The organism is Stutzerimonas kunmingensis, from assembly GCF_900114065.1.
In the GTDB taxonomy this organism is placed as follows: domain Bacteria; phylum Pseudomonadota; class Gammaproteobacteria; order Pseudomonadales; family Pseudomonadaceae; genus Stutzerimonas; species Stutzerimonas kunmingensis.
Map to the genome: position 1 here is coordinate 166,933 of NZ_FORS01000001.1, position 56,605 is coordinate 223,537.

General features: G+C 61.6%; 55 protein-coding genes (2 of these 55 running past the window's edge). 18 read left to right on the plus strand and 37 right to left on the minus strand.

Translation table 11 applies throughout. The features are described 5' to 3' along the window. The 12 genes from fabZ to rpsB all read right to left on the minus strand — a co-directional run. Positions 1-416, minus strand: the 5' portion of a protein-coding gene (gene fabZ, locus BM275_RS00825) for a 3-hydroxyacyl-ACP dehydratase FabZ (protein WP_003299359.1). Its footprint begins 25 nt before the window's first position; only the first 416 of its 441 coding nucleotides appear in the window; it begins with the start codon at positions 414-416; its stop codon lies off the left edge, out of view. A gap of 102 nt (positions 417-518) precedes the next feature. Next, on the minus strand, positions 519-1,577 hold the full coding sequence (gene lpxD / locus BM275_RS00830) for a UDP-3-O-(3-hydroxymyristoyl)glucosamine N-acyltransferase (RefSeq protein ID WP_090518994.1): 1,059 nt from the start codon (positions 1,575-1,577) through the stop codon (positions 519-521). Between the two features lies 1 nt (position 1,578). Further along, positions 1,579-2,082 carry an OmpH/Skp family outer membrane protein gene (locus BM275_RS00835; RefSeq protein WP_003295019.1) on the minus strand — a complete coding sequence of 168 codons (504 nt, stop codon included), beginning with the start codon at positions 2,080-2,082 and terminating at the stop codon, positions 1,579-1,581. A gap of 48 nt (positions 2,083-2,130) precedes the next feature. Next, positions 2,131-4,482 (minus strand): outer membrane protein assembly factor BamA, encoded by a 2,352-nt coding sequence (gene bamA / locus BM275_RS00840; protein ID WP_090518995.1) that lies wholly within the window; start codon positions 4,480-4,482, stop codon positions 2,131-2,133. A 68-nt stretch (positions 4,483-4,550) separates the two neighbouring features. Then, positions 4,551-5,903, minus strand: a complete 1,353-nt coding sequence (gene rseP / locus BM275_RS00845; protein ID WP_090518996.1) for an RIP metalloprotease RseP — start codon at positions 5,901-5,903, stop codon at positions 4,551-4,553. A gap of 59 nt (positions 5,904-5,962) precedes the next feature. Beyond that, entirely contained in the window at positions 5,963-7,153 is a 1,191-nt protein-coding gene (ispC, locus tag BM275_RS00850) for a 1-deoxy-D-xylulose-5-phosphate reductoisomerase (RefSeq protein ID WP_046621282.1), read from the minus strand. Further along, positions 7,150-7,965 (minus strand): phosphatidate cytidylyltransferase, encoded by an 816-nt coding sequence (locus tag BM275_RS00855; RefSeq protein WP_090518997.1) that lies wholly within the window; start codon positions 7,963-7,965, stop codon positions 7,150-7,152. Before BM275_RS00855 ends, ispC begins: the two co-directional genes overlap by 4 nt. Then, positions 7,959-8,720, minus strand: coding sequence for a polyprenyl diphosphate synthase (gene uppS, locus BM275_RS00860; protein ID WP_014819906.1), 762 nt, complete (start codon positions 8,718-8,720; stop codon positions 7,959-7,961). Before uppS ends, BM275_RS00855 begins: the two co-directional genes overlap by 7 nt. 137 nt (positions 8,721-8,857) lie before the next feature. Continuing rightward, positions 8,858-9,415: a ribosome recycling factor gene (frr, locus tag BM275_RS00865; RefSeq protein WP_014819905.1), complete on the minus strand. Its 558-nt coding sequence runs from the start codon at positions 9,413-9,415 to the stop codon at positions 8,858-8,860. Beyond that, positions 9,412-10,155: a UMP kinase gene (gene pyrH, locus BM275_RS00870; RefSeq protein WP_014819904.1), complete on the minus strand. Its 744-nt coding sequence runs from the start codon at positions 10,153-10,155 to the stop codon at positions 9,412-9,414. The genes frr and pyrH overlap by 4 nt, the downstream gene beginning before the upstream one ends. Positions 10,156-10,355: 200 nt before the next feature. Beyond that, a complete protein-coding gene (tsf, locus tag BM275_RS00875; protein ID WP_014819903.1) occupies positions 10,356-11,219 on the minus strand; it encodes a translation elongation factor Ts in 864 nt (287 codons plus the stop codon). 127 nt (positions 11,220-11,346) lie between these two features. Next, positions 11,347-12,087 (minus strand): 30S ribosomal protein S2, encoded by a 741-nt coding sequence (gene rpsB, locus BM275_RS00880; protein WP_014819902.1) that lies wholly within the window; start codon positions 12,085-12,087, stop codon positions 11,347-11,349. Positions 12,088-12,372: 285 nt separating this feature from the next. Here rpsB and map point away from each other — a divergent pair, with 285 nt between their 5' ends. Together map and BM275_RS00890 are read left to right on the plus strand one after the other, a co-directional pair. Further along, complete coding sequence (gene map / locus BM275_RS00885) at positions 12,373-13,155, plus strand: type I methionyl aminopeptidase (RefSeq protein ID WP_014819901.1); 783 nt, start codon at positions 12,373-12,375, stop codon at positions 13,153-13,155. A gap of 37 nt (positions 13,156-13,192) precedes the next feature. Next, the gene (locus BM275_RS00890) at positions 13,193-15,895 is read left to right on the plus strand and encodes a [protein-PII] uridylyltransferase (RefSeq protein ID WP_090518998.1); all 2,703 of its coding nucleotides are present in this window, start codon (positions 13,193-13,195) and stop codon (positions 15,893-15,895) included. Positions 15,896-15,948: 53 nt separating this feature from the next. Here the strand turns inward: BM275_RS00890 and BM275_RS00895 are convergent, their stop codons facing one another. The 7 genes from BM275_RS00895 to BM275_RS00925 form a co-directional block, all read right to left on the minus strand. Further along, the gene (locus BM275_RS00895; RefSeq protein WP_003299378.1) at positions 15,949-16,278 is read right to left on the minus strand and encodes a Na+/H+ antiporter subunit G; all 330 of its coding nucleotides are present in this window, start codon (positions 16,276-16,278) and stop codon (positions 15,949-15,951) included. A gap of 10 nt (positions 16,279-16,288) precedes the next feature. After that, positions 16,289-16,558: a K+/H+ antiporter subunit F gene (locus tag BM275_RS00900; RefSeq protein WP_003299380.1), complete on the minus strand. Its 270-nt coding sequence runs from the start codon at positions 16,556-16,558 to the stop codon at positions 16,289-16,291. Next, positions 16,543-17,043, minus strand: coding sequence for a Na+/H+ antiporter subunit E (locus BM275_RS00905; protein ID WP_090518999.1), 501 nt, complete (start codon positions 17,041-17,043; stop codon positions 16,543-16,545). The genes BM275_RS00900 and BM275_RS00905 overlap by 16 nt, the downstream gene beginning before the upstream one ends. Continuing rightward, positions 17,040-18,539 carry a monovalent cation/H+ antiporter subunit D gene (locus BM275_RS00910; protein ID WP_023443741.1) on the minus strand — a complete coding sequence of 500 codons (1,500 nt, stop codon included), beginning with the start codon at positions 18,537-18,539 and terminating at the stop codon, positions 17,040-17,042. Before BM275_RS00910 ends, BM275_RS00905 begins: the two co-directional genes overlap by 4 nt. Then, on the minus strand, positions 18,536-18,865 hold the full coding sequence (locus BM275_RS00915; RefSeq protein ID WP_003299385.1) for a Na+/H+ antiporter subunit C: 330 nt from the start codon (positions 18,863-18,865) through the stop codon (positions 18,536-18,538). Before BM275_RS00915 ends, BM275_RS00910 begins: the two co-directional genes overlap by 4 nt. After that, the gene (locus BM275_RS00920) at positions 18,865-21,657 is read right to left on the minus strand and encodes a monovalent cation/H+ antiporter subunit A (RefSeq protein WP_090519000.1); all 2,793 of its coding nucleotides are present in this window, start codon (positions 21,655-21,657) and stop codon (positions 18,865-18,867) included. Before BM275_RS00920 ends, BM275_RS00915 begins: the two co-directional genes overlap by 1 nt. A gap of 216 nt (positions 21,658-21,873) precedes the next feature. Then, on the minus strand, positions 21,874-22,335 hold the full coding sequence (locus BM275_RS00925) for an outer membrane lipoprotein (protein WP_046621300.1): 462 nt from the start codon (positions 22,333-22,335) through the stop codon (positions 21,874-21,876). A 164-nt stretch (positions 22,336-22,499) separates the two neighbouring features. On the opposite strand from BM275_RS00925, the gene BM275_RS00930 reads away from it, so the two are divergent. After that, positions 22,500-22,736 carry a hypothetical protein gene (locus BM275_RS00930; protein WP_090519001.1) on the plus strand — a complete coding sequence of 79 codons (237 nt, stop codon included), beginning with the start codon at positions 22,500-22,502 and terminating at the stop codon, positions 22,734-22,736. A gap of 224 nt (positions 22,737-22,960) precedes the next feature. On the opposite strand, the gene pdxH is transcribed toward BM275_RS00930, so the two are convergent. From pdxH to dinG, 4 genes are all read right to left on the minus strand, one after another. Beyond that, entirely contained in the window at positions 22,961-23,608 is a 648-nt protein-coding gene (pdxH, locus tag BM275_RS00935; protein ID WP_045666257.1) for a pyridoxamine 5'-phosphate oxidase, read from the minus strand. 196 nt (positions 23,609-23,804) lie between these two features. Beyond that, positions 23,805-24,431: an OmpA family protein gene (locus BM275_RS00940; protein ID WP_045666256.1), complete on the minus strand. Its 627-nt coding sequence runs from the start codon at positions 24,429-24,431 to the stop codon at positions 23,805-23,807. A 136-nt stretch (positions 24,432-24,567) separates the two neighbouring features. Beyond that, positions 24,568-25,716, minus strand: a complete 1,149-nt coding sequence (locus BM275_RS00945) for a serine hydrolase domain-containing protein (protein ID WP_090519002.1) — start codon at positions 25,714-25,716, stop codon at positions 24,568-24,570. A gap of 109 nt (positions 25,717-25,825) precedes the next feature. Continuing rightward, a complete protein-coding gene (gene dinG, locus BM275_RS00950) occupies positions 25,826-27,970 on the minus strand; it encodes an ATP-dependent DNA helicase DinG (RefSeq protein ID WP_090519003.1) in 2,145 nt (714 codons plus the stop codon). 87 nt (positions 27,971-28,057) lie between these two features. Here dinG and BM275_RS00955 point away from each other — a divergent pair, with 87 nt between their 5' ends. After that, positions 28,058-28,522, plus strand: a complete 465-nt coding sequence (locus BM275_RS00955) for a CopD family protein (protein ID WP_090519004.1) — start codon at positions 28,058-28,060, stop codon at positions 28,520-28,522. Between the two features lie 60 nt (positions 28,523-28,582). Here the strand turns inward: BM275_RS00955 and BM275_RS22520 are convergent, their stop codons facing one another. Beyond that, entirely contained in the window at positions 28,583-29,221 is a 639-nt protein-coding gene (locus BM275_RS22520) for an OmpA family protein (RefSeq protein WP_472739251.1), read from the minus strand. A gap of 132 nt (positions 29,222-29,353) precedes the next feature. Here BM275_RS22520 and BM275_RS00965 point away from each other — a divergent pair, with 132 nt between their 5' ends. Further along, positions 29,354-29,851, plus strand: coding sequence for a DUF6231 family protein (locus BM275_RS00965; RefSeq protein ID WP_014819888.1), 498 nt, complete (start codon positions 29,354-29,356; stop codon positions 29,849-29,851). A 1-nt stretch (position 29,852) separates the two neighbouring features. After that, complete coding sequence (locus BM275_RS00970) at positions 29,853-30,338, plus strand: YchJ family protein (RefSeq protein ID WP_090519005.1); 486 nt, start codon at positions 29,853-29,855, stop codon at positions 30,336-30,338. Between the two features lie 55 nt (positions 30,339-30,393). Here the strand turns inward: BM275_RS00970 and fpr are convergent, their stop codons facing one another. Next, positions 30,394-31,170, minus strand: coding sequence for a ferredoxin-NADP reductase (gene fpr, locus BM275_RS00975; RefSeq protein WP_014819886.1), 777 nt, complete (start codon positions 31,168-31,170; stop codon positions 30,394-30,396). A 113-nt stretch (positions 31,171-31,283) separates the two neighbouring features. Here fpr and BM275_RS00980 point away from each other — a divergent pair, with 113 nt between their 5' ends. After that, positions 31,284-32,210, plus strand: a complete 927-nt coding sequence (locus BM275_RS00980) for a LysR family transcriptional regulator (protein ID WP_090519006.1) — start codon at positions 31,284-31,286, stop codon at positions 32,208-32,210. A 14-nt stretch (positions 32,211-32,224) separates the two neighbouring features. On the opposite strand, the gene erdR is transcribed toward BM275_RS00980, so the two are convergent. Further along, the gene (gene erdR, locus BM275_RS00985) at positions 32,225-32,875 is read right to left on the minus strand and encodes a response regulator transcription factor ErdR (RefSeq protein WP_090519007.1); all 651 of its coding nucleotides are present in this window, start codon (positions 32,873-32,875) and stop codon (positions 32,225-32,227) included. Positions 32,876-33,121: 246 nt separating this feature from the next. Between erdR and BM275_RS00990 the strand changes: the two genes are divergently transcribed. Beyond that, a complete protein-coding gene (locus tag BM275_RS00990) occupies positions 33,122-34,033 on the plus strand; it encodes a DMT family transporter (RefSeq protein ID WP_014819884.1) in 912 nt (303 codons plus the stop codon). Positions 34,034-34,046: 13 nt separating this feature from the next. On the opposite strand, the gene BM275_RS00995 is transcribed toward BM275_RS00990, so the two are convergent. After that, on the minus strand, positions 34,047-34,757 hold the full coding sequence (locus BM275_RS00995) for a tRNA-uridine aminocarboxypropyltransferase (RefSeq protein WP_090519008.1): 711 nt from the start codon (positions 34,755-34,757) through the stop codon (positions 34,047-34,049). Between the two features lie 127 nt (positions 34,758-34,884). Between BM275_RS00995 and BM275_RS01000 the strand changes: the two genes are divergently transcribed. Then, positions 34,885-35,283, plus strand: a complete 399-nt coding sequence (locus BM275_RS01000; protein WP_090519009.1) for a PA3611 family quorum-sensing-regulated virulence factor — start codon at positions 34,885-34,887, stop codon at positions 35,281-35,283. A gap of 55 nt (positions 35,284-35,338) precedes the next feature. On the opposite strand, the gene BM275_RS01005 is transcribed toward BM275_RS01000, so the two are convergent. Further along, positions 35,339-37,753 (minus strand): phosphoketolase family protein, encoded by a 2,415-nt coding sequence (locus BM275_RS01005; protein WP_090519010.1) that lies wholly within the window; start codon positions 37,751-37,753, stop codon positions 35,339-35,341. A gap of 132 nt (positions 37,754-37,885) precedes the next feature. Between BM275_RS01005 and BM275_RS01010 the strand changes: the two genes are divergently transcribed. Next, positions 37,886-39,295 carry an MBL fold metallo-hydrolase RNA specificity domain-containing protein gene (locus tag BM275_RS01010; RefSeq protein ID WP_090519011.1) on the plus strand — a complete coding sequence of 470 codons (1,410 nt, stop codon included), beginning with the start codon at positions 37,886-37,888 and terminating at the stop codon, positions 39,293-39,295. Between the two features lie 115 nt (positions 39,296-39,410). Beyond that, positions 39,411-40,502, plus strand: a complete 1,092-nt coding sequence (locus tag BM275_RS01015; RefSeq protein ID WP_023444835.1) for an LOG family protein — start codon at positions 39,411-39,413, stop codon at positions 40,500-40,502. 111 nt (positions 40,503-40,613) lie between these two features. On the opposite strand, the gene recX is transcribed toward BM275_RS01015, so the two are convergent. The 4 genes from recX to BM275_RS01035 all read right to left on the minus strand — a co-directional run bounded on the left by recX (position 40,614) and on the right by BM275_RS01035 (position 43,921). Continuing rightward, positions 40,614-41,081 carry a recombination regulator RecX gene (gene recX / locus BM275_RS01020; protein WP_090519012.1) on the minus strand — a complete coding sequence of 156 codons (468 nt, stop codon included), beginning with the start codon at positions 41,079-41,081 and terminating at the stop codon, positions 40,614-40,616. A gap of 5 nt (positions 41,082-41,086) precedes the next feature. Next, positions 41,087-42,130 (minus strand): recombinase RecA, encoded by a 1,044-nt coding sequence (recA, locus tag BM275_RS01025; RefSeq protein WP_014819877.1) that lies wholly within the window; start codon positions 42,128-42,130, stop codon positions 41,087-41,089. A gap of 83 nt (positions 42,131-42,213) precedes the next feature. Next, positions 42,214-42,711, minus strand: coding sequence for a CinA family protein (locus BM275_RS01030; protein ID WP_090519013.1), 498 nt, complete (start codon positions 42,709-42,711; stop codon positions 42,214-42,216). Positions 42,712-42,808: 97 nt separating this feature from the next. Further along, complete coding sequence (locus BM275_RS01035; protein WP_090519014.1) at positions 42,809-43,921, minus strand: acyltransferase family protein; 1,113 nt, start codon at positions 43,919-43,921, stop codon at positions 42,809-42,811. Positions 43,922-44,376: 455 nt separating this feature from the next. Between BM275_RS01035 and mutS the strand changes: the two genes are divergently transcribed. Both mutS and fdxA read left to right on the plus strand, forming a co-directional pair. Then, positions 44,377-46,956: a DNA mismatch repair protein MutS gene (gene mutS / locus BM275_RS01040; protein WP_090519015.1), complete on the plus strand. Its 2,580-nt coding sequence runs from the start codon at positions 44,377-44,379 to the stop codon at positions 46,954-46,956. Positions 46,957-47,077: 121 nt separating this feature from the next. After that, positions 47,078-47,401 (plus strand): ferredoxin FdxA, encoded by a 324-nt coding sequence (gene fdxA, locus BM275_RS01045; RefSeq protein ID WP_003285709.1) that lies wholly within the window; start codon positions 47,078-47,080, stop codon positions 47,399-47,401. Between the two features lie 79 nt (positions 47,402-47,480). Here the strand turns inward: fdxA and BM275_RS01050 are convergent, their stop codons facing one another. From BM275_RS01050 to BM275_RS01070, 5 genes are all read right to left on the minus strand, one after another. Next, the gene (locus tag BM275_RS01050) at positions 47,481-47,672 is read right to left on the minus strand and encodes a CsbD family protein (protein ID WP_090519016.1); all 192 of its coding nucleotides are present in this window, start codon (positions 47,670-47,672) and stop codon (positions 47,481-47,483) included. Positions 47,673-47,757: 85 nt separating this feature from the next. After that, positions 47,758-48,750: a glucosaminyl phosphatidylglycerol flippase gene (locus BM275_RS01055; protein ID WP_090519017.1), complete on the minus strand. Its 993-nt coding sequence runs from the start codon at positions 48,748-48,750 to the stop codon at positions 47,758-47,760. After that, complete coding sequence (locus BM275_RS01060) at positions 48,747-49,508, minus strand: N-acetylglucosaminyl phosphatidylglycerol deacetylase (RefSeq protein WP_090519018.1); 762 nt, start codon at positions 49,506-49,508, stop codon at positions 48,747-48,749. Before BM275_RS01060 ends, BM275_RS01055 begins: the two co-directional genes overlap by 4 nt. Beyond that, positions 49,501-50,616, minus strand: a complete 1,116-nt coding sequence (locus tag BM275_RS01065) for an N-acetylglucosaminyl phosphatidylglycerol synthase (RefSeq protein WP_041013530.1) — start codon at positions 50,614-50,616, stop codon at positions 49,501-49,503. The genes BM275_RS01060 and BM275_RS01065 overlap by 8 nt, the downstream gene beginning before the upstream one ends. A gap of 154 nt (positions 50,617-50,770) precedes the next feature. Further along, positions 50,771-51,646 (minus strand): YihY/virulence factor BrkB family protein, encoded by an 876-nt coding sequence (locus BM275_RS01070; protein WP_090519019.1) that lies wholly within the window; start codon positions 51,644-51,646, stop codon positions 50,771-50,773. Between the two features lie 205 nt (positions 51,647-51,851). On the opposite strand from BM275_RS01070, the gene BM275_RS01075 reads away from it, so the two are divergent. From BM275_RS01075 to BM275_RS01095, 5 genes are all read left to right on the plus strand, one after another. Next, entirely contained in the window at positions 51,852-52,085 is a 234-nt protein-coding gene (locus BM275_RS01075; RefSeq protein ID WP_090519020.1) for a hypothetical protein, read from the plus strand. Positions 52,086-52,485: 400 nt separating this feature from the next. Further along, positions 52,486-54,024, plus strand: a complete 1,539-nt coding sequence (locus BM275_RS01080; RefSeq protein ID WP_090519021.1) for an MBOAT family O-acyltransferase — start codon at positions 52,486-52,488, stop codon at positions 54,022-54,024. 21 nt (positions 54,025-54,045) lie between these two features. Beyond that, positions 54,046-55,947 (plus strand): HAD-IIIC family phosphatase, encoded by a 1,902-nt coding sequence (locus tag BM275_RS01085; protein ID WP_090519022.1) that lies wholly within the window; start codon positions 54,046-54,048, stop codon positions 55,945-55,947. Beyond that, positions 55,944-56,192 carry an acyl carrier protein gene (locus BM275_RS01090; RefSeq protein ID WP_090519023.1) on the plus strand — a complete coding sequence of 83 codons (249 nt, stop codon included), beginning with the start codon at positions 55,944-55,946 and terminating at the stop codon, positions 56,190-56,192. Before BM275_RS01085 ends, BM275_RS01090 begins: the two co-directional genes overlap by 4 nt. A 3-nt stretch (positions 56,193-56,195) precedes the next feature. After that, on the plus strand, positions 56,196-56,605 hold the 5' portion of the coding sequence (locus tag BM275_RS01095) for a hypothetical protein (RefSeq protein WP_090519024.1). 655 nt of this gene lie beyond the right edge of the window; the window shows 410 of its 1,065 coding nt (coding positions 1-410); it begins with the start codon at positions 56,196-56,198; its stop codon lies beyond the right edge, outside the window.

Sequence of the window (56,605 nt, forward strand, 5' to 3'; positions counted from 1 at the left end):
ATTTCTGCCGAGCAGACCGGCTTGCCCTCGACGCTCGCACGACAATCGAACTTCCAGATGCCGCGTTTGGCGCTGATGAAGGAAGCTTCCAGCACCAACTGATCGCCCGGAACCACCGGCTGACGGAAGCGCAGCTTGTCAGAGCCGACGAAATAGTAAAGCGTGCCATCGGCTGGCTTGACGCCCATCATCTTGAAACCAAGCAGACCGGCCGCCTGCGCCATGGCTTCGATGATCAGCACGCCTGGCATGATCGGATGCTGTGGAAAATGCCCATTGAAGAACGGTTCGTTGATGGTCACGTTCTTGTAGGCACGAACGCGCTTGGCCTCGACGTCCATCTCCGTCACACGGTCCACCAGCAGGAACGGGTAGCGGTGAGGCAAATATTCGCGAATCTCGTTGATATCCATCATGTCAGGAAAGAGCCTGTAAAAAAGTATAGGGCCGCCTGCGCTGAAAGCCCGCGCGAGCACTGACAGGCATTAACCCCGAAAAAAACGGATCAGACGGTAAGCTCAGGCATCAGAAGCCGGATTCTGACCCTGAGTCACGGTAGCCAGGCTTTTCTCCAGCTGTTGCAGCCGACGAGCCATGTCATCCAACTGACGAATACGCGCCGCACTCTTTCTCCAATCGGCAGCATTCTGCATCGCCGTGCCCGAGGAGTAGCTTCCGGGTTCCGTGATCGAGCGCGTGACCATCGTCATACCCGTCACGAACACGTTGTCGCACACTTCGATGTGCCCAACCATGCCGACGCCACCGGCGATCATGCAATTGCGTCCGATCTTGGTGCTACCGGAGATGCCGGCACAGCCAGCCATCGCCGTGTTGTCACCAATCTGCACGTTGTGCGCGATCATGATCTGATTATCTAGCTTCACGCCGTTGCCAATCAGCGTATCGGAAAGGGCGCCGCGGTCGATGGTGGTATTCGAGCCAATCTCCACATCATCCCCGATACGCACACCGCCGATTTGAGCGATCTTCTGCCAGGCACCTTTTTCCTTGGCGAAGCCGAACCCCTCACCACCGATCACGGCACCGGACTGGATCACCACGCGCTTACCGATCTGCACGTCGTGATAAAGCGTGACTCGCGGTGCGAGTCGCCCGCCGGCGCCGATTCGGCTACGGGCGCCGACGAATGACTGCGCACCGATCACCACATCCGCCTCGATGGTTGCGCCGGACTCGATCACCACATAGGGACCAATGCTGGCCGACGAATCTACATAAGCATCAGCAGCGACCACCGCCGTCGGGTGAATGCCGCTATTCGCTACCGGTCGAGTCTCGAACAGGTGCGACGCGCGCGCATAAGCCAGATAGGGGTCGCTAACGACAATTGCCGCGCCTTCGTAGCCTTCAGCATCAGCGGGAGCCAACAACACCGCGGCGGCCTGGGTGGTCGACAGGTACTTGCGATACTGAGCATTGGCAAGGAAGCTCAAATGCGCCGGGCCCGCCTCCTGCAGGGTAGCGAGCCCGCTAATAGTCTGGTCAGCATCGCCGCGCAGGGTGCCACCCAGTTCCTCGGCCAGCTGGCCGAGTGTATAGACTGCGCCTGCCATATCAGCGCAGCTGATTCATGCGCTCGATGACCTGGCGGGTGATATCGAACTGCGGTTTGACATCCACCACGGCACCACGCTCGAACACCAGGTCGTAGTTGCCCTTCTTGATGACTTCTTCGACAGCCTGATCAAGCTTCGGCTTGAGCTGCTTGAGCATGTCCCGATCCGCCACAGCCTTTGCCTCGTTCAACTCCTTGGACTGGAACTGGAAGTCACGGGCCTTTTGCTTGAATTCGAGTTCCAGACGTTCACGCTCGGCCTGCTGCATCTTGTCGCCGTCCTTGACCAGGCGATCCTGAATACGCTTGGCGTCGCTTTCAAGTGTTTTCAGCTTGCTCAGTTGGGGGCCGAACTTCTTCTCCGCGTCGACCGCGTAACGTTTGGCCGCATCCGACTCAAGCAGCGCCATCTGATAGTTCATGACGGCGATCTTCATTTCGGCAAATGCTGGGGTCGCTACCAGCGCGGCAACGACGAGAAACAGTTGAGTCAACTTACGCACGGTAAACACCACTCCTGAAAGAAAGCACTGAGGCATCACGCCGCAATGTTAGAACGTTTGTCCCAGCGAGAACTGGAATACCTGAGTATCGGCCTCGTCCGGCTTGACCACCGGCATAGCCAGACTGAAGCTCAGCGGGCCCATTGCGGTAATCCAGGTCAGACCTACACCCACCGAGCTGGCCATATCGCCGAAGTCGATATCGCTGCAATTACTCGACTCTATTGGGCAATTGGTGTTGTACACATTACCTACGTCCCAGAACACCGAGGTACGCAGCGAGCGCTGATCCTTGACGAACGGCATGGGGAACAGCACTTCCAAGCCCCCCTGGATGAGTACGTTACCACCGAACGGCAGAGGATCCTGATCCGGGTCGGCGATGGTGCCTGGGCGCGACCCGTCACTCGGCGTGCTACGAGGGCCGAGGCTGCTATCCTCGAAGCCGCGTACCGAATTGAAGCCGCCGGCATAGTAATGCTCGTAGAACGGCAGGCTTGAGGTCGAGCCATAGGCGTCCCCGTAACCCAGGCGCGTATGCATGCGCAGGGTGTAATCCTTGCTCATCGGTACGAACAGCTGGCCGTTGTAGTCGAGTTTGTAGAAAGACAGGTCGCTACCCGGAATAGTACTTTCGAATACCAGGCTCTGCGAATGGCCGCGAGTTGCGAGCACGCCGCGATTGAGGGTCGACTCGGACCAACCTGCAGATGCCTTGAAGTTGAGGAAGCTGTCGCCCTCCTCTTCCATGAACTTGAAGATCTCGTCCACGGTATAGCGGCCGGTATCCAATTCATCCTGCTGCACAGTCAGGCCGAACGACAGCCGCGACGTCTCGCTGATCGGATAACCGATATTGACGCCACCACCGAGGCTGTCCACCGAGTAACTGGAGACGTCGTAGTCGAGCTCATCGTAATCGGTGGTGCGATAGAAGGCGTTATACCCCAAGCTGACGCCGTCTTCGGTCCAGTAGGGGTCGACGAAGCCGAAATTGTAGCGGGACTGGTATTCGCTGCGAGTCAAGCCCAGAGAAACCCGGTTACCGGTACCAAGGAAGTTGTTCTGGCTGATGGAGCCACCCAGAATCAGGCCTGCGTTTTGCGCAAAACCGATGCTGGCCATGATCGAACCGGACGGTTGCTCCTCGACGCTGTAGTTGACGTCGATCTGATCATCCGTACCTGGCACCTGCGGCGTTTCTACGTTCACTTCCTTGAAGAAGCCCAGGCGCTCGAGACGAGTCTTGGATTGGTCGATCAAATAGGTCGACGCCCAACCACCTTCCATCTGGCGCATCTCGCGACGCAGCACTTCATCTTCGGTCTTGGTATTCCCGCGGAAATTGACGCGATTGACGTACGCACGCTTACCCGGATCGACGACGAACGTGATCGACACCGTATTGTCTTCGTCGTGAGCTTCAGGAACACCATTGACGTTGGCAAAGGTATAGCCTTCGTTACCCAAACGCCGTGTAATCAGCTCGGAGGTCGTGGTCATCACCTTGCGCGAGAACACCTGACCTTCTTTTGCCAGCAACAGCGCCTCGATCTCTTCCTGCGGAACCTTGAGATCACCGCTCAGCTTGACGTCGCGCACGGTATAGCGCTCGCCTTCGTCGATGTTCACGGTGACATAGACGTGCTTCTTGTCTGGCGTTATGGATACCTGGGTCGAGGTGATATCCATGTTGATGTAACCGCGATCCAGGTAATACGAGCGCAGGCGCTCCAGGTCACCGGAGAGCTTTTCACGCGCGTACTTGTCGTCGTTGCGGAAGAACGACAGCCAGTTTGTGGTCTTCAGCTCGAACAGATCCACCAGATCTTCGTCCGCGAAGACGGAATTGCCCACGATATTGACGTGCTTGATCGCCGCCACCGAGCCTTCGTTGATCTTGATCTTCAACGCCACCCGATTACGCGGCTGCGAAATGACCTCGGTTTCGATGGTCGCCGAATAGCGCCCCTGGGCAACGTACTGGCGCTGCAGTTCATTACGTACACCCTCGAGCGTGGCCTGCTGAAAGATTTCCCCTTCCGCCAGACCGGACTGTTGCAAACCTGACAGCAGATCTTCGGTCTTGATCGCCTTGTTGCCTTCGATCTCGATGCCGGAAATGGATGGTCGCTCGACTACGCTGATGACCAGCACATCGCCATCCCGCCCCAGCTGAATATCCTGAAAGAAACCGGTTCGGAAGAGCGCACGAGTGGCATCGACGAGGCGATTGTCATCGGCGGGCTCACCCACGTTCAAAGGCAGAGCGCCGAATACGCTGCCGGCGGAAACCCGCTGCAGGCCATTGACCCGGATATCGGAAATAGTGAAGGACTCAGCGTGAACTTCGGCGATCATCAATGCGGAGATAACCGCAGGTAGCAGCAGACGTTTCATGAAGCCTTTCTTATTCAAACCTGATAAATGAACCGGCGATTCGGCATGGCGACACTACGGATTCGGCATTACAGACGGCCAAGGTCATTGACCAGTGCAAGCAGCATCACCCCAACCACCAGGCTGATGCCGATCTGTACTCCCCATCCCTGTACCCGCTCCGACAGAGGACGTCCGCGGACCCACTCGACGAGATAGAAGAGCAGATGGCCGCCATCGAGCACCGGGATAGGCAATAGATTGAGAACCCCCAGACTAATGCTCAGATAGGCGAGGAAATTGAGGAAATCCCCCAGCCCCGACTGGGCAGAAGCGCCCGCCACTTTAGCAATGGTTATCGGACCGCTCAAGTTTTTTACCGAGAGCTCCCCGAAGAGCATTTTCTTCAGCGAATCGAGGGTCAGCAGGCTCATGGCCCAGGTGCGCCTTACGCCTTCGACCACCGCTTCAAAAGGACCGAATCTGACTTCGCGCAGCATTTCCGCTGGCCATTCACCACCTTCGACACCCGCCCCCAGATAACCGCGGCGCGCATCGCCTTCGCCACGCGCGGCCAGCGTCAACGAAACATCGAGTCGCTCACCGGCGCGCTCCACCTGCAGGGATACCGGCTCACCGGGCAGTAACTTGACTGCGTCGATCACCTGCTGCCAATCGTCCAGTGGCTGCTGATCCATACTCAACAGGCGGTCACCGAGACGAATACCTGCGGCCTGCGCCGGGCCTTCAGGGTCCAACTGAGCGACCACTGGGACAATCTGAGGGCGCCAGGGTCTGATTCCGAGCGAGGTGATCGGGTCCGGCTCCTCCACGCCTTTCAGCCAATTTTGCAACGGGATCTGCAAGTGCTGCTCGCCAGAACCGCCAAGCTCTCGCACCGTCATATCGAGCTGACCGCTCTCGCCCAGGCGCCGTACCAACTGTAGATTGACCTCGGACCAGCCGCTGACTGGCTTGCCATTGACCGCAACGATCTCCTGATCAACCGCCATCCCCGCCTGAGCAGCGAGACTGCCTGGCGCGACAGCACCGACAACAGGCCGCACCTGTTCGCTGCCAAGCATCGCCAGCAGCCAGAAGAACACCATAGCTAACAGGAAATTGGCCAACGGCCCGGCGGATACGATAGCGAAGCGCTGGCGGACGCTCTTGCGATTGAATGCACTGTCGAGCAAAGCGGGAGGCACGTCGCCCTCACGTTCGTCGAGCATCTTGACGTAACCGCCAAGCGGTATCGCAGCGATGACGAACTCGGTGCCCTGGCGGTCATGCCAGCGAAGCAGCGGACTACCGAAGCCAACGGAGAATCGCAGCACCTTCACGCCACAGCGACGGGCAACCCAGAAATGACCGAATTCGTGAAAGGTCACCAGCACCCCGAGCGCAACGAGGGTGCCGATGATCATGTAGAGCGCGCCCATATTTTCCTCCGGGAGTGGGTCTGTTGACGTTTCGCTGCAAGCCGCGAGGCCGGCAGACCCTATCGCCCGCGGCAGCTCAACCAGAGGCCGGCAGTTTCACGAGCCTGGTTGTCAGCTGCCAGTACATCTTCAAGGCAGACAGTCGGAACCGACGCCTCTCGATTCAACACGTCGTCGATGATACTCGCGATCTCGGTGAAGCGGATGCGTCGATTGAGAAAGGCGTCAACCGCCACTTCGTTCGCGGCATTGAGCATCGCCGGCGCCGTACCACCGGTCTCCGCGGCCAGGCGAGCAAGCCGCAGACAAGGGAAGCGCAGGTTGTCCGGCGCCTGGAAATCCAGCCGCCCAACCTGCAACAGATCCAGCGCCGATACACCGGAATCGATTCGCTCCGGCCATGCCAGCGCATGCGCAATCGGCGTACGCATGTCGGGATTGCCGAGTTGCGCGAGCACCGAACCATCCACGTAGTCCACCATAGAGTGGATAACGCTTTGCGGGTGAATCACCACCTCGACCTGATCTGGTCGCGCGTTGAACAACCAACAGGCCTCGATCAGCTCAAGCCCCTTGTTCATCATGCTGGCCGAATCCACGGAAATCTTGCGCCCCATCGACCAGTTGGGATGAGCGCACGCCTGCTCCGGCGATACATCCGCCAGAAGCTGCGGCGCAATATCTCGAAACGGCCCGCCAGAAGCGGTGAGCAATATCCGCCGCACACCGACAGCACCAAGCCCACGGGCATAATCGGATGGCAAGCATTGAAAAATCGCGTTGTGTTCGCTATCGATCGGCAGCAACACCGCATCGCTATCGTGCAGTGCCTGCATGAATAACGCGCCGGACATTACCAGCGCTTCCTTGTTCGCCAGCAACACTCGCTTGCCTGCCTGCACGGCGGCGAGAGTCGGCTTCAGCCCAGCGGCACCGACGATTGCAGCCATCACGACATCGACCTCGGGATGGCCCGCCACCTCGCTTAGACCGCCCTCGCCGCTCAGCACTCGAGTGGCAACGCCATCGGACTGCAACTGCCCCTGCAGCACGCCGGCTTGCGCTTCATCACCGACCACTGCGTAGCTAGGACGATGCTTGAGACAGAGCGAACGCAGGTCGGCGAGCCGGCTGAAGCCGGTAAGCGCAAATACGCTATAGCGATCGGGATGACGAGCGATGACATCCAGTGTGCTAAGTCCGATCGAACCGGTCGCCCCCAGCACGGTTATCTGTAGAGGTCGTGTCACAGCACGCCCCAGCCAGCAAGCCAAAGAAGCACCGCAAAGATCGGAATGGCCGCGGTAAGACTGTCTATGCGATCCATTACACCGCCATGCCCGGGCAGCAGCTGACTGCTGTCCTTGATGCCCGAGCTACGCTTGAACATGCTCTCGGTGAGGTCACCGATCACCGAGATCAACACCACCACCGCTGCACCCAGCAGCGCTAGCACCAGCTCTCGCACCGACCAGCTGCGGTAAATGCCGACCGCCAGCGTGATCAGCAGACTGGTCAACAGGCCACCTATCAGCCCCTCCCAGCTCTTGCCAGGACTGACCTGCGGTGCAAGCTTGCGCTTGCCGAACGTCTTGCCGGAGAAATACGCCCCGATATCCGCAGCCCAGACCAAAATCATCACGGCAAGGATCAACCAGTTACCCAATGGCCATTGCTTGAGCACGACCAGTGCCTGCCACGACGGAAGCAGAATCGCCAGACCGATCACCAGACTGCCAGCGGAGCCACCCCAGAGACGACTGCTCTGCGGATAGGTCAACACCAGATAGGTTGCTGCCAGCCACCAGAGCACGGCGAGCGCCAACAGCCAGGGGGCCAGTGCCGGAAGTTGATACAGCACGGCAAGCAGCACCACGACCAGCGCCGCATAACCGATTCTCACTGGCTGGCCCGCGAACCCGGCCAACCGGGCCCATTCCCAGGCACCTAGCGCAACGACCAGCCCAATGAAGATGGCGAAAGCGAGCCCGTGAAGGAGAAAGAACCCAATGATCGCGACGGGCAGAAGGATGGCGGCGGTGATGATGCGCTGCTTCAGCATTCGGCCTTGACCTCGCTTTCGACCTGTTCGCCCGTTTTGCCAAATCGCCGCTGTCGAGTGGCGAAATCGGCGAGCGCCTTGCGCATGGCAACGTGCTTGAAGTCGGGCCAATAAAGATCGGAAAAATACAGTTCCGCGTAGGCGAGCTGCCAAAGCAGGAAATTGCTGATGCGCCGCTCACCGCCGGTGCGAATGCACAGATCGGGCAACGGCATATCGCCGGTCGCCAGATAGCTCTGAAACAGAGCAGGCGTAATTTCCGCCGGATTCAGACGCCCGGACTGCGCCTCGGCAGCCAAGTGCTGAGCCGCCTGAAGAATGTCCCACTGCCCACCGTAATTGGCGGCAACCTGGAGGACGAAACGATGATTGGCGGAAGTCATCTCTTCCACCTCCAGCATCGCGGCCTGCAATTCGGGATGGAAACGGGCACGATCCCCGATGATGCGCAGGCGAATGCCGTTCTCATCGAGCTTGCGCGCCTCACGCCGCAACGCCGACAGGAACAGTTCCATCAGCGCACCGACTTCATCTGCCGGGCGCTGCCAGTTCTCGCTGGAGAACGCAAACAGTGTCAGCACCTCGACGCCGGAATCGGCGCAGACCTCAATCACGGCGCGAACCGCGTCGACACCGGCTTTATGCCCGGCCACACCGGGCAGCAAACGCCTCTTCGCCCAGCGATTGTTGCCATCCATGATGATCGCCACGTGACGGGGTACATTCCGCCCGGCGATCTGCCTGACCTTTTCCATGAACAACTCTACTTGCGCTAAAACACGCTGCGAACCAAAAGAAAAAGCTGCAAGCAACAGCTCTGGGGCATCTGCACTGTCGCATCACGAACCGGTCACCCGATTCAGGACACGACAGCAGCGATTCGATGCCGGCCTTATACGGCCATCAGGTCGCCTTCTTTGGCTTCGAGGGCCTTGTCGATCTCGGCAACGTACTTGTCGGTTAGCTTCTGGACGTCATCCTGGCCACGACGTTCCTCGTCCTCACTGATTTCCTTTTCCTTGACCAGGTCCTTCAGCTGCGCGATCGCATCACGGCGGATGTTGCGCACTGCGACTCGGGCGTTCTCGGCCTCTGCGCGGGCCTGCTTGGTGTAGCCCTTACGGGTCTCCTCGGTCAGCGCGGGCATCGGCACACGAATCGTGGTGCCAGCGGTGGCCGGATTCAGACCCAGGTCCGAGGTCATGATCGCCTTCTCTACCGCCTGGATCATGCTCTTGTCGAACACTGTCAATGCCAGAGTGCGGGAGTCTTCGGCGATTACGTTGGCAACCTGACGCAGCGGAGTGTCGGAACCGTAATAGGAGACCATAACGCTATCGAGAATACTGGGATGCGCACGGCCGGTACGGATCTTGGCGAATGCATGGTCCAGCGATTCCAGGGTTTTCTTCATGCGCTCCTGCGCGTCTTGCTTGATCTCGTTGATCATTCTTTCGATTCCTCGATCAGGGTTCCTTCAGCGCCACCTAGCACGATGTTGAGCAGGGCGCCGGGCTTGTTCATGTTGAAGACCCGCAGCGGCATGTTGTGGTCGCGGCACAGACAGATGGCTGTCAGATCCATCACGCCAAGCTTGCGATCCAGCACTTCGTCGTACGTGAGCTCGGCAAATTTCTCCGCATTCGGATCCTTGAACGGATCTGCGGTGTAAACACCATCGACCTTGGTGGCCTTGAGCACGACATCCGCCTGGATCTCGATCGCACGCAGACAGGCGGCCGAGTCGGTGGTGAAGAATGGGTTGCCGGTACCGGCGGAGAAAATAACCACCTCGCCGGTCTTCAAATGACGCATCGCCTTGCGACGGTCATAGTGATCAGTCACGCCGACCATGGAAATGGCAGACATGACCAGCGCCGGGATGTTCGAACGCTCAAGCGCGTCGCGCATGGCCAGCGCGTTCATCACGGTGGCCAGCATACCCATATGGTCGCCGGTGACGCGATCCATACCGGCCGCCGAGAGCGCAGCACCGCGAAAGAGGTTGCCACCACCGATGACCAGTCCGACCTCGACGCCGATGCCCACCAACTGGCCGACTTCCAGAGCCATACGGTCAAGGACCTTGGGATCTATGCCAAAGTCTTCGGAGCCCATCAGGGCCTCGCCGCTCAATTTGAGCAGAATGCGTTTATAGCGAGGATTGCGTGCACTCATCTGCTGAGCCATTGGCGTGTTATCTCCTGCGGCGTGCTGTGATCAAGTCTGAATGACTCAGACAAAAAAATATCTGCGCTTTGACAGCTCAACCCGGGGTTGGTGCCAGGCGATGACTATATCGTGACAAAAAAACAATTCCGCTGCCCAATTCGACAAAGAGGCCGCGCGCGTGAGCGGGCAGCCTCTTTGCCAGAACCACCGAAGCGGCCTTATTTCTTGGTCGCAGCGACCTGAGCAGCAACTTCAGCAGCAAAGTCGACTTCGGCCTTCTCGATGCCCTCGCCTACTTCGTAGCGAACAAAGGATACGATTTCGGCACCAGCTTTCTTGGCGAGCTCACCAACCTTGATTTCCGGGTTCTTGACGAACGCCTGCTCAACCAGGCTGGCTTCGGCCAGGAACTTGTTGATGCGGCCCTTGACCATGTTCTCGACGATGTTTTCCGGCTTGCCGGCGATCTTGTCGGCATTGAGCTGCAGGAAGATTTCCTTTTCCTTGGCAACCAGCTCTTCGGAAACATCAGCCGGGCTCAGAACCGCAGGATTGCTGGCAGCCACGTGCATGGCGATATCCTTGGCCAGCTCGGCATCGCCACCCTTCAGGGTGACCAGCACACCGATGCGGTGACCATGCAGATAAGCACCAACCACTTCACCTTCCACTGCGGTCAGGCGACGGATGTTGACGTTCTCGCCGCACTTGGCGACCAGCGCTTCGCGCGCGGATTCACGAGAAGCGATCAGCGGGGCCACATCGGTCAGCTTCTGCTCGAAGGCCTCGTCCAGGCTTTCCTTGACGAACGCCTTGAAGTCATCCTGCAGAGCCAGGAAGTCAGTCTGCGAGTTGACTTCGATGATCAGACCACGGCCACCCTCGACGCGAACGGCGATCGAGCCCTCGGCAGCGATGTTGCCCGACTTCTTGGCGGCCTTGATGGCGCCCGAGGCACGCATGTCGTCAATCGCCTTCTCGATGTCACCACCAGCGGCGACCAGAGCCTTCTTGCACTCCATCATGCCCTGACCGGTACGCTCGCGCAGTTCTTTGACCAAGGCTGCAGTGATTTCTGCCATGTTGGGAATCCTCTCGATTTGGTTTCTAAACCACTCACCCAATACACGGGTGATCAATTCGCAAGAGACAAAAAGGGGGCCTAGCCCCCTTTTTGTTCATCGGGTGTCACGCTGCAGTGCGCCGCACTCAGCCCTGAGCCGCTTCGGAAGCAACTTCCTCGACGAACTCGTCAGCACCACCGGCACCGTTCTGGCGACCGCGCAGAACAGCGTCAGCCATGGAGCCGAGGTAGAGTTGCACGGCACGGATGGCGTCATCATTACCGGGAATGATGTAGTCAACGCCTTCCGGGCTGCTGTTGGTATCGACGATGCCGATGACCGGGATACCCAGCTTGTTGGCTTCGGAGATAGCGATGCGCTCGTGATCGACGTCGACGACGAACATGGCGTCCGGCAGGCCGCCCATATCCTTGATACCACCCAGGCTGCGCTCGAGCTTCTCGAGATCACGGGTACGCATCAGAGCTTCTTTCTTGGTCAGCTTCTCGAAAGTACCGTCCTGGGACTGCCCTTCCAGCTCACGCAGACGCTTGATGGAGGCGCGGATGGTCTTGTAGTTGGTCAGCATGCCACCCAACCAGCGATGATCGACGTACGGCGAGCCACAACGAGCAGCTTCTTCGCGAACGATCTTGCCGGCGGAACGCTTGGTGCCAACGAACAGAATCTTGTTCTTGCCTGCAGCCAGCTTCTCAACGAAACGCAGCGCGTCGTTGAACATCGGCAGGGTTTTTTCCAGGTTGATGATATGGATCTTGTTGCGCGCGCCGAAAATGTATTTATCCATTTTCGGATTCCAGTAACGGGTCTGGTGGCCGAAGTGCACACCGGCCTTCAGCATATCGCGCATAGTGACTTGAGACATGATCAGTCCTCGAATAAGTCGGGTTAGGCCTCCACGCGTCCCGATATCCAACTCTTGCGAGCACCCAGGATACCGTGTCGACACGTGTGTGGGGTTAGGCTCGACGGGGTCTCCCCGCTGAGCGGCGCGTTTTATAGCACAACGACCATCGAGAGGCTACTGCTTTGAACTCTCTACAACAGGCCCAGCGGTGCAATCAGCCCTGACCTGCAGGCCGCAGGCGCTTTGGTTTATCATCGCGACTTTCCGTTATTGCCTTCGCCTGCGGGCATACAAGAGGTTTGCATGACTGTCACCATCAAGACGCCCGAAGATATCGAGAAGATGCGCATTGCCGGGCGCCTCGCCGCCGAAGTTCTCGAGATGATCGGCGAGCACGTCAAGCCAGGCGTCACCACCGAGGAACTCGACCGCCTTTGCCACGAGCATATCGTCAACGTTCAGCAGGCCATTCCCGCTCCGCTGAACTACAAGGGCTTTCCCAAATCGATCTGCACCTCGATCAACCACGTTGTCTGCCACGGCATCCCGAACGACAAGCCGCTGAAAGACGGCGACATCCTCAACATCGATATCACTGTGATCAAGGACGGCTATCACGGCGACACCAGCAAGATGTTCATGGTCGGCAAGGTGCCCGAGTGGGCCGATCGCCTCTGCCAGGTCACTCAGGAATGCCTCTATAAAGGCATCGAGCTGGTTCGCCCGGGCGCACGACTCGGGGACATCGGTGAAGTCATCCAGAAACATGCCGAGAAGAATGGGTTCTCCGTGGTCCGCGAATACTGTGGCCACGGCATCGGTAAGGTCTTCCATGAGGAGCCGCAGGTTCTGCATTACGGCCGTGCCGGCACCGGCATGGAGCTCAAGGAAGGCATGACCTTCACCATCGAGCCGATGATCAACCAGGGTCGCTCGGAAACCCGACTGCTTGGCGATGGCTGGACTGCGATCACCAAGGATCGCAAGCTATCGGCGCAATGGGAACACACCATCCTGGTGACCGCTGACGGCTACGAGATCTTCACTCTGCGCAGCGACGACACCATCGCTCGCACCTCTGCCTGAGATTTCACAGCCGCAGCCCCCACGGGAGGACGTTCGCATGCCCCAGGTTGACCCGGAGCTGTTTGACCGCAGCCAGTTTCAGGCGGAGCTGGCTCTGAAGGCCAGCCCCATCGCTGCGTACAAGAAGGCCATACGCCAGGCGCGGCAGGTACTGGACGAGCGGTTCAAGGCAGGTCGGGACATCCGTCGCCTGATTCAGGATCGCGCCTGGTTCGTCGATCAGATTCTGCGCTCGGCCTGGGATCGCTTCGACTGGAACAATGGCGCAGATATCGCGCTCGTCGCAGTGGGTGGCTACGGCCGAGGTGAACTGCACCCCTACTCCGATATCGACCTGCTCATTCTGCTCGACGCCAACGACCAGGAAATCTTTCGCGACTCGATCGAGGGCTTTCTGACCCTTCTCTGGGATATCGGCCTGGAAGTCGGGCAGGCCGTGCGCTCCGTTGCCGAATGCGCCGACGAAGCGCGCGCCGATCTCACGGTCATCACCAACCTCATGGAAAGCCGGACGATCGCCGGCCCGGAGCGCCTGCGCCAGGCGATGCTACGGGTCACCAGTACCCAACAGATGTGGCCTAGCAAGGAATTCTTCCTCGCCAAGCGCAACGAGCAGCGCGCACGACATGCCAAGTACAACAACACCGAGTACAACCTGGAGCCCAATGTAAAAGGCTCTCCCGGCGGCCTGCGCGACATCCAGACCATCCTCTGGATCGCCCGTCGCGAGTTCGGCACGCTCAATCTGCAGGCGATGGTCGATCAGGGCTTTCTTACCGAGGGTGAACACAGCCTGCTGACCGCCGCCCAGGAGTTTCTCTGGAAGGTGCGCTACGGCCTGCACATGCTTGCCGGTCGCGCCGAGGATCGCCTGCTGTTTGACCATCAGCGCAGTTTGGCCGCGCTGCTGGGCTATGAAGACAATGATGCCAAGCTGGCCATCGAACGCTTCATGCAGAAGTACTACCGGATCGTCATGAGCATTGCCGAACTCAGCGATCTTGTCGGTCAGCACTTCGCCGAAGTGATTCTCCGGGAAGGCGAGTCAGGCCCGATCGTGCCACTAAACAGCCGATTTCAGGTACGCGACGGCTACCTTGAGGTGAGCAACGCAGCTATCTTCAAACGCACCCCTTTCGCGATCCTGGAAACCTTCGTGCTGCTCGCCCAGCATCCCGACATCCAAGGCGTTCGCTCGGACACCATTCGCCTGCTCCGCGATCACCGCTACCTGATCGATGACATCTTCCGCCAGGATCTGCGCAACACCAGCCTGTTCATCGAGCTGTTCAAGTGCAAGGAAGGTATTCACCGCAATCTTCGCCGAATGAACCGCTACGGCATCCTGGGTCGCTATCTGCCGGAGTTCGGCCACATCGTCGGGCAGATGCAGCACGACCTGTTCCACATTTACACCGTCGACGCGCACACGCTCAATGTCATCAAGTACCTGCGCAAGCTGACCAAGCCGGGCGTCGCCGAGAAGTATCCGCTGGCCAGCAAGCTGGTCGAAAGGCTGCCCAAACCAGAGCTGATCTACATTGCCGGGCTCTATCACGACATTGCCAAGGGCCGTGGCGGCGACCATTCGGAGCTCGGCGCGGTGGATGCCGAGCAATTCTGCAGTCGTCACAAGCTGCCGGCGTGGGATACCCGACTGGTGGTCTGGCTGGTGGAAAACCATCTGGTCATGTCCACCACTGCGCAGCGCAAGGATCTGTCCGACCCTCAGGTGATCAATGATTTCGCCCAACTGGTCGGCGACGAGACGCACCTGGACTATCTCTACGTCCTGACCGTGGCCGACATCAACGCCACCAACCCGACCCTGTGGAATTCCTGGCGTGCGAGCCTGCTGCGTCAGCTCTATACCGAAACCAAGCGAGCCCTGAAACGCGGGCTGGAAAACCCGCTGGGGCGCGAAGAGCAGATTCGCCAGACCCAACGTGCCGCGCTGGATGACTTGGTCCGCCAAGGTACCGATCCGGACGATGCTGAGCAGCTCTGGGCGCAGCTGGGTGACGACTATTTCCTGCGCCACACCGCCACCGATGTCGCCTGGCACACCGATGCGATCATCGAGCACCCGGCCAATGGCGGCCCGCTGGTCCTGATCAAGGAAACCACGCAGCGCGAATTCGAAGGCGGCACGCAGATATTCATCTACGCACCGGACCAGCATGACTTCTTCGCCGTGACCGTGGCGGCCATGGATCAGCTCAACCTGAACATCCATGACGCACGCATTCTGACGTCGAGCAGCCAGTTCACGCTGGACACCTACATCGTGCTGGACGCCGACGGCAGCCCGATCGGCAATAATCCGAAGCGGATCGAGGAGATTCGCAGCGGCCTGATCGCCGCCCTGCGCAACCCGGACGACTACCTGACAATCATCCAGCGCCGTGTCCCACGGCAACTCAAGCACTTCGCCTTCCCGCCGCAGGTCACCATCCACAACGACACACAGCGGCCGCAGACCATTCTGGAAATCATTGCACCGGACCGGCCCGGCCTGTTGGCGCGTGTGGGCCAACTGTTCCTCGATTTCGATCTATCGGTGCAGAACGCCAAGATCGCGACCTTGGGCGAACGCGTGGAGGACGTATTCTTCGTCACCGACGCAGACAATCAGCCGCTGTCCGACCCGCAGTTCTGTCTGCGCCTGCAGCAGGCGCTCGTCAAGGAGCTGCAGCAGGAGAACGAACAGCAACCCTCACCGAGCAGCATCCTGATCTGAGATGACCTCGCCTGCTAACCTACCTGGCGCTGTAAGAAAGGTAGGAGGCAGGCTCAATCCCAGGGCTGACCCCGCGTTTGTTCGACAGCTGGCAGTTTCTGCTGCATTGCAGCCTTAGCCAGCATGTGCGCACTGACCGGCGCAGTGAGGAAGAGAAACAGCGTGATCAACAGCTCGTGCAGGCTCAAGCCATCGTTCTGGCTGCTGAAGAAGATCATCGACGCGATCACGATACCGCCAACACCCAGCGTCGTCGCCTTGGTCGGGCCATGCAGGCGCGTGTAGAAATCCGGCAGCCGGTAGAGGCCGATCGCACCGATCAGCGCGAACAGACTGCCGATAATAAGGAACACGCTTACCAGCACTTCGATCCAGAATGGCATGTCGTTTCCCTCAATCAATGATGTCGCCGTGCAGCAGGTGCTTACCGACTGCGACGGTACTGACGAAACCCATCACGGCAATCAGCAGTGCAGCCTCGAAGAACAGGTCGGAGGCGAGCCAGATGCCGAACAGCACGATAAGCGCGAGCGCGTTGATGTACAGCGTATCGAGCGCGAGCACTCGGTCGGGCATGTCCGGCCCCTGGACCAGACGAACGACATTCAACACCGCCGCCAGCCCCAAAACGGCCATACAGAACGGAATCACGTAGGCGAGCATTCGAAGATCTCCAGCAGTGGCGCTTCATAGTTACGCTTGACGTCAGCGATCAGCGCATCGACATCAGGCACGTCCAGCGCATGCACCATCAGCATCTGGCGATCCTCACTCAGACAGGCTGACACCGTCCCAGGCGTCAGCGAGATGATGCTGGTCAGGGTGGACAGGACGAACTCGTTCTCGATGGCCATGGGCACCTCGATGAACGCAGGACGCAGGTTCTTCTTCGGTCCCAGCACCAGCTTGGCAACGTGCACATTGGCCACAACGATGTCGTAGAGCACCTTGAGTGAGAACACGCACAGCTGCAGCGGCTTGCGTATGCGCGGCACCTCGACGAGAAACCCCCGAACCAGAAGTGGAATCGCCCAACCAAGAAACAGACCGAGCAAGAACTGCCCGAAGCTCAGCGTGTTGTTGAGCAGCAGCCAGAGAATGGCCAGCATCAAGGTCAGGGCGGGATTAGGTAACCAGCGCGCTTTCATGCCGCACCTCCCTGAAGGATCTGCAGATAAGGCGCAACATCCAGCAGCTGCGCAGCAGTTGCCTGCACGAACGCCTGCAACGGGCCGGCGGCGACAACCAGCATCACACTACCAAGCAGCAAGCCGACCGTCGCCAGAACCCGAATGGCATCGGCAGGCTGCCCCACCGCCTCGGCACTGGGACGCCAGAACACCAGGCTGCCGGCTCGGCTCAGTGAAATCAGCATGCCCAGCCCGCCGACCAGCACCACGGCCCACAGTGCGATCGCGTCTGCGCCAAGCTCGATGGCACGCAGCAGCATCACCTTGCCGAGAAAGCCGGAGAACGGAGGCAAACCGGCCACGGAGATGGCGCCCATGAAGAACAGCGTGCCCAGCAGCAGCGGCTGACGCAGCGCAGGCGCCGAAATCAGATCGGTCCCCAGGTCACCGCGCTGACGAGCTATCAGATCGGCGAGCAGGAACAAGCCGCCCGCAACCAGCGTGCTGTGGACTAGGTAATAAAGTGCCGCAGCAAGCCCGGCCTCGCTGCCGAGCGCAATACCCGCCAGAAGCGTGCCCACCGACACGACCACCAGATAGGCCAGCAGCACCTGCAGGCTGCGAGCGGCCAATGCGCCTATCACGGCCGCACCGAGCGTCAGCAGAGCTAGCGGCCAGAGCCAGACATCGACCATGCCGCTCAACTCGCCCGCTTCGCTGCCGAAGACCAGGGTGAACACACGAATGATCGCGTACAGACCGACCTTGGTCATGATCGCGAATAGCGCAGCGACCGGCGCGGTGGCCGATGCATAAGCCCGCGGCAACCAGAAGTACAGCGGCAGGATTGCGCCCTTGAGCGCGAACACCACCAGCAGCAGATACCCGGCGGCCGCCAGCAGCGGCGCATCGGCCGGATCGGCCGCGCTCACACGGGCAGCCATGTCGACCATGTTCAGGGTGCCCAGCAGTCCGTAGAGCATGCTCACGCCGATCAGAAACAGCGAGGAGCCGAGCAGATTCAGCACAACATAGTGCATACCCGAGCGCACCCTGCGCTGACCATGGCCGTGCAGCAGCAAGGCATACGAAGAGATCAACAGGATCTCGAAGAACACGAACAGGTTGAACAGGTCGCCGGTCAGGAAGGCACCATTGATGCCGAGCAGCTGGAACTGATAGAGGGCGTGAAAGTTCGGCCCGCGCTCATCATCACCACGGCAGGCATAAAGCGCTGCGAAACCAGCCAGCACCGCCGTAACCAGCAGCATCAGCGCGCTCAACCGGTCCAGCATGAGAATGATGCCGAATGGCGGCTGCCAGCTACCCAGCGCATAGATCCGCAGCTGGCCATCATCGGCAAGCAGCACCAGCCAGATCGCAATCGGGACCAGGGTCCAGGTTGCCGCCAGTGAAAGCAGGCGCTTGGTCGACTTGTTCGCGCGATGAGCGAACAGTAACAGCGCCCCCATGAACAACGGCAGCAGCAGCGGGAGAATCAACGCATGATTCATTTGCGCGGCTCCTCACCATCGACGTGATCGGTACGCAGCTCTCCGATGCTGCGCAACGCCAGCACCACCACGAAGGCGGTCATGGCGAAGCCGATGACAATGGCCGTAAGCACCAGCGCCTGCGGCAGCGGATCGCCATACTCCGCGCTCTTGCCTATCACCGCCGGAACGCCGGTCGCTAGCCGGCCCATGGAAAAGATGAACAGGTTGACCGCATAGGAAATCAGCGTCAGCCCCATCACCACCGGAAAGATCCGGGCACGCAGGAGCAGATAGACGCCACTGGCCGTCATGATTCCCAGCGTGATCGCGAACAGCGCTTCCACTACAGCACCTCCCTGTTGGAATCGTCCTGGCTGACCTGGCCGATGTTGGAAAGAATCAGCAATGTCGCGCCGACAACCACCAGATAAACCCCCAGATCGAAGAGCATTGCAGTCGCCAGCTCGAACTCTCCGACGAGAGGCAGATGGAAATACCCGAATGACGACGTCAGGAACGCGTAGCCGAACGCCCAGCTGCCCAGCCCCGTCAGCCCCGCAATAAGCAGGCCTGCGCCGCAGAGTGCGTGATAGCTGATCGGTTGCCGCGCCTGTGCCCAGCTCACGCCATGCGCGATGTATTGGAGAATCAGTGCCACCGCGGTGATGAGACCGGCAATGAATCCGCCACCCGGCAGGTTGTGCCCGCGCAGGAAGATGAAGGCGGAAATCAGCAGCGCCATCGGTAGCAGCGCGCGGGCAAGTGCATCCAGAACCATGGGGTGCCGGTCAACCGACCAGGGTCGCCCGCCGTAGTCGCGAACCGGGTGCGGCAGGCGCAGGCCTTTGAGTAGCGCATAGATGCCTACGCCGGCGATCGCCAGCACTGCGATCTCGCCCAGGGTATCGAACCCACGGAAGTCCACCAGGATCACATTCACGACGTTCTTGCCGCCGCCGCCGGAAACACTGTTCTCGAGGAAGTACGACGCGATGCTGTCATAGGGCCGGGTCAGCACGGTGTAGGCAAGCAGCGCGACCATGGTGCCGCTGCCGCCCGCGAGAACGAAATCGCGGAAGGCACGCAGGCTGCTCGACTCGGCCGGCGTACGGTCGGGCATGAAGAACAGCGCGAGAATCAGCAGGATGATCGTCACCACCTCTACCGAAAGCTGGGTCAGCGCCAGATCCGGGGCGGAATAACGGGCAAACCCGAGCGCGACCATGAGACCAACGACACTGAGTACGATCAGCGCGGTCAGACGGCGGCGATGGAAAAGCACGGTCAGCAGCGAAGTCAGCGCCAGAATCGCCATGCCCAGCACGGTGATCCCATCAAGCGGCGTCAGCGCGACCGGCCCATGCAGCGTTTCCAACGGGGTCAACGCAAAAACCACGAGCACCAGCGTACTGAGCAGCATGAGGGCGATGTAGCGTTGCAGCGAGCCGTTTTCCAGCAGACAGGTGACGTGACGTGCAGCGAGGGTCAGTCCGCCCATCACCCGTTCGAACACCTCCAGCGAATCGACCGTCGGCAACCCTTCGTACCAGCGGAACGCCCATTTGCGCAGCGAGTAGATCAGTATCCCGCCAATCAGCGCAGCAAAGCTCATGGCCAGCGGCAAGTTGAAGCCGTGCCAGATCGACAGGCTGTATTCAGGCACATTGCCATTCAGCGTTCCCGACACCGCCGCCGCCAACAATGGGCCCACGGTGAAAGCCGGTAGCATCCCCACCAGCAGGCAGAGCAACACGAGGATTTCCACCGGAATCTTCATGTAGCGGGCAGGTTCGTGAGGCGGGTACTTCGGCAGATTGATCGGCTCGCCGTTGAAGAACACGTCGTGAACGAAACGCAGCGAATAGGCGACCGAGAACGCACCGGCCAGCGTCGCTGCCGCGGGAATCGTCCAATAGAAGCTACCGAGCAGGTGCTGATCGAGCGTCTCGGCGAAGAACATTTCCTTGCTCAGGAAACCATTGAGCAATGGGACACCGGCCATTGCCAGCGACGCCACCATCGCGAGTGCCGCGGTGTGTGGCATGTACTTCCACATGCCATTGATGCGGCGCATGTCGCGAGTGCCGGTCTCGTGATCGATGATCCCGGCGGCCATGAACAATGAGGCCTTGAAGGTCGCGTGGTTGATGATGTGAAAGATCGCCGCGACCGCTGCAAGACGCGAGTCCAGGCCAAAGAGCAAGGTAATCAGGCCCAGGTGGCTGATGGTGGAATAGGCCAGCAGGCCTTTCAGGTCGTGCTGGAACAGCGCCATCACCGCACCCAGCAGCAATGTCGCCAGCCCGGTGACGCTGACCATGTAGAACCACCACTCCGACTCGGCCAGCGCCGGATACAGCCGAGCGAGCAGGAAGACACCGGCCTTGACCATCGTCGCGGAATGCAGGAAGGCCGATACCGGCGTGGGCGCTGCCATTGCCTGTGGCAACCAGAAGTGAAAAGGGAACTGCGCGGACTTGGTGAACACACCGAGCAACACGAGAATCAAGGTCAGCGGGTACAGGGCATTGGCGCGGATCAGATCGCCCGAAGCGAGCACGGTTGTCAGCTCGAAACTGCCGACGATATGGCCAATCAGCAGAATACCGGCGAGCAAGGCGAGGCCGCCGCCTCCGGTGATGGCGAGCGCCATGCGCGCGCCTTGGCGGGCATCGGCGCGGTGATTCCAGTAACCAATGAGCAGGAACGACGAAAGGCTCGTCAGCTCCCAGAACATAAGCATCAGCAGCAGATTCTCGGACAGCACCACGCCGAGCATGGCACCCATGAACAGCAAGAAGAAGCCGAAGAATCGCCCCATCGGGTCCTTCTTCGACAGGTAATAGCGAGCGTAAAGAATGACCAGAATACCGATGCCGAGAATCAGCAGGGCGAAGAGGAAGCCCAATCCATCAAGGCGCAGGCTCAGGTTGAGTCCGAGCTGCGGCAACCACTCGTAATGGATGATTTCGGTTTGGCCGGCAAATACGTCGGCCCGTTTGGTCAGCAGCAGAATCAGCGCTGTCAGTGGCGCCAGGCCCGCGCCAAAGGCACAAGCGGAGCGACCAAACCTCTCCAGGAGCAAAGGCAGGAAGATGCCCAGAAATGGCAAAGCGATGATCAGCGCAAGCGCCATGAACGAGACCCCTTAAGCCACCTGAGCGGAGGCATTCTTATCCTTGCAGGCACAGCAACTGCCTGAAACAGCACATAAATGTGTGCCCGATTATCCATACCGATGATGCTGGCGTCATGGATTCATGTATTTCGAAAAACAAAAAGCGCTGTCACCGTTACGTTTACGGAGCGGTGACAGCGCTCTGACCTCAGCCTCGGGCAGCTGCTATGAAGATCAGGGCGCCACGCGACTGGTACCACTGACGGTGAGGATGCGAACCCGTTGTCCGACCCGAAACACCTGATTGGGCTCCACGGCCTGCACATAGGCGCGCATGTTGCCATCATCCTCGCGCACGGTGATCTCGACACCCTGGGTACGGGTTATCCCCTCTTCTGCCGCGGCACCGAGCATGCCACCGGCAACCGCACCGATTACAGCGGCAACCGCGCTGCCACGACCGCCGCCGATGCCACTGCCGGCAACGCCACCAACCACTGCGCCAGCGCCGGTGCCGATGGGGGTCTTGGTTCCCTCGATCTTCACTGGACGCAGCGATTCGATGGTTCCGTAACGCACGGTCTGTACGGCTCGCGCCTCATCCCGAGAATAGGTATCTCCGGTCAGGCTGGAGGCGCACCCACCCAGAGCGAGCGTCAGAGCTGTAAAGGAAGCGACATAAATGGACCTACGCATTGCAATTCTCCTGCGGACAGCTGTTTCGTTCTGAACGGCGGCATGAGCAGTAGCGACAAAAAAGCGCTTGGCAACTTCTCCGTCCTGACTCAGCATTTACTACCTTCCTAGCATACCTATGCGAGTCGAACCTGGCGCACCGGTTCCTCTCGCCGAGACGATCCATGGATTACTTCATCATAGCCATCACCACCATAGCTGGCCTGGCTTTTCACGGCTGGCTGATCATGCGCTTCCGACTTTGGGCCGATCGGGACCTGGCGCTTTCAATCGCCGGCAGCGACCCAGACAAGCGCAGCTGGATGCTACAACGCCTCGCCGACGCGAAGAGTCAGAAGATCAAGCGGCGGGAACTACAAAGCTGGCTGGAGCAGCAGATACAACACTACCCCGGCCTCTGATTCGGACACTTTCAGAAGATCAGACCCGAACAAACAAGCCACGCTTTCATGGTCTCTGACCATCGGAAAGCACATCCCCTAGCACCAGATGATCGTTTGCTGGTTACAGAACGTTGCCAGCACGGCGCGAGAGCTTACCCGCTGGCGCTCCAGCAAAGCGCCGCTCTCCGGTATAAGAGGCTTGGAGCAACAGCGCCTGGACTAGTTCGTTGCTGGGAGACCATTTAGGGCGCCAAGCGCTCCCGCTGCCAGCTGTTTGCGATCAAACGATAGTCGAGACGATCATGCAGGCGGCTAGGCCGGCCCTGCCAGAACTCCATACGCTCCGGCAACAGGCGATAACCACCCCAGTGCGGCGGACAATGGGGCGCCGTGTCGAGAAAGCGCTGCTCGGTTTCCGCCAGCAAACGCTCAAGTTCGGCGCGATCGCGAATCACCTGGCTCTGCGGCGATGCCCAGGCACCGAGCCGGCTACCCAAGGGGCGGACTTGAAAATAAGCATCCGACTCCTCCTGAGTAACCTTCTCCACCCGCCCCTCGATACGAACCTGACGCTCGAGTGTCGGCCAGAAGAAAGTCATGGCTGCATAGGGCGAAGCATTCAGTTGCTCACCCTTAGCGCTGTCGTAATTGGTGAAAAAGGTAAAGCCTCGATCATCCAGCGCCTTGAGAAGCAGGATACGACAGTGAGGATGGCCGTCGGAGTCGACCGTAGCCAGGGACATCGCGTTAGGCTCCACCGGTGCCTGTTCGGTTTTCGTGGCCTCGGTGAACCACTGACGAAACAATCCGAACGGCTCGGCTGGTGCATTGGCCTCGCTGAGTCCGTCACGTGTGTAGTCACGGCGCATATCGGCCAGGGTCTGGATCATCGCGGGGCTCCTTGTAGTCGAATAAGCAGGCTTCAGCCTACCAGGCGGCCATTCGCCGGGCGACGGTGGTTGAACCCAGCCGGCCTGCATGAACTAGCTTATCCGCGTGCTCAGGCAACGCGCTTGATTCAAGGCAACCATGCCCAACGAAAACAGGCCCGCATGCGGGCCTGTCGATATCCAATGCCTGGCAGCGCTACTTGGCGACCTCGGCTTGCGCCACCTGAGTCGCGGTCTGCGCCGGCTGCTCGTACTTGGCGATCAATGCGAGCATCGTCGCCTGCGGCGCCAGTACCATCTCGACCCGACGGTTCAGAGCCCGGCCTTCCTTGCTGTCGTTGGCTGCACGCGGCATATCGGAACCCAGGCCTCGAATGCGCAGGCGGTTATGCTTGAGGCCACTCAGGCGGAAAATGGCCGCCACTGCACCGGCACGCTCGCGACTGACGGTGCGATTGGTGTCCGCAGAGCCAGTGCTGTCGGCATGACCGAGTACGACTACGGCAGTCTTGTCGTCCTTCTCGACCAGCTTTGCAACACGAGTGATCGGCCCGAGGGTTACCGGCAGGAGCATGCCGGGACGATCCGGATTGAAGGACGAGTCCACCGGCGCTGTCACCACCAGCACGCTGTCACGGCGCTCCACCTCGAAACCACTGCCCACGAGCGCATCCTTCAACTGCGGCTCGTACTCATCGAGCCAAGCGTAATCCACCTTGACCGTAGCCGGGGCAGCGGCCTCGCTCGGTTTCTCGCTCTTCGAGCTGCAGCCGGCAACGACGATCATGCAGAAAATCAGGGAGACGCTCTTCAGCAGGTTCATGAGGCAGGTTCCGTCAACCAGAAGCGTTCTAGGAGGGTGCGACCAATCGAGGTGAGGCCACTATTGAGTTCGAGTTGAAATTGTGGACGCAAGCCCTTCTTTTGAAAAGCGTGCGAGGCCAGAAGTGACGAGTGGTTCAACGCAGGCATGCTGCAACGCTGCGCGCCAGCGATTGCGCACGCGGGTCCATCAGCACATAGGGGCCGAGGGTATTGGTCACGAAACCGAACCCCAGTTCACGCTCCGGATCGGCAAAACCAACACTGCCACCGGCACCAGGGTGACCAAACGCCTGCTCTCCCATGCCAAAGGTGGCATTGGCGACGTGCGGCTGATCCAACCAGCAGCCGAGGCCGAAACGCGTGGCCGCCAACAGAGTGCGGTCTTGTCCGGTGCTTTGCTCGCTGGTCATCTCGCGCAGCAGCGACTCATCCAGAAGTTTGCCCTGCAGCAACCCTGTATAGAAACCCGCCAACGAGCGGGCATTGCCATGGCCGTTGGCTGCCGGCTGCGCCATGCGTCGCCATTCCGGCTTGTTACCACTGCTCATGATGGACGGTGGATTGTTGAAGGCCCGGACACTTATTGACTCCGGCTCGCTCATCAAGGCCTTGAACAGGCGCTGCGCGGCAGCGTCACCGAAGTCGTTCTTGGTGCGCGTGAGATAAGCGACACGATGAGCCTCTGAATCGCCGAGACCGATATGGAAGTCAAGCCCGAGCGGCACCGCCGTACGACGAACGATCGACTCCCCAGGCCCACAGCCATCGACACGACGCAGGAGCTCACCAACCAGCCAGCCGTAGGTCATCGCCGCGTAGCCCTGATCGGTGCCGGGCGTCCACCATGGCTCTTCGGCTGCTAGCGCGGCGGTCATGACGTCCCAGTCGTACAGCGCTTCGGCGGCTAGCGGTCTGCGAATCGCCGGCAATCCCGCCCGATGACAGAGCAGCTGACGCAGGGTGATGGTTTCCTTGCCATTGACTGCGAACTCCGGCCATATACGGCCGACGGGCTCATCCAGCTGCAGCTTGCCTTCCTCAACCAGCTGCAGCGCAGCAACCCCGGTGAAGGTCTTGGTGCAGGAGAACAGGTTGACCACCGTATCGCTGTGCCACACCTGCTCGCCCTGATTGTCGGCAAAGCCGGCCCAGAGATCGACGACCGTCTCGCCGCCGATCTGCACGCAGAGTCCCGCGCCGCGCTGCTGGGTGCCATCGAACAGCGCGCCGAACGCATCGCGAACGGCCTCGAAACGAAGATCGAAATAGCCCTGAACCTGCACGCTGTCACCTCTCGCAATCAATTCTCGGGATTCTTGCAGCCGCCATTACGCAACAAAACCGCCAGACGAAGCGGTGATGAGGTGATATCGCGACCGGTTATCTCGCCTATCAACCGATCTCGCGACGGAACGGCGGCAGCGCATTGAGGATCGCCTTGCCATAGCGCTGCGTCACCACCCGCCGGTCGAGCAGCGTGATGGTTCCACGGTCCGCTTCGGTACGCAGCAGCCGCCCACAGGCCTGCACCAGTCGCAGAGAGGCATCTGGAACGGCGATCTCCATGAAGGGGTTGCCGCCGCGCGCCTCGATCCACTCTGCCAATGCGGCCTCGACCGGGTCATCGGGGACCGCAAACGGAATCTTCGCAATCACCACATGCTCGCAGTATGCCCCCGGCAGATCGACACCTTCGGCAAAGCTGGCAAGCCCGAACAGCACGCTGGACTCGCCATCGTCCACCCGCGCCTTGTGCTTGTTCAGGGTTTCCTGCTTGGACAGGTTGCCCTGGATCAGCACCCGCCGACGCCATTCACGCTCCAGGCCGTCGAACACGTCCTGCATCTGCTTGCGTGACGAGAACAGTACAAGCGTTCCCCGTGCACCTTCGACCAATCCCGGCAGTTCGCGGACGATGGCTGCCGTGTGTGCTGCAGCATCGCGCGGATCGGCCTTCAGATCGGGGACGCGCAGCACCCCGGCATCGGCATGATGAAAAGGACTCGGCACCACGGCGGTGACCGCAGCCTTGGGCAAACCGGCCCGCATGCGGTAGCGGTCGAAACTGTTCAGCGCCGTGAGCGTCGCCGATGTCACCAGCGCACCAAAGGCGACATTCCAGAGATTGCGCCGCAATGTTTCCGCTGCAAGGATCGGGCTGGCATTGACCTCGATATCGAACAGCGCCCCACCTTCCGCCAGGGTCAGCCAGCGCGCCATTGGCGGGCTATCCTCCGGGTCTTCGACGGTGAATGCGGTCCACAACTCCCAATTGTTCTGCGAACGCGTCAGCAGACTGCCGAACAGCGGGTACCACTCCTCGGCCTGATGGCTGGCGATTCCGCCACCTGCTTCGCCGTCCATGGCCTCCTTGAGCAGTTCAGCAATCCGACTGAACAGATCGGTCAGCTTGGAAAAACCCTTCTTCAGCTCGGTGCCCAGCTCGATCAGATGCTCCGGCACCACGCCACCGATGAAGCGGTGCCGCGGCCGCTCACGGCCCTCCATGTCCTCACCGGCCTTGAAATCGGCCAATTGCTCACAGGCGCTGAACATGAACTGCTGCTGGGTGCGCAGATCACGAGCCAGTTCTGGAATGCCCTCCACCAGCCGACCGAGCTCGCCCGGCAGCGGATGTTGGGCAAGCAGCTTGGTCAGGTTCTTTTCCACCTGCCCGAGCCAGTCAGCCGTGGAGCGCAACCGAGTGAAATGGGCGAAGTGACCGATGGCCTTGTCCGGCAGGTGATGCCCTTCGTCGAAGACGTAGATGGTGTCACGTGGATCGGGCAACACCGCACCGCCGCCAAGGGCCAGGTCTGCCAGAACCATGTCGTGGTTGGTGACGATCACGTCGACCTTGGTCATGCCCTCGCGCGCCTTGTAGAACGCGCACTGCTGAAAGTTGGGGCAATGCCGGCCGGTGCATTGGCTGTGATCCGTGGTGAGCTGCGACCAGTCCGCATCGCCCAGCTCCTCCGGCCAGCTGTCGCGGTCGCCATCCCAGCGATTACCCGCCAACTTCTCGATCATGCCGGTGAAGAGCTTCTGGCTGCGCTCGTCGACCTCGATGCGGAAGCCTTCCTCCTCGAACAACTGGGCGGTCGCGCTCTGCGCCTGGCCCTCCTGCAGCAACAGATCCAGCTTTGACAGGCACAGGTAGCGCCCGCGGCCCTTGGCCAATGCGAAGCTGAAATTCAGTCCGCTGTTGCGCATCAGGTCCGGCAGATCCTTGTGCACGATCTGCTCCTGCAGGGCGACCGTTGCCGTGGCGATTACCAGCCGCTTGCCAGCCGCCTTGGCGGTGGGGATCGCCGCCAGACTGTAGGCGACGGTCTTGCCTGTACCGGTGCCCGCTTCGACCGCGACGACCGCGGGCTCGCTCTCGCGACGCCCTTCATCATCGGTCTTGATAGTGCCGAGCACCTTGGCGACCTCGGCGATCATCAGGCGCTGGCCATAGCGGGCCTTGAGCCCCTTGGCTTCGAGAAAACGGCTGTATGCGCCCTGGATCTGGGACTTGAGTTCGGTGCTGAGCATGGGCGCGGAGCTGTATATATTTTCAGTACTTCAATGGGGCGGCTATGATAGCGCGCGTTCGCCCTGCCGCCACCGGAGATTTGCCCCATGACGTCATTTGCCCTGCTTTACACCCTGCATGTATTCGCCGCGACAGTCTGGGTGGGCGGAATGTTTTTCGCTTGGATGGTGCTGCGCCCGGCGGCGGTGGCGGTGCTGCAGGCACCGGAGCGGTTGACCTTATGGGCAGATGTGTTCCGACGTTTTTTCGTCTGGGTCTGGGTGGCGGTGCTGGTATTGCCGCTAAGCGGCATCGGCATGTGGCACATGCGTTTCGGCCCGCTGGAAAGCGCACCGCGCTATGTTCACATCATGGCCGGTCTGTACCTGGTGATGCTGGCGCTGTTTCTGCGTATTCAGTTACTGCAGTTGCCGGTCCTCAAGCGCGCGGTCGAGGCCGAGCGGTGGCCGGACGGTGGTGCGGTGCTCGGGCAGATTCGCCGACTGGTGGGTATCAACCTCCTGCTCGGCCTGCTGGTGATCGCGCTAGCCAGCGCACGGCCGTCGTTCTGACAGCCGTAAATAAAACAGCCGGGCACTGTGGGCCCGGCTGGATCTGTTACCGCATTCGACTCAAGGGCGTGCTTCGACCTCAGCCTCTACGCGACGGTTGATAGCGCGGCCTTCTTCGGTTGCGTTATCGGCGACCGGGCGCGATTCGCCGTAGCCAACTGCATTCACACGATCACCCTCGACGCCATACTGGTCGACCAGCACCTGACGAACCGCATTGGCGCGGCGCTCGGAAAGGCGCTGGTTGTAGGCATCGGTACCGACGGAGTCGGTATGGCCTTCGAGCACGGTCGTGGTCTGGCCATATTCCTTCATGAAATCAGCCAGATTCTGGATGTCGCCATAGCTATCCTGCTTGACCACATCACGATCGAAGTCGAACTTGACGTCCAGTTCGACGCGCACCGGCTCCGCCGCTGGCTCCGGTTCCGGCTCGGACTGAGGCATCGGCTCGACCGTCTCGACGACGGCGACAGTTTCCTCTTCCATGCCGTTGGCCCAACAATAGGCTGCCGCGACACCACCACCGATCAGCGCACCCCAACCGGCATAGGAGCTGCTCTCGATGGCCCCCAGCGCGGCACCGCTCACGCCACCCACGGCCGCACATGTCGGCCAATCCTGTTTCTGCACGCCTGCACAACCAGCCAGGAACGTGGTCATGACAATAACGGGTACTGCTGTCCGTAATGTACTCATCGATCAAAACCTCCAGTGTGGACATTCAGCCAGAATCGCCACGTACGGGAATCCGGGCGGCTCCGGTTATTTTCAGACTAGGCCGACAAACGGCACCGCGCTAGTCTTCACCTTTGAAACGAGGATTCTCGATTGACTGAAAACCCTGTAGTGCACACGCCACAACAAGCGCTTGCGGCGATGCTCGAGCACTATGCCCCAAGCCATCTATTGCACGTGGGGCGCAGTGATCAACCTGCTCTGGCTGCCTACGCCGAATGTCATCCGGAGTTTCAGCTAGACCGCGCCGATGCCGCGCCGCTATCAGAGCAACTGGCCTCTCAGCGTTACGATTTGGCCCTGTTCGTCGACTGCCTGGAGCACATGCCCAAGCGTAACGGCCTGGAGCTGCTCGGCAGCGTTCGCAATCTGAATGCCAGCCGTATGGCGGTACTCGTGGATCTCGACGCATCCGAATGGCAGACCACAGACTTCTATGCACTAGCCCTGCAAGTCAGCGAGCGCTTCCAGCGCGACGGACAGACCTTGACGCTCTTCACCTACGACCTGCTCCAATACAAGCAGGTTCCGGACTGGCTGAATGCCAGGTTCTGGGCCAACCCGGAAAACTTCGGAAAGTACTGGTGGTGACATGAGCGAACAGCGCCCCCTCGCGCCTAACTGCCCTTGCGGCAGCGGCAATACGCTTGAGCAGTGCTGCGGCCGTTATCACGCAGGCACACCGGCACCCAGCGCCGAACTACTGATGCGCTCGCGCTATAGCGCCTACGTGCTGGGTTTGGTCGACTATCTGCAGGCCACCACGCTACCGGTGCAACAGACGGCGCTGGACATGGACGGCATGCGCCGCTGGAGCCTCGACAGCACCTGGCTGGGGCTGGAAGTGAACGAGAGTGCAGTGCTCGGCGGCAAGCCTGAACATGCACGGGTGACCTTCACCGCCCGCTGGCACGACCAGACGGGCGAGCATGTCCACCAGGAACGCTCGGCCTTCGTTCAATGCGACGGAAAATGGTATTTCATCGATCCGACGGTGCCACTCAGGGCCGGACGCAACGATCCCTGCCCATGCGGCAGCGGTTCGAAATTCAAGAAGTGCTGCGCCGCCTACGTCTGATGCCAAACCGCACCGGGATAGCCGCCGCGCGAGGCGGCGGCGTGGAGCGGATGCGCTACTTCTCGACGAATGCGCGTTCGATCAGGTAGTGCCCCGGATCGCCCATGCGCGGCGAGACGCTCAGACCGAAGCTGTCCAGCACCTGGCTGGTTTCGTCCAGCATGCTCGGGCTGCCGCAAATCATCGCGCGATCGTCCTGCGGATTGATCGGAGGCAGGCCGATGTCGCTGAACAGTTTGCCGCTGCGCATCAGCTCGGTCAGGCGGCCCTGATTCTCGAAAGGCTCGCGCGTCACAGTCGGGTAATAGATCAGTTTTTCTTTCACCGCCTCACCAAAGAACTCGTTCTGCGGCAGGTGCTCGGTGATGAATTCACGATAGGCGACTTCGTTTGCGTAGCGAACACCATGCACCAGCACGACTTTTTCGAAGCGCTCGTAGGTTTCCGGGTCCTGGATGACACTCATGAATGGCGCCAGGCCCGTGCCGGTGCTGAGCAGGTAAAGATGCTTGCCAGGCAACAGATCGTCGAGCACCAGTGTTCCGGTTGGCTTGCGGCTGACCATGATCTGGTCGCCTTCCTGCAGGTGCTGCAGTCGAGAAGTCAGCGGGCCGTTCTGCACCTTGATGCTGAAGAACTCCAGATACTCTTCGTAGTTGGGACTGGCGATACTGTAGGCGCGCATCAGCGGACGGCCCTCGACCTCTAGGCCGATCATGACGAACTGGCCGTTCTCGAAGCGCAAGCCTGCATTGCGGGTGGTCTTGAAGCTGAACAGCGTGTCGTTCCAATGGTGCACACTGAGAACGCGCTCTACGTTCAGATTGCTCATGCTACGAATTCCTCGTGGTGTCGCGACGGGCGTCGTTACGTGGCGCCAGTCTAGCGATGGCGTCTTTATTCGTTAACTGGATAATAAAGATATAGGTTATCGGTTATATAGATATGCATTTTACTCTCCGCCAGATCGAAGTGTTTGCCGCTGTCGCCCGCCAGGAAAGCGTGTCGCGCGCAGCCGAGAGCCTATCGTTGTCACAGTCCGCAACCAGTACGTCGCTGGCCGAACTGGAACGCCAGTCCGGCTGCCAGCTCTTCGACCGAGCCGGCAAAAGGCTCTGCTTGAACGCGCTCGGACAACAGCTGCTGCCGCAGGCAGTTGCCCTGCTCGATCAGGCACGCGCCATCGAGGATCTGCTCAACGGCAAGAGCGGCTTCGGCTCACTGGCGGTCGGTGCGACGCTGACGATCGGCAATTACCTCGCCACGTTGCTGATTGGCAGCTTCATGCAGCGCCACCCGGAATGCCGAGTGAAGCTGCACGTACACAACACTGCGCACATCGTGCATCAGATCGCGCAACACGAACTTGATCTGGGTTTGATCGAAGGTGATTGCCAGCACCCGGACCTTGAGGTCCAGCCGTGGATCGAAGATGAGCTGGTGGTGTTCTGCGCACCGCAGCACCCGCTGGCCGGGCGGGGCGAGGTGGGCCTGGACGAGCTGACCAGCGAAGCGTGGATTCTCCGCGAGCAGGGCTCCGGCACGCGGATGACCTTCGAACAGGCTGTGCGACATCGGCCAGGCAAGCTGAACGTGCGGCTCGAGCTGGAGCACACCGAAGCGATCAAACGCGCGGTGGAGTCGGGACTGGGGATCGGCTGCATTTCTCGACTGGCGCTGCGTGACGCCTTTCGCCGTGGCAGCCTGGTACCGGTGGCGACGCCCGAGCTGGACCTGCGTCGCCAGTTCTACTTCATCTGGCATTCGCACAAGTATCAGATCGCGGCCATGCTCGAGTTCGTCGAACAGTGCCGCGCCCTGACCTCAGGCGTGCGCCGCAGCGATGAAATCCAGCTGCCGCCGATCGCCTGAGGCCCGCATCCGGATCAGCTGGTTGGAATGGAACCCATCTGCTGCAGCAACAGGGCTGCCTGGGTGCGGGTACGCACGCCGAGCTTGCGGAAGATAGCGGTAACGTGGGCCTTGATGGTCGCTTCAGAAACGCTCAGTTCGTAGGCGATCTGCTTGTTCAACAGCCCGTCACAGACCATGGTCAGCACTCGGAACTGTTGCGGCGTCAGGCTGGCAAGCCCGGCGCTGGCAGCCTTGGCCTCATCGCTGACGTTGGCCACATCCTGGATGTTGCTAGGCCACCAGACATCGCCATCCAAAACAGCACGTACCGCTTGCTGGATGGTTTCCAGAGAACTGGACTTGGGAATGAAACCGCTGGCACCGAACTCACGGGAGCGCGCAACGACCGCTGCGTCCTCCTGTGCCGAGATCATGACTACCGGTAGATGCGGATACTGCCCCCTCAGCAGTACCAACCCCGAGAAACCATAGGCTCCAGGCATGTTCAGATCCAGCAGCACCAGATCCCAATCGGCGCCCTGATTTAGAAGGCTTTCCAGTTCGGCGATGCTGGCCGCTTCCACCAGACGTACGTTTTCCCCTAGCCCCATGGTGAGCGCCTGTTGCAGCGCGCTGCGGAAAAGCGGGTGATCATCGGCAATGATTATTTCGTAAGCAGCCATTGGCAGACCTGTAGTTTTTATTGGCGCTTTTTCATCGGCTTGAGCAGCCGATGCCGACAAGATGACGGCAGAAACCCCGAGACAACGCTCCGGGGATGGTCCGATGTGAAATTTTCGGCCGGCTCGACCGAATATCGGCCGCCCGCCACAACAAATCAAGCGGCGCAAGCATGCCCACCCATGAATAAGTGGTCAAGCGCGGCGCTTTGTAGCAAAGTCTGCGACTTTTCCCGACCGAGCCGAAACATGCGTAGCCAAGCCCTCCGCGCCGACTTCCTGATGCTGATCACCGCCATGATCTGGGGCACGGCCTTTGTTGCCCAACGAATCGGCATGGACAACATCGGCCCGTTTCTATTTACCGGCCTGCGCTTCGCCCTGGGCGCTCTCGCGCTGCTGCCACTGGTGATCTACCAGGGCCGCACCAAAGCCCGGCACGAACCCTTTCTGCAGCGTGGCCTGCTGCTCGGCGGCCTGAGCATGGGGCTTGCGCTGACCGTGGGAATCAACCTGCAGCAGGTCGGCCTGCTGTTTACCAGCGTGACCAACTCAGGATTCATCACTGGCCTGTACGTGATCGTGGTGCCACTGCTGGGACTGATCATTGGCCACAGGACAGGCCTCGGAACCTGGGTCGGCGCCTTTCTCGCCGTTGCCGGCATGGCGCTGCTGAGCATCGGCGAGGATTTCACCGTTGCCTCTGGTGACTGGATCCAGTTGGCCGGCGCCTTCGTCTGGGGCCTGCATGTGCTGCTGGTGAGCTTCTTCGTCAGCCGCCACGACGCGATTCGCCTGGCCTTCCTGCAGTTCGCCACCTGTGCCGTGGTCAGCCTGCTGCTGGCATTGATCTTTGAAGAGATCGAGCCGACCAGCATCTGGCTCGCCGGGCCGGCCCTCATCTATGGCGGATTGTTCGCCGTTGCGGTTGGCTACACGCTGCAGGTTGTTGCGCAGAAGCATGCGATCGCCTCCCATGCGGCGATCATCCTCTCACTGGAAGCGGTGTTCGCAGCCATCGCGGGCGCACTGTTCCTTGAGGAAAGCCTGACGCTGCGCGGCTACATGGGCTGCGTATTGATGTTCATCGGCATGCTCGCCGCACAGCTCTGGCCGCGCAAAGCCGAGCCGCTAACCACAGCCAGTCCTGCCAAGGCCTGACGGCCAATCGAGTTCAGCGCGCAGGCTTCAATGCCAGATGCGCGGCGTTCTGCAGGTCCGGCTGGCGATGATACTTGGCACCCAGATAGTGCTCGGTGAACACATCGAGCAAGGCATCGAGGGTGTTCGCCGCGGCCGACTCTCCAGCCAGATCCAGACAGAGCGCTGCGACCTCGGCGGTGCACAGATGGTCACTGCGGGTCGACCGGCGCAGCCGGTAGCGCGACAGCGCCTCCGGTCGCAGGCTCAGCACCGGCAGGCCATCCAGGTAAGGGCTCTTGCGAAACATCTTGCGCGCCTCGGTCCAGGTGGCATCGAGCAGTACGAACAGCGGGCGCTTAGCGTTCTCCCGCTCAACTTGCTCGACCACCCGCCTCGACTCGGCGTATTCACCCGGGAAGATCACCAGTGGCTGCCATTGCGGATCGGCCAGCAGCGCCAGCAATCGCGGGTCCACGTCCGTGCGCTGCCAGGTGAAGGCGAAGGTATCGCGCACCACATCGGCAATCAGCCAGCCCGTATTGCTAGGCTTGAGCGGCTCGATATCGTGCATCAGCAGGCAGACACCACAATCGCTTTCGATCGTCGGAAGCCAAGGGCAAAGGCAATGGCTGAATGGTACCCGGCAGCGCTCGCAGCGCGACGCCCGGGAGCCGCGGGCAACGAAGGGTTTGAGGCTCTTGGCCAGGCGTTCGCTGCGCAGACGGGCTACGGCATGGGGCATGAATCGACTCGAGGGTGACGATGAAGCGCGGGAGTCTACCAGCGCCAGCGAGACTTCTGCCCAGCACCGTTAAATGAACCGCACCACAGGCAGCCGGTCGAAATAGCGCAGTCAAAAGGAGACCGCCATGTATCGTCTGACCACCCTGCTCGCTCTGAGCCTCGCCCTCCCCGTTGCCCACGCCGCCTCGCTGCAGGAGCAACAGCTGAATCAGCTGCTCGAGCAGGTCGCCCGCGAAAGCAGTGTCGGAACGCCCCGCGCGATCAACGAAGACATTCTTGACCAGGGCTACACCGTAGAAAACAACATGCTGGTAAACCATCTCAGCGTACAGCCGCGGCATGCGGCGCAGATGCGCGATAACCCGGCCGATGTGCGCAACCAGCTCGCTGTTAGCGTCTGTGGCAATGAAGGACTACGCAAGCTGATGAGCCAGGGCGCAGTCCTACGCTATGACTTCAGCGAGTACCAGAGCAACAAGCCCATCGCCAGCGAGCGCTACAAGGCCTCGGACTGCGACCGCTAACAGGTGAACGCTGGCAGGCGCAGGCCACGGCCCGCCGTCCTGCCAGGTTTATTTATCAAGCGTCGCCCCGCAGTATCTGCGGATCACCTTTGCCAGCTACAGCGGCAGCCTCTTCGCTGGTGAGCAGTGCCGTGCGCGGCACATTGCGCAGGCGCGCACAGGCCGCGAGCACATTGGCCCAGCTGGCGCGATTGGCGAACTGCATACCGAACTCATCCAGCGTACCTCCGCGGTTGCGATAGCCGAGCGCCGAACACTTGCGCGCGTCCGGCAGAATCGGCCACAGGTGACCGCGCGCCACTTCTGGCCGCATGTGCGTCAACAGCACGCGCATTTCCATCGCATCCGGGAACAACCGCTCCGCCACACCTTCGCTGGCGCGCGCCCCGACTTCCCAATGATCGCGCGGCCCGCGGAAGCGGCCCGGCTCCTGCAGATAGACAAGGCGATAAGCGCAGTCGGCCTCCTTGAGCCGCTTGGCCGCACGGAGCATCTCGCCCAGCTGATAGCTGCCGTTGGCAATCAGCAGCAATGCCTCGTTGCCCGGCTGTTCCTCGACCACGATGGCGCCGTCGCGCGCCAACTGCTCGGCCTGGGCCTGATCGAAGTAGCACGGCCGGTCGCGCTTGGGCATGACCACACAGGCAAGCTCGCCCCGCGCCTGGTAGATCGATGGCAGTAGCGCCAGAGTGCTGTTGTGGTCAGCCGGAAACAGCACCCGGACCATGTCGTTCATCTCTCCGAGCAGCGCCTCGCAGAAGGTCGTGTCTTGGTGGGACTGCTGGTTCTTGCCGTTTTCCCAGGTGTGCGACGTCGCGATCAAGGGCCAGCCGAGCCAGCCTGCAGGCCTGCCAATCTCCTTTTGCTGCCGGGAAAAAATAATGCTCTGCCGCACCACGCCCAGCATCTTCACGCAGAAGGCTTCGTAGCTCGCCACCAGATTCAAGCCGCCCTGGTTGGCAAGGCAGGCGGATACCACCGCCTCCTCGTTGAGAGCGGTGATGATGGCGCCGTCCACGGCCTCCAGCTCGCTTTCCGGCTCGATGACGCGATGCTTGAGCGCCTTTAGCACGCCGCCCAAACGGTTGCTGGCCAGCTCGTCAGGATTGCCCACCCGCGGCCGCAACGCGGGGTTGGCGGCGGTCAGCTCGACGAAGAAACGATCGACCGCTGCCATTGGTGAACAGGCGTCGTCGCGGTAGTTCAACTTCGGCATGGTCGGCGAAGGCGGGCGTCGCGAGGCGAGCGGATTGTCGCGCTCCAGCGTTCGACCCTGGCGACTGCGCGTGAACAGCTCCAGTGAAGCAGCCAGCTCCTGTTGCGGTACGAACAGACGCGCCGCGTGCTCATTGAACAGGTCGCGTGACTGCTCATCGCGGCTCGGATTACCCGGCAATGGCAGGTTGTGCGCTGCGTTGCTGCCGGCACCATAGAAACCGAAGCCTTTCACCGTCTCGGCGATGCCGTAGGGCATCGGCAGCGGATAGTTGAGAATGCCGCGCGCCTTCTCTTCCACGCGTCGCTCCAGGCGCAGCTCCATCTCCCACAGGGTGGTGACGAAAGCAGCAGGATCACGCCCATCGAACGGCATCGGGTCGAAGCCGCACTGACTCAAGTGCTGACGAAAATCCTCGAGCCCCTGCTCGGTGCCAAGCGCAGTACGCTGCTCGATTCGCCGTCCGTTGGCAATCATCACCGGCAGCGCGACGCCGCAATCTTCGGCACGCCACCAGCGGGGAATCCAGTCACTGCCGCGCTGCTCTTCCGCCGCGCCATCGGAGAGGAAGGCCACCAGCGTCTCGCCCGGCAGCGGCATGTGTGCGTATTGCAACTCGGCGAAACCGAGATAACCGCCCTCGGCAATACCGCCGGCGGTGTGCGGATTGACATGGCTGCCCAGGGGCGCGAGCGGACTGCCGTCGGCGGCCTGGCCGTAACCGTAGAAATCCTGCAGCAGGCGATTCATGCCCGCCTCGCCGCCCGCATAGGCTTGCGCCTGCTCCGGATGCAGGTTGCCCGTCAGCAGGTTAAGCGCATCGACGGCCGCCACACAGTGGCCCTGCCCCATCAGCCAGGCGCGGGTGCGGCCAGTCAGTGCATTCAGGGCCAGGTAACCCGCATAGGCCGGCACCATGTTCAGCGCGCCGCCGGTATGCCCCTCGGGGTGCTGCTTGAAATCCTCGGCAGCCAACGGCGAACCGTCCAGATGCACCTGGCGCGCGTAGGTCATGTGCACCACCAGCCAGAGTCCGGCGCTGGCGACCCGGTCGACCGCCTGCAGCAGCCGGTAAACACTGGCCAGATCCGGCTGATGACCTGCCTGTACCAGCTGATGGGCCAACCGGAACACCGCCGCCTGGGTCTCCAGCGCGTGCTCGAACGGCCCGAAACCTACACGCCAGGTGGCGAACTCCGGTTCGGCTTGCGCGTGTTGATCCAGCTCGACAAGGCTGGGCAGTAGCTGACTCATGGGTTCACTCCGTTGGTAAGCGGGTTGTGCTGTAGTCTAGGCAGCGCTCGATTCGTTATCTCTGATATGTATCAAGTGGTCATGGCAACCGAGCGGGCAATGTGGACATCATCGTACAGACAGGAAGGCAACATGGCTTTGCTCAGTTTTCTAGGCGCCATTCAGCAGGTCACCGGCTCCTGCTATCTCATTGAGACCCATGACGGTGCAAGGGTTCTGCTCGAATGCGGCATGCATCAGGGCCGTCGGGAAGAAGCCGGCGGCGACCGCAGCACCTTCGCCTTCGACCCCAAGACGATCGATGCGGTGGTGCTGTCCCACGCGCATATCGACCACAGCGGCTTGCTCCCGCGCCTGGTCGCCCTCGGCTACCGCGGCGAGGTGCACTGCACCGATGCCACCGCGGAGCTGCTCGAACTGATGCTGCTGGATTCGGCGCAGATTCAGGAAAAGGATGCCGAGTGGGAAAACAAGTGGCGCGCACGGATCGGCAAACCGATGATCCAGCCGCTCTACACCCGCGTCGACGCCGAGCGCATGTTGAGCCAGCGCACTCCCCACGCCTATGGCGAGACGTTCGATGTCGCGCCAGGTGTCGCGGTGACCTTCCACGATGCCGGTCACATCCTCGGCTCCTCGATCGTGCAACTGGATGTGCACGACCATGGCAGAACACGGCGCGTGGTCTTCTCGGGCGACCTGGGCAACGACTGCTCGCCGCTGATGCATGCGCCGACCGTGCTCAAGGAAGCTGACGTGGTGCTCATGGAGTCCACCTATGGCGACCGCGACCACCGCAGCCACGAAGACACGATCGAGGAGCTGGCCGGCATCCTGCAACAGGCCCATCGCGATGGCGGCAACGTGCTGATGCCCTCCTTCGCCGTCGGACGTACGCAGGACCTGATCTACTACCTCGGGCGATTCTACCGGGAAGGCCGTCTGCCGCAGCAAGCGGTATTCCTGGACAGCCCGATGGCCATCGGCGCCAACGCCATCTACTCGCACTACAAGGATCAGCTGGATCTCGACGGCATCGACAATGCCCTGAGCGGAGCCAGCGGCAAGCTTTACGCCGAGCGCTGGTTGCCGATCCTCCGATCCACGCCGACACCGGAAGAATCGATGGCGATCAACCGCTTCAAGAGCGGCGTGATCATTATCGCTGGCAGCGGCATGTGCACCGGCGGGCGCATCCTGCACCACTTCAAGCACAACCTCTGGCGCGAGGAGTGCCATCTGGTGATCCCTGGTTTCCAGGCACGCGGTACCCTCGGCCGTGCCATCGTCGACGGAGCGAAAAGCGTCAAGTTGCTGCACCAGCGCATCGCCGTGAATGCCAAGGTGCATACCCTCGGAGGGTTCTCCGCCCACGCCGGCCAGTCTCAGCTCATCGACTGGGTCAGCAACTTCGAAAGCCGTCCGGAGCTCTACCTGGTGCACGGCGAGCTGGAGAAGATGCAGGCGCTGCAGCAGACCATCCGTGAGCGCCTGAACTGGGAAGCACGCATTCCGGAACCTGGCGACCGAATCGCCATCTGAACGCAGCCCGCCGAAGCCGCTTGCGGCTTCGGCCGACTGCGCGCCACGCAACCGGCTTGAGCCGGTTGACCGCAGCCTATAGCCTGAACGCGACGCTCATACATGGAGATGTTGTATGTCCTTTGATTCGGATGACTATCTGTCGCGGCATTTCAAGACCAGCGGCGCCGAGCTGGAAAGCAAGATCGATGAGTTGGCCGCCTTGGTCGTTCCGGAGAACAGTGCGAACCTGCCCCTATACCGGGAGATGCTGGTGACCGTCATGCGCATGGCTCAGGCCGACCGCAGCCGCTGGGATGCCAAGATCCTGCTGCAGACGATGCGCGAAATGGAGCACGCATTCAGCCGGCTCGACCAGTTCAAGCGGCGCCGCAAGGTCACGGTTTTCGGCTCAGCCCGTACGCCGGTCGAACATCCCCTGTATGCGCTGGCCCGTCAGTTGGGCTCCATCCTTGCGCATTACAACTTCATGGTCATCACCGGCGCCGGTGGCGGCATCATGGCCGCCGCTCACGAGGGCGCCGGGCGCGACAGCAGCCTCGGGCTGAACATCACGCTGCCTTTCGAGCAACACCCCAACCCGACGGTGGGTGGCACCGAGAACCTGTTGTCGTTCCATTTCTTCTTCGTGCGCAAACTGTTCTTCATCAAGGAAGCCGATGCGCTGGTGCTCTGCCCCGGTGGGTTCGGCACGCTGGACGAAGCACTGGAAGTGCTGACGCTGATCCAGACTGGCAAGAGTCCGCTGGTGCCGATCGTGCTGCTCGACGAACCCGGCGGCACCTACTGGAAGGATGCACTGCAGTTCATGCGCGGTCAGCTGGAGGAGAATCGCTACATCCTGCCCAGCGACATGCGCTTGATGCGCCTGGTGGACGATGCCGAGGAAGCAGCCAGGGAAATCGCCAACTTCTATCGCAACTTCCACTCGAGCCGCTGGCTGAAGGATCGTTTCGTTCTGCGCCTGAACCACGCACTGAACGACCAGGCGATGGAATACCTGAACGCGGAGTTCACCGATCTGTGTCTGAAAGGCGTATTCGAACAGCAGAACTGCTGTGAATCGGAACTGGACGAGCCCGAACTACAGCGCCTGCCGCGCTTGAGCTTCGTCTTCAACGGCCGCAACCACGGGCGCTTGAGGGAGCTGACGGACTACGTCAACGAACCGGCCAACTGGGCGCGGCCGCTGGCAAGCGAGGACTGATGGCCTTTGATGGCCTGGACTCCGGATATTGCGAGCACTCGTAAGGCTGGTCGGCTTCAGCACCGACTGGTCTCCGACGCGCACAACCTGGCATAGAGCCCCGTTACCGCATCAATCCGCCGAGCTGTCGCCGCGCAACACTCGACTGATCAACTCCAGCGGATAACCGCGATAGCTGAGAAAGCGCCCCTGCTTCGCCCGCTCTTTGGCATCGGCAGGCAACCGTCCAGCGAACTTGCGCTGCCAGAGTTCGCGTAGCTGCTCACCCCAGTCAAAACCACTGTCACGCAATGCCTGCTCGATATCCGCTCTGACCAGCCCGCGCTGGGCCAATTCCTCGCGGATACGCAACGGCCCATAGCCGGCATTGGCCCGGCTTCTGACAAAGCTTTCGAGATATCGGGATTCGGAAAGCAGCCCCTGCTCGCATAGACGATCCAGGGCCTGCTCGATCAACTCAGGCGGGGCGCCACGCTGGCGCAGCTTGCGAGCCAGCTCGACGCGACCATGTTCGCGTCGAGCCAGCAGATCCATGGCCGTCCGCCGTACCGCGACGGGGTTATCGAGCACGGCAGCCATGGGGATCAGAGATCGGCGTCAGCCAGATCTTCGGTAACCGGGTTGGCCTTGGTGTTTGGCGCAACTACCAGCAACTTGTCGCGGATCTGTTGCTCGATCTCCTGACCGATCTCCGGATTGTCTTCCAGATACTTGGCGGCGTTGGCCTTGCCCTGGCCGATCTTGTTGCCCTTGTAGGCGTACCAGGCGCCGGACTTCTCCACCAGGCCCTGCTGCACGCCGAGATCGATGACCTCGCCATTGCGGTAGATGCCCTTGCCATAGAGGATCTGGAACTCAGCCTGACGGAAGGGCGGCGCCACCTTGTTCTTCACTACCTTGACGCGGGTTTCGCTGCCGACCACTTCGTCGCCTTCCTTGACCGCGCCGGTACGGCGAATGTCCAGACGAACCGAGGCGTAGAACTTCAGCGCGTTACCACCGGTGGTGGTTTCCGGGCTGCCGAACATCACGCCGATCTTCATGCGGATCTGGTTGATGAAGATGACCAGGCAATTGGCGTTCTTGATGTTGCCGGTGATCTTGCGCAGCGCCTGGGACATCAGACGGGCCTGCAGGCCGACGTGCGTATCGCCCATCTCGCCTTCGATTTCGGCCTTGGGCACCAGCGCCGCCACGGAGTCGACGATGATCACATCCACCGCGTTGGAGCGCACCAGCATGTCGGTGATTTCCAGCGCCTGCTCGCCGGTATCAGGCTGCGAAACCAGCAGGTCGTCGACGTTCACGCCCAGCTTGCCAGCGTAATCCGGGTCCAGCGCGTGCTCGGCATCGACGAAAGCACAGGTGGCGCCCATCTTCTGCGCTTCAGCGATTACCGACAGGGTCAGAGTGGTCTTACCGGAGGATTCCGGACCGTAGATCTCGACGATACGGCCCTTGGGCAGGCCGCCAATTCCAAGCGCGATATCCAGGCCCAGCGAGCCGGTAGAAATGGCCGGAATGGCCTGGCGATCATGATCGCCCATGCGCATCACTGCACCCTTGCCGAACTGCTTTTCGATCTGGCCCAAGGCTGCAGCCAGGGCGCGCTTCTTGTTCTCGTCCATCAAATCCTCACTTGATCAAGAGGGCCGGAGGCCACAACAACTGTATAAGTAGCCAGTATTAGAACATAGGCAAATTTACTCGCCTAGCCCCGAAACTGTTTTTCTCCGACCGCCAGCACAAGCAAACCTTGCAACGCCGCCGCCACCGTCTGCTCACGTACGGCCTGGCGATCACCGGCGAATAGATAGCGTTGGGCCTGCAGATGCGAGTCATCTGCCCAGGCAATCCAGACCGTACCAACCGGTTTTTCTGCCGTGCCGCCGCCGGGTCCGGCAATGCCGCTGACAGCCACCGCAAAGCGCGCACCACTGTTGCGCTGCGCGCCTCGCGCCATGGCCTGCACCACTTCGGCACTGACCGCGCCGACCTGCTCGAATAGCTCAGCCGGTACGCCGAGCTGGCGCGTCTTCTGGGCATTGGAATAGGTGATGTAGCCGGCCTCGAACCAGGCCGAGCTGCCGGCAATACGGGTGATGGCCTCGGCAATGCCACCACCGGTGCAGGATTCCGCGGTGCTGACCTGCGCACCCAGTCGTTGCAGCGCATCACCCAGCTGTGCCGCCAGTTCGGTGAGATTCATCAGGGCTCCGGCCAAAGGAAAGTGGCCGATACCCTACACCAGCGGGCTCCCGAGTTCAGCCATCCGGATGGTCAATGGTCGAGTTACGCGTCGCCCATCAGGCATCCTGGCGAACCGGCAGCACGACACGCTCGCCGATGCTCCGTCCGCGACGGCTTACCACTGCATCACCATAGCGCTGGATGGGATCTGCCAGGGTTCGCTTGACGAAGAAGCCGAACAGCGTCACCAGTAACAGCATCACCGCGATGTAGAGCGGGCCGGGAATGGCCAGCGCTCCAGCACCGAAGCCCAGTCGCTCGGCGATTGCGAATACCGATGGATGAGACAGGAAGACGATATAGCCGATCCCACCTAGCGGCGCGATCCAGCGCAGCCCCTTACCACTGATGCGTGTCGCGCCAATGAAGACGGCAACACCCACCGCATAGCTGACGAAGTAGCGATACCAGGTTTCCCCGAGACCTGTATCGCGCGAGTAGGCCAGCACGCAGATCGGCAACAGAAACAGGTAGAACAGGCCCACTGCGATGCGCGCGTAATGCCCGGTATCGGGTGCACGACCGTTATCCGTGGCCTTCCACAATGCGCCGAGGAAACACACACTCAGCATCAGCGGCAGGGCCACCGGCAGCTTCATTTCCAGCTTGTAGCGCAGGAACGCGAGCAGCAGGGTGAAGACGTACTGGGCCAGCAGAAACAGCAGATCGCGCCTGGCCGAGCCGCCCAGACGCAGCGCGAAGATGACAATGCACAGCACGTAGAAGGTCAGCTCTATTTGCAGCGTCCAATACAAACCGATCACGTTTTCGACAAATACGAAGCCTTGCAGCATCGTCGCATTGATCGCGATGACAGCCGGACTGAACACCCGAGCCGGATCGTCCCAGGGAAACATCACGCCGAGAAGCAGCGATAGCCAGTACAGGGGAAACAGCCTGAAGAAGCGCTGATAGACGAAGGCTGCGACCGGCCGTTCGTAGCGATGGCGGCTCTTGTACAGCGCCGCGACGACGAAATAGCCGCTCAGGGCGAACAGCACCAGCACGCTGGTCTTGCCGACATCCAGCACCGTTTTGCTGACAAGGAACAGATCGCTGGTCAGCCCATCGAAATGGCCGTCACGCTTCATTTTTGCGATCAGATGGGAATAGGCGACGCACAACGCCGCAACGCCGCGCAGGGCGTCGAGTCCGAGTAGTCGAGACATGTCTGCTGCTCACTTGACCAGAAAAGGAGGTCGCCAGCATTACTGCAGGAAGAACTGACGCGAGGGGGTAGAACAGGCATTCGCCGAGGCTGCAATCCACAGGACGGCGAGGCACGAGCGACAATCAGGCAAGCTACCGCGCCAGGCACCGTGGGGGCCTGCGCGACTGCATGATCGAGGGAGTCGCAGGCCCGGCGCGCGCAAGGCACAAGGCGCACCGGCAACCTGTCGACAGGCCAGAGTTACCAACAGCACCGGCTCGCTTGTCAACGCATTCCGCGCCCGGCCCGACAAACGACACCCGACCAAGCGGGAACCGGTCCTCGCCCTCACCTGTGGAGCCGCTCGGCCCGTGTTAACCTTGCCGGCTTCCCGCGGGAACCTGGCTGCGGACGGTCCGACCGCACCGTCATCCGATAGCCTTCCCCGCCACTCAACGAACCGCACGCAAGCCGATGACCAAGCCCAACGCCGACCTTTCCGCCCATACGCCGATGATGCAGCAATATTGGAGACTCAAGCGCGAGCATCCGGACCAGCTGATGTTCTACCGCATGGGCGACTTCTATGAACTGTTCTACGACGATGCCAAGAAAGCCGCCGCGCTGCTCGACATCACCCTGACCGCACGCGGGCAGTCGGCGGGCACGGCGATCCCGATGGCAGGCATTCCGTTCCATTCCGCCGAGGGTTATCTGGCGCGGCTGGTGAAGCTTGGCGAGTCGGTGGTGATCTGCGAGCAGATCGGCGATCCGGCCACCAGCAAAGGGCCGGTGGAACGCCAGGTGGTGCGCATCATCACCCCCGGCACGGTGAGCGACGAGGCATTGCTCGACGAGCGTCGCGACAACCTGTTGGCTGCGGTGGTCGGTGATGAGCGCCTGTTCGGCTTGTCGGTGCTGGACATCGCCAGCGGCCGCTTCAGCGTGCAGGAGCTCAAGGGCTGGGAAACCCTGCTCGCGGAACTGGAGCGCCTGAGCCCGGCGGAACTGCTGATCCCCGACGATTGGCCGCAGGGTCTGCCACTGGAAAAACGCCGCGGTGTGCGCCGTCGCGCGCCCTGGGATTTTGATCGCGATTCGGCATTCAAGAGCCTCTGCCAGCAGTTCTCCACCCAGGACCTCAAGGGCTTCGGCTGCGAGAACCTGACGCTGGCCATCGGCGCCGCCGGCTGCCTGCTCGCCTACGCCAAGGAAACCCAGCGCACCGCCCTGCCCCACCTGCGCAGCCTGCGTCATGAGCGCCTCGACGACACGGTGATCCTCGACGGCGCCAGCCGGCGCAACCTGGAGCTGGACGTCAATCTGGCCGGCGGCCGCGAGAACACGCTGCAATCGGTCATGGACCGCTGCCAGACCGCCATGGGCTCGCGCCTGCTGACCCGCTGGCTGAACCGCCCGCTGCGCAACCGCGAGACTCTCGAAGCGCGCCAGGATTCGATCACCTGCCTGCTCGAGCATTACCGCTTCGAGCAGCTGCAGCCGCAGCTCAAAGACATCGGCGACCTGGAACGCATCCTCGCCCGGATCGGCCTGCGCAACGCCCGCCCGCGCGATCTGGCGCGCCTCCGCGACGCGCTCGCGGCGCTACCGCAGCTGCAGGCGGGCATGCTTGGCCTGGTGGCACCGCATCTGCTGGAACTGGCGAAAAGCATCAGCACCTACCCGGAACTGGCCGAACTGCTGGCCCGCGCCATCATCGACAACCCGCCGGCGGTGATCCGCGACGGCGGCGTACTGAAGACCGGCTACGACGCCGAGCTGGATGAGCTGCAGTCGCTTTCCGAGAACGCCGGCCAGTACCTGATGGACCTGGAAACCCGCGAGAAGGCCCGCACCGGGCTGGCCAACCTCAAGGTCGGCTACAACCGCGTGCACGGCTACTTCATCGAACTGCCGAGCAAACAGGCCGAATCGGCGCCAGCCGACTACATCCGCCGGCAGACGCTCAAGGGCGCCGAACGCTTCATCACCCCTGAGCTCAAGGAGTTCGAGGACAAGGCGCTGTCGGCCAAGAGCCGCGCCCTCGCCCGCGAGAAGCTGCTCTACGACGAGCTGCTGGAAATGCTCATCGGCCACCTGGCGCCATTGCAGGAAAGCGCCGCCGCGCTGGCCGAACTGGACGTGCTGAGCAACCTCGCCGAGCGGGCGCTGGATCTCGACCTGAATCGCCCGCGCTTCGTCGAGCAGCCGTGCATGCGCATCGAGCAGGGTCGCCACCCGGTGGTCGAGCAGGTACTGGAGACGCCCTTCGTCGCCAACGACCTGGGCCTCGACGATGCCACCCGCATGCTGGTCATCACCGGCCCGAACATGGGCGGTAAGTCGACCTACATGCGCCAGACCGCGCTGATCGTGCTGCTGGCACAGATCGGCAGCTTTGTCCCGGCAGCCGCCTGCGAGCTGTCGCTCGTGGACCGCATCTTCACCCGCATCGGCTCATCAGACGATCTCGCCGGCGGGCGCTCCACCTTCATGGTGGAAATGAGCGAAACCGCGAATATCCTGCACAACGCCAGTGATCGCAGTCTGGTGCTGATGGACGAAGTCGGTCGCGGCACCAGCACCTTCGATGGCCTTTCATTGGCGTGGGCCGCTGCCGAACAGCTGGCCCGACTGCGCGCCTTCACGCTGTTTGCCACCCACTACTTCGAACTGACCGTGCTGCCGGAAAGCGAGCCGGTCGTGGCCAACGTGCACCTCTCCGCTACCGAGCACAACGAGCGCATCGTCTTCCTGCACCATGTGCTGCCAGGGCCGGCGAGTCAGAGCTACGGCCTGGCGGTGGCGCAACTGGCCGGCGTGCCGGGCGAGGTCATCCAGCGTGCACGCGACCATCTGTCGCGGCTGGAAACCACCAGCCTGCCCCACGAAGCGCCGAGAATAGCGCCCGGCCAGCCGGCGCCACCGATGCAGAGTGACCTGTTCGCCAGCCTCCCGCATCCGGTGCTCGAGGAATTGGCACGGATCAATCCCGATGATGTGACGCCGCGCCAGGCGCTGGACCTGCTATACAGCTTGAAAACTCGCATTTGATACGCCGCGAAAGCTGCTAGAATCGCGCGCATTTTTTTGATAAGCGGCATTTGCCTGTGCCGCCTACTCGCAGGGGCGTCACCGTAACGCCTACCTGACACGCCTGAGGAGATAGCTAGACATGACCTTCGTCGTCACCGACAACTGCATCAAGTGCAAATACACCGACTGCGTGGAAGTCTGCCCGGTGGACTGCTTCTACGAAGGCCCGAACTTCCTGGTGATCCACCCGGACGAGTGCATCGACTGCGCACTGTGCGAGCCCGAGTGCCCGGCCCAGGCGATCTTCTCCGAAGACGAGGTACCGGAAGATCAGCAGGAGTTCATCGAGCTCAACGCGGATCTGGCGGAAGTCTGGCCGAACATCACCGAGAAGAAAGACGCCTTGGCCGATGCCGAAGAGTGGGATGGCGTGAAGGACAAACTGCAGTATCTGGAGCGCTGATCGCCAGCCGAATCCAGACAAAAAAATGCCCGCAGCGATGCGGGCATTTTCATTTTTACTACCGTAAGACGTCGACCGGTCAGGCCTTGTCGATGCCTTTTTTCAGGGTGTCTTTCACATCACCCTTGACCTGCTGGGCCTCGCCCTTCACTTCCTGGCGCTGGCCTTCGGCTTTCATGCGCTCGTTGTCGGTCGCCTCGCCCACGCCTTGCTTGATCTTGCCGACGGCTTCGTTGGTGTTGCCCTTGACCTTGTCTTCAGTACTGCTCATGGCGAACTCCTGGCTTCTCATTGGTGACATAGGGTGGACCGCCCGCGCGAAGCGTTAGTTTCCCCGGCCATCGGAACAGAGCGGCTCACGCATGGCGCGAAGGGACCAGGCGGCGCAGCAACGGTCGCCCTGCCAGGTGCAGGAACACCGGCGCGCCCACGATGAGGTAGAAGTAATAGGTCACGAAGCGCCAGATCAGAATCGCCGCTGCCGTCGTCGACTTGCCCACCATCGGCGTCAGCAGCGCGGCCGACGCCAGTTCGGCACTACCCGCCCCCCCAGGCAGCAGGCTCAGCTGCCCCGCAGTCAGCGCCAGCAGCTGGACGAGAAAGGTCCAGGCCCACGCCAGCTCGCCGCCCAGACCACGCAGCGTCAGATAGAGCACGCTGAAGCGCAGCAGCCAGTGCAGTGTGGTCAACCCGAACACCGCCAACAGAAGACGACGCGGCAGGCGAAAACAGTCGACCAGCGCATTACGGAAGCCCAGCACCTTGCGTGCCCAACGGCGCTTGCGTGACGGCTTCATGCCGAGCCGGCCAACCAGCCAGCCATTGAGCAGAAATACCTGCCGGTGGAAGCGCCCGAGCAGCGCCAGCAGCACCATCACACCGATCAATAGCGCGACGCTGAAGCCCAGCAGGCTGGCGATATGCGTGTTGAGCTTGTGGGTCAGTGCATAGAACAGCACGCCGACCAGGGCGCAGGCGAAGAACAGCAGATCGCTCAGCTGCTCCACGGCATAGGTCGCCGTGCCCTTGGCCGGCGCCACGCCCTGGCGCATGAGCAGCGCCATCAGGGTCAGCGGCCCACCGGCACCACCAGGCGTCGCACAGATGGCGAATTCGGTGGCGACGACAATACCGAATGCGCGGCGCTGGCCCAGCTTTCGACGCCCGAGCAACAGGCGTAGGCGCAGCGCATTCAGATTCCAGCCGACCAGCACCATGCCGAGCATGGTGACCAACAGGCTGCCCGGAAAATGGCGCAGACGTTCGAACAGGCCGGTGCCGCCAAGCAGAAGCGGCACCATGGCCGCCGCGAGCAAGGCACCGCCCAGCAACCACCAGCGCCGGTTCATGCCACGGCCCTCGTCTGGCGGTACTGGCGCAGCCAGTCGATCTTGGTCAGCGGTGTCCTGCCGTCCCGCAGCATCCGTTCGAGCACATCGAGCCAGTAGCGGCGGGAGAACTCGTGGCGCATATCCACCGGATGCAGGCCCAATCGCAGCAATGGCGCCTGTCGACTCTGGCGCAACTGGCGTTCGCTGACCAGCCAGGACACACCACGGCGCCAGGGGCTGCGAGCACTCCAGACCAAGCCAGGAGCGACGATTGGAGTGAAATCCGGCAGCAGGTAAAGGTGGCCTGGATCACTGGTATAGGTCAGCCCGCTGCCGGCCAGTACACGCCGGGTGCCCTCGCTCATCAGCCAGGCGGGGGCGACGAAACCATGCAGCGGCCATTGCTGGCGCCGGAACAACTCCAGGCCATGCGCCAGCCGTTCGCCGGCAGCCTGTTCGTCAAGGCAATAGAACTCGCCTTCATGGGTGTACACCCGGCGCATGAACCAGTCCCGCGGCGTCTTCGGCGCGGGCTCGAGATCGGCGTGGTAGCAGCCGTGCAGCACCAGTTCGTCACCACGCTGCGCACGCCGGTCCAGCAGCCGGCAAAACTCCGGCTGCCGCTCCAGCGGATTGCGCTGATGAAAGTCCGGGACCACCAGCCAAGTGATCGGCACGCCGCCGATGGTATCCACCGCCTCGACGAAGGGCCGGTAGTCCGGCCAGGTTTCCGCGGCCACGTCGTGCAGCACCAGCGTCAGAGCAGCCTCAGCCATGTACGGCTACCGGCAGGTCCGCTGTGCCGAGCACCGCGTGATAATGGGCGAGTAACCCCGCCACCACGGCATCCCAGGCATGATGCGCCTCGACATGCTGGCGCGCCTGCTGTCCGAGCAGTCGCGGATCGTCTTCGAACAGCTCGCGCACGGCATGCGCCATGGCCCTCGGGTCGAGCGGCCGACACAGGCGCCCGGTGTAGAACGGCACCAGCTCCGGTAACGCACCGGCACGCGCGGCGATCACCGGAATACCGCTGGCCATGGCTTCGAGCGCCACCAGGCCGAAGGTCTCCTGATTGCCGGCATGCAGCAGCACATCGCTACTGGCCATGTAGCGCGCCACTTCGCTGGCACAACAGAAGCGGTCGATCACCGTGACGTTGTCCGGCACCCGCTGCGGCATGCTCGAACCCACCAGCAACAGGTGGTACGGCTTGCCGAGCTGGCGCGCGGTTTCCAGCAGGACGTGCAGGTTTTTCTCCCGCGAACCGCGCCCGGCAAAGATCATCAGCCGGGTGTCGTCGGCCAGGCCCAGCTCGCGGCGCAGATCGGGGTCGCGCCGCTCGGGGCAGAAGGTGTCCAGATCAACGCCCAGGGGCTGCACGAAGACGTTCTTCACGCCGAGGTGCAAGAGCTTGTCGGCCATCACTTCGCTGGGTGCCAACACCCGATCGAAGCTGCCGTACAGCTTTGAAACGTAGCCATTGAGGTTGGTGCCCAGCCAGCTGCCGATGCGGTTGCTGACCAACAGTGGCAGGTCGGAGTGATAGAAACCAATGACCGGAACATTGAGCCGGCGCCCGGCATCCAGTGCCGCCCATGCGGTCATGTAGGGATCGCCGACCTCGATCAGATCGGGACGCAGCGAACGCAGCAGATTGCGCCAGGGCGCGCGGCGGATCGGAAAGCGGTAGCCCTTGCCGAAAGGCAGGATCGGTGCCGGCACCTCATAGAGGCCATCGTTGTGACTGTAATCGCCGCCCGGCACCAGAATGCTGTGCCGCACGCCGGAGTAAAGCTGCAGCCTGCGATGCTTCGCCTCGAGGTAGGTGCGCACGCCACCACTGGCGGGCGCGTAGAACATGGTCATATCCGCGATATGCAAGGTACTTCTCCGTCGGTCCCATAGCAGAACTCCGGCCTCGCCGGGCACGTCGCGCGTCAGCGGCATGCTCCGCAATCCCTGCGGAATAATTCTGTAATGAAATAGATGACCGTTACGTAGAAGGGTTGTTCGCAGCGGAGCGCCAGACGGCGTCTCAGGCGTCCGGCGCCTTCTCGCCCGGGTCCTTGCCTTCGACCGAAGCGTGTTCGATCACCGCATTGAGTTCGGCACCGAACAGCAGCACCGCCGAGGAGATGTACAGATAAAGCAGCAAGACGATGATGGCGCCGATGCTGCCGTAGGTCGCGTTGTAGTCGGCGAAGTTCTGCACATAGATGCCGAACGCGATCGAGGCCAGAATCCACACCAGCACGGCTAGCACCGAGCCCGGCGTGATGAAGCGAAACTCCTGCTTCACATCCGGCGCCACGTAGTACAGCAGCGCCACCACCAGCATCAGCATCAGTACGATCACCGGCCAGCGCAGCCAGGTCCAGAGCAGCACGACGACGTCCTTCAGGCCGACCTGCGAAGCCAGCCACTCCATCACCTGCGGCCCGACGATCATCAGCCCGGCCGACAACAGCAGCAGCACGGCGATGCCCACGGTATAGGCCAACGAAAGCAGGATCAGCTTCCAGCTCGGCCGCCCCTCCTCCACGTCGTAGGCGCGGTTCATCGCATTCATCAACGAGCGAAAACCGACCGAAGCCGTCCATAGCGCCACGACGATACCGAACGACAGCAGCCCCGCCTTCTGTTCCTGCAACTGGTCAATGACCGGATTGATCTGCTCCATCGCCATCGGCGGCAAGGCCAGCTCGGCCTGCATGCGCAACCAGTCGAAGAAATTCTGCAGATCGAGAAAGCCGAGCAAGGCGATAAGAAACAGCAGGAACGGAAACATCGAGAACAGGCCGCGGTATGCCAGCGCCGAGGCATAGGTCGACATGTCGTCGTTGCCGAATTCCTTGAACGTACGCTTGAGCAAGGTCACGGCCCCGATACCGCGGGTGTCCAGCATGGCCATCGATGTTTCCCCAATCAGTGAAATGTGCGGTCTAGAAAATGGGACGACCGCTCTGCTGGAGAGTTCGCTGCTAGACATCTGACGCAGCCATCGCAGCGGGAACGTTTTCAATGTGCGTCCTGTCACATAAAGGCAGATTGGCATCAGCCCATTCCGGGTTGATTCGCTCGACGAGCGTGGGCCATTACCCGCAGAGGACGACAGGATGTTTTCCAGCTATCTCTATGAAGCCGCAATCATCTATGGCCTGGTCTTCACTTCGGTGGGGTTCGTGCTGGGCATGTTCTACAACAACCGCAAGGTCTTCCAACTGGAAGACAAGGTGCAGCGGCTAAAGCGCACCGTGCGGCACCTGCAGCGCAAGGTCGAACCGCCTGCCGCCGCGTCGAGAAGCGTTCAGCGCGCGCGCAGCAGCGCAGGGTTGAGCAGCGTCCGCTGAGCGGACCGGCATCTCGCCACAGTCGGGCGAACACGCCAGCAGCTCGTTCGCGCTCAAACCTTAAGAGCCTTGAAAAATGCCGGGAACTTTCCCGACCGACGGAAATGGCCTGCAGGCCGCGTCCGCCGGGGCTCTTTTGACCTGCGGCAATAAAACGCTCGGCGGTGCAACAAACGCTGAAACTTTTTTTTACACCTTCACGTCCGAGCCATAGGAGCTCAGGGGAAGTCGACCAAGGTGGCCGAAACCCGAGCGAGCACCCACTGATGGACCGAGGATGTCGCAACGCCGACCAGGATGGATCGTCGGTCGCGTGGCGCTAGGACTTTATGGATGACTCGCCCCGCCTTGCCGGCGGCCTGGGCAGCGATGCACGTACGCTGAGCAGGGATAGGGAAAGATGCTTTTCAATTCGATGGAATTCATCGCCGGCTTTCTACCGGTGGTGTTGATTGGATTTTTCGTGCTGACCGGCTCAGGCCGACAACGGCTTGCGGTGATCTGGCTGACCGTCGTCTCGTTGGTGTTCTACGGCTGGTGGAACCCGGTCTATGTGCCACTGCTGGTCGGCAGCATGCTGGTCAACTATCTGCTCGGCGGCTACCTGCGCCGGCACCCCTCACGCCTGGTGCTCGGGCTGGCGGTCGCGGCCAACGTGCTGCTGCTGGTCTACTACAAGTACACCGGCTTTCTGCTCGGCACGCTGGACGCAGCGCTGGATCTCGGTTGGCGGGTGGAAGACATCATCCTGCCGCTGGCGATCTCCTTCTTCACCTTCCAACAGATCGCCTACCTGGTCGACGCCCACGATGGCGTGGTGGAAGAACACGACTTCGCCAACTACTGCCTGTTCATCAGTTTTTTTCCGCAACTGATCGCCGGGCCGATCACCCACCACCGTGAGATGCTCGCGCAGTTTCGTGACCGCGACAGCTTTCGCGCGCGCATCGACAACCTGTCGCTGGGTGCCACGGTGTTTCTGCTCGGCCTGTTCAAGAAGGTGGTTATCGCCGACACCCTCGCGCTGAAAGCCACGCCGGTCTTCAGCCTGGCCGCCGACGGCACCATTCCGGCGTTCTACGACGCATGGACCGGCGCGCTGACCTACACGCTGCAGATCTATTTCGACTTCTCCGGCTACAGCGACATGGCCATCGGCCTGGCGCTGCTGTTCGGCATCAGCCTGCCCGCCAACTTCAACAGCCCGTTCAAGGCGCGCAACGTCATCGACTACTGGTCGCGCTGGCACATGACGCTGACGCGCTTTCTCACCGCCTACATCTACAACCCCATCGTGCTGCGGGTGACCCGCGCGCGCATGGCAGCCGGCAAGCCGCAGCCACGGCGGGGCAAGATGACCGCCGGCACCTTCTTTGCGCTGGTCGCCTACCCGACCGTCTTCACCATGTTCATTTCCGGCATCTGGCACGGCGCTGGCTGGCACTTCGTCGCCTTCGGCCTGCTGCACGGCTTCTATTTGGTGGTCGCCCACGGCTGGCGTGCCTGGAAGGCGCGTCAGGGCTGGAAGCTGGACAGCGACATCTGGTGGCACAAGGCCGCGGCCGTCGCGCTGACCTTTGGCTGCGTGGTGGTGGCAATGGTGTTCTTCCGCGCCAGCGACGTACCGGCGGCCATGGCGATCCTCGCCGGCATGCTCGGCCTGAGCCCGATCAGCACGGCGATGGATCGCTCCGACTTCGTCTATATCGCCGCGTTGCTGGTGTTCGTCTGGGGCATACCCAACGTGCAGCAGTGGATGGGCCGCTTCCGTACCGCGCTCAACTTCCAGCCCCAGCCGCACTGGACCGAACGCCTGCTGCCGGTCAGCGCCTGGCGGCCGACGGCGATCCACGGCATGGCGATTGGCGTGCTCGGTTTCTTCGCCCTGGCGATCGCCTTTTCCATGGCACCGACGGAGTTCCTTTACTTCCAGTTCTGACCACGACAAGGAGTCTCAGGTATGCAACAGCTCTCATGGCTGCCGACACACGCGGATCTATCCGGTGCCATCGGCCAAGCCAAACGCATCGAAGATCCGCTGCAGCGGCTGCATGAAGCCGCCAAGCTGGCCGCTCATCAACGGGATTTCACCCTGACCGCACGGCTGGACAAGCTGGCCACCGCCGGTATCGAGCAGAACGCCACGGCGGCACGACTGACGCCACTGCGAGTGGCATTGCTGTCCTCGCATACGGTCGATCACCTGCTGCCGGCCATCCGCGTGGCCGGACTGCAACGGCGCCTGGCGCTTTCGCTGCACGTTGCGCCCTACGGTATGTACCGACAGGCACTGCTGGCTGATGACCCGGCGCTGAACGCCTTCGCCCCGCAACTGGTGGTGCTGGCGCTGGACGCCCATGACGCGCCGCTGCAACTGCCCTTGCAGGCGGGCCAGGCGGAGGTGGATGCCGCCGTGGCGGAGCGCGTCGAAGAACTGCGCCTGCTCTGGCGCCGGGCCCGCGAGCGATATGCCGCGCAGGTTGTGCAGCAAACCCTGGTGCCAGTCGTCCCGCCACTGTTCGGCTCTTACGAAGCACTGGTGCCGGCTTCGCCGCGGGCAGTCATCGAACGGTTGAATGCGGCCATCCGAGCCGCTGCCCGCGAGGATGGCGTGCTGCTGCTCGATCTGGCCTGGCACGCAGCCGCTTATGGCGACGGCCTGGGCGAGCCGGTGCGCTGGCATCAGGCCAAGCAGCTGGTCAGCCCGACCCTGGCACCGCTTTATGGCGAGCAGCTGGCACGCATTGCAGCGGCCACTGCCGGGCTGGCGCGCAAATGCCTGGTACTCGATCTGGACAACACCCTCTGGGGCGGTGTGATCGGTGATGACGGCATCGACGGTATCCAGCTCGGCCAGGGCAGCCCCAGCGGCGAGGCGTTTCTCGCCTTTCAGCGTTATGCCGCGCAATTGGCGCGCCGCGGGGTGATTCTCGCGGTGTGCAGCAAAAACGACCTGCACGTTGCCGAGGCGGCATTCGCACATCCGGAAATGGCGCTCAAGCGCAGCGATATCGCAGCTTTCGTCGCCAACTGGGAAGACAAGGCCGGCAACCTGCGGCGCATCGCGGGCATGCTCGATATCGGCCTGGATAGCCTGGTATTCGTCGACGACAACCCCGCCGAGCGCGACATCGTGCGCCGCGAGCTGCCGGAAGTCGCCGTACCGGAACTGCCCGCCGATGTCGCCGATTACCCCGCGCGCATCGCCGCGGCGGGTTACTTCGAGGCCGTGTCCTTTACCTCCGATGACGCCGAGCGCGGCCGCAGCTATGCGCTGAATGTCGAACGCAAGGCCGCGCTGAACCAGGCCACGGACATGGAAGGCTACCTGCGCGGGCTGCAAATGGTGCTGCGCGTCAGCCGCATCGGCGCCGCCGAGCTGGCGCGCGCCACCCAGCTGATCAACAAGACCAACCAGTTCAATCTCACCACCCGCCGCTATACCGAAGCCGAAGTCGAGCGCATGGCCAGCGATCCGCAAACCATCGCGTTGGCCCTGCGGCTGGAAGACAAGTTCGGCGATAACGGCCTGATCAGCGTGGTGCTGGCGCGACCGGATGCAGCTATCGAGGCTGACGAACTGCTGATCGACAGCTGGCTGATGAGCTGTCGCGTACTGGGGCGCGAAGTCGAGATGGCCGTGCTGGAAGTGCTGGCCGATGCGGCAGCGGCCGCAGACTGGGGCGCACTGGTTGGCGAATACCGCCCCACCGAACGCAACGGCATGGTCGCCGAGCACTATCCGCGGCTGGGCTTCGAGCAGCGCCCCGCCCCTGCCAACGCCGCTACCGATGCAAGTTTCTGGCGCTACGAGCTGGCCTCGCGCGCTCCCATCAACCATCACATCCAGGTGCAAGCATGAACGAAAAGGAAATTCTCCAGGCGCTGGCCCAGGTCTTCCACGACGTGTTCGACGATGACGATATCGTCCTCACCTCCGAAACCACCGCCGACGACATCGATGGCTGGGACAGCCAGACCCATGTGCTGCTGATCGTGGCCGCAGAGCAACGCTTCGGCATCAAGTTCCGCACCGCCGAACTGGAATCGCTGAAGAACGTTGGCCACTTCGCGCAACTGATCCAGACCAAACTCGGAGGGCGTTGAGTCATGGCCAGATCCGTCGATACATGCCCGGACGGCGTTGCCGCCCGGGCCGAAGCAGACCAGCGGCGGATACGTGCCGGCTACCTGCTGGGCATGTTCGCCGGGCTGTTCGGGATGCTCGGCGGCTTTGCCGCCCTGCTCGCCTGGCTCAATCACACCGACAACCTGCCGCCACCGGCCTTCTCCAACAGCCTGTGTGTGGACGAAAAGCTGCACTTTCTGCGGCACAACCCCATCGCCGATCCGAACCTGCTGATCGTCGGTTCCTCGGTCGCCTGGCGCCATGTCGATGGTGACGTGCTGATCGAGCAGACGCCCGGCTTGCGTCCGCTCAACGGTGCGTTCTGCGGCCTGCACGCCAACCAGTCGACCTATGTCGCCAACTGGCTGCTGGATCGTGAACCGAGCGTCCG

What these genes read in the sequence shown, in the direction of transcription:
- BM275_RS01050 (WP_090519016.1), bottom strand. Translation starts at nt 47,672, where the DNA reads ATGAGCAGTACTGAAGACAAGGTCAAGGGCAACACCAACGAAGCCGTC.
- BM275_RS01055 (WP_090519017.1), bottom strand. Translation starts at nt 48,750, where the DNA reads ATGAACCGGCGCTGGTGGTTGCTGGGCGGTGCCTTGCTCGCGGCGGCC.
- lpxD (WP_090518994.1), bottom strand. Translation starts at nt 1,577, where the DNA reads ATGGCAGGCGCAGTCTATACACTCGGCCAGCTGGCCGAGGAACTGGGT.
- BM275_RS00955 (WP_090519004.1), top strand. Translation starts at nt 28,058, where the DNA reads ATGACGTCATTTGCCCTGCTTTACACCCTGCATGTATTCGCCGCGACA.
- pyrH (WP_014819904.1), bottom strand. Translation starts at nt 10,155, where the DNA reads ATGGCTCAGCAGATGAGTGCACGCAATCCTCGCTATAAACGCATTCTG.
- rseP (WP_090518996.1), bottom strand. Translation starts at nt 5,903, where the DNA reads ATGGGCGCGCTCTACATGATCATCGGCACCCTCGTTGCGCTCGGGGTG.
- BM275_RS00995 (WP_090519008.1), bottom strand. Translation starts at nt 34,757, where the DNA reads ATGCCCCATGCCGTAGCCCGTCTGCGCAGCGAACGCCTGGCCAAGAGC.
- BM275_RS00925 (WP_046621300.1), bottom strand. Translation starts at nt 22,335, where the DNA reads ATGCGTAGGTCCATTTATGTCGCTTCCTTTACAGCTCTGACGCTCGCT.
- BM275_RS00920 (WP_090519000.1), bottom strand. Translation starts at nt 21,657, where the DNA reads ATGGCGCTTGCGCTGATCATCGCTTTGCCATTTCTGGGCATCTTCCTG.
- BM275_RS01075 (WP_090519020.1), top strand. Translation starts at nt 51,852, where the DNA reads ATGTTTTCCAGCTATCTCTATGAAGCCGCAATCATCTATGGCCTGGTC.
- BM275_RS01000 (WP_090519009.1), top strand. Translation starts at nt 34,885, where the DNA reads ATGTATCGTCTGACCACCCTGCTCGCTCTGAGCCTCGCCCTCCCCGTT.
- pdxH (WP_045666257.1), bottom strand. Translation starts at nt 23,608, where the DNA reads ATGATCCAGACCCTGGCCGATATGCGCCGTGACTACACACGTGACGGA.
- fdxA (WP_003285709.1), top strand. Translation starts at nt 47,078, where the DNA reads ATGACCTTCGTCGTCACCGACAACTGCATCAAGTGCAAATACACCGAC.
- BM275_RS00970 (WP_090519005.1), top strand. Translation starts at nt 29,853, where the DNA reads ATGAGCGAACAGCGCCCCCTCGCGCCTAACTGCCCTTGCGGCAGCGGC.
- BM275_RS01005 (WP_090519010.1), bottom strand. Translation starts at nt 37,753, where the DNA reads ATGAGTCAGCTACTGCCCAGCCTTGTCGAGCTGGATCAACACGCGCAA.
- map (WP_014819901.1), top strand. Translation starts at nt 12,373, where the DNA reads ATGACTGTCACCATCAAGACGCCCGAAGATATCGAGAAGATGCGCATT.
- mutS (WP_090519015.1), top strand. Translation starts at nt 44,377, where the DNA reads ATGACCAAGCCCAACGCCGACCTTTCCGCCCATACGCCGATGATGCAG.
- BM275_RS00855 (WP_090518997.1), bottom strand. Translation starts at nt 7,965, where the DNA reads ATGCTGAAGCAGCGCATCATCACCGCCGCCATCCTTCTGCCCGTCGCG.
- BM275_RS00895 (WP_003299378.1), bottom strand. Translation starts at nt 16,278, where the DNA reads ATGCCATTCTGGATCGAAGTGCTGGTAAGCGTGTTCCTTATTATCGGC.
- dinG (WP_090519003.1), bottom strand. Translation starts at nt 27,970, where the DNA reads ATGCTCAGCACCGAACTCAAGTCCCAGATCCAGGGCGCATACAGCCGT.
- rpsB (WP_014819902.1), bottom strand. Translation starts at nt 12,087, where the DNA reads ATGTCTCAAGTCACTATGCGCGATATGCTGAAGGCCGGTGTGCACTTC.
- BM275_RS00990 (WP_014819884.1), top strand. Translation starts at nt 33,122, where the DNA reads ATGCGTAGCCAAGCCCTCCGCGCCGACTTCCTGATGCTGATCACCGCC.
- BM275_RS00930 (WP_090519001.1), top strand. Translation starts at nt 22,500, where the DNA reads ATGGATTACTTCATCATAGCCATCACCACCATAGCTGGCCTGGCTTTT.
- BM275_RS01030 (WP_090519013.1), bottom strand. Translation starts at nt 42,711, where the DNA reads ATGAATCTCACCGAACTGGCGGCACAGCTGGGTGATGCGCTGCAACGA.
- erdR (WP_090519007.1), bottom strand. Translation starts at nt 32,875, where the DNA reads ATGGCTGCTTACGAAATAATCATTGCCGATGATCACCCGCTTTTCCGC.
- BM275_RS01070 (WP_090519019.1), bottom strand. Translation starts at nt 51,646, where the DNA reads ATGGCCATGCTGGACACCCGCGGTATCGGGGCCGTGACCTTGCTCAAG.
- BM275_RS01085 (WP_090519022.1), top strand. Translation starts at nt 54,046, where the DNA reads ATGCAACAGCTCTCATGGCTGCCGACACACGCGGATCTATCCGGTGCC.
- BM275_RS00980 (WP_090519006.1), top strand. Translation starts at nt 31,284, where the DNA reads ATGCATTTTACTCTCCGCCAGATCGAAGTGTTTGCCGCTGTCGCCCGC.
- BM275_RS01035 (WP_090519014.1), bottom strand. Translation starts at nt 43,921, where the DNA reads ATGTCTCGACTACTCGGACTCGACGCCCTGCGCGGCGTTGCGGCGTTG.
- BM275_RS01015 (WP_023444835.1), top strand. Translation starts at nt 39,411, where the DNA reads ATGTCCTTTGATTCGGATGACTATCTGTCGCGGCATTTCAAGACCAGC.
- BM275_RS00940 (WP_045666256.1), bottom strand. Translation starts at nt 24,431, where the DNA reads ATGAACCTGCTGAAGAGCGTCTCCCTGATTTTCTGCATGATCGTCGTT.
- tsf (WP_014819903.1), bottom strand. Translation starts at nt 11,219, where the DNA reads ATGGCAGAAATCACTGCAGCCTTGGTCAAAGAACTGCGCGAGCGTACC.
- BM275_RS00890 (WP_090518998.1), top strand. Translation starts at nt 13,193, where the DNA reads ATGCCCCAGGTTGACCCGGAGCTGTTTGACCGCAGCCAGTTTCAGGCG.
- BM275_RS00900 (WP_003299380.1), bottom strand. Translation starts at nt 16,558, where the DNA reads ATGCTCGCCTACGTGATTCCGTTCTGTATGGCCGTTTTGGGGCTGGCG.
- uppS (WP_014819906.1), bottom strand. Translation starts at nt 8,720, where the DNA reads ATGGAAAAGGTCAGGCAGATCGCCGGGCGGAATGTACCCCGTCACGTG.
- BM275_RS01060 (WP_090519018.1), bottom strand. Translation starts at nt 49,508, where the DNA reads ATGGCTGAGGCTGCTCTGACGCTGGTGCTGCACGACGTGGCCGCGGAA.
- BM275_RS01080 (WP_090519021.1), top strand. Translation starts at nt 52,486, where the DNA reads ATGCTTTTCAATTCGATGGAATTCATCGCCGGCTTTCTACCGGTGGTG.
- BM275_RS00905 (WP_090518999.1), bottom strand. Translation starts at nt 17,043, where the DNA reads ATGAAAGCGCGCTGGTTACCTAATCCCGCCCTGACCTTGATGCTGGCC.
- frr (WP_014819905.1), bottom strand. Translation starts at nt 9,415, where the DNA reads ATGATCAACGAGATCAAGCAAGACGCGCAGGAGCGCATGAAGAAAACC.
- BM275_RS01010 (WP_090519011.1), top strand. Translation starts at nt 37,886, where the DNA reads ATGGCTTTGCTCAGTTTTCTAGGCGCCATTCAGCAGGTCACCGGCTCC.
- BM275_RS01090 (WP_090519023.1), top strand. Translation starts at nt 55,944, where the DNA reads ATGAACGAAAAGGAAATTCTCCAGGCGCTGGCCCAGGTCTTCCACGAC.
- BM275_RS22520 (WP_472739251.1), bottom strand. Translation starts at nt 29,221, where the DNA reads ATGAGTACATTACGGACAGCAGTACCCGTTATTGTCATGACCACGTTC.
- fpr (WP_014819886.1), bottom strand. Translation starts at nt 31,170, where the DNA reads ATGAGCAATCTGAACGTAGAGCGCGTTCTCAGTGTGCACCATTGGAAC.
- bamA (WP_090518995.1), bottom strand. Translation starts at nt 4,482, where the DNA reads ATGAAACGTCTGCTGCTACCTGCGGTTATCTCCGCATTGATGATCGCC.
- recX (WP_090519012.1), bottom strand. Translation starts at nt 41,081, where the DNA reads ATGGCTGCCGTGCTCGATAACCCCGTCGCGGTACGGCGGACGGCCATG.
- BM275_RS00910 (WP_023443741.1), bottom strand. Translation starts at nt 18,539, where the DNA reads ATGAATCATGCGTTGATTCTCCCGCTGCTGCTGCCGTTGTTCATGGGG.
- recA (WP_014819877.1), bottom strand. Translation starts at nt 42,130, where the DNA reads ATGGACGAGAACAAGAAGCGCGCCCTGGCTGCAGCCTTGGGCCAGATC.